This is a genomic window from Aeromonas bestiarum (genome assembly GCF_000819745.1).
Lineage (GTDB): Bacteria > Pseudomonadota > Gammaproteobacteria > Enterobacterales > Aeromonadaceae > Aeromonas > Aeromonas bestiarum.
Genome location: NZ_CDDA01000021.1, coordinates 1 through 57,671 on the forward strand (window position 1 = coordinate 1; position 57,671 = coordinate 57,671).

The following is a 57,671-nucleotide window of genomic DNA, read 5'->3' on the forward strand; positions in this document are numbered from 1 at the left end:
CGTAATTGGGACATAGCCTTCTCAAAGGCCCCTCTTTAATTTACACAAAGGAGTTAACTATTGTTCACATCATCAATATATCGATTGATGTACTCATTTAAATTTTTGACACTATCTAATTCACACTGAACCATTAACAACTCACCACGCTGACCACCAACGTTTGAATAAAGCATACATTTTTCATGGATAGCAAGGCGTTGTTTATCGTAAAAGCTTTTCGAAAAGCCATAGTCACTAGACTTTGAAGAAATGATGTTTTTTAAATTTCTTTCATATTTAGCTGTTTGTTTTTGAACACAGGAAACCATTTCCTGATGCACCCCCGACGAATTTTTACAATTATCACTAGCAACAGCAGACTGGCTGGCAAAAAAACTACTGCAAAAAACGAATGAACAAATAAATAAAACCTTCTTCATTTTATCTCCACCTCAAACATTTTACTTTCCAGCTCTAACAATGCTTTTTTCTCTGAATCAGCTCTGTCTTTCAAATCTTTCCACCAAGTAGGGGAGGATTTGAACAGCGTCTCCGTATTATCTTTTTTATAGTTTTGCACTGTAATAATTAGTTCCTTGTCAGAAATATTTTGTAAATCAGAGTTACTTAAAGCATTAATGATTAAGTTGGTTTTAGCGCCAAATTGGACTGCGGTAGACCATACCAGATCATGAATAGCTGCACGAGTATGTTCTATTAAAAGGCCCTTTGATTTCAGCCGTTCAATTTGAATATCATAATGCGTCTCTTTAATGAAACGATGCTGCTCTTCTCTAAACCCTTCTGGATCATTAGCTGCAACATCCTTCCAAGCCGCGTTAAACTGAGCCGTCGCAGGGAGCAACCCTTCAAAAAAATCCTTGTATTTTGAAGATTGAATATATCGTTGCACAACCCCCAAATTCGACGACAGTTGATAGCAACCATATGAAGCTCCACCATAGTCTCCTTTTCCTGTAGACACTACTCCCGGGCCTCTTCCACCTGACTCATATCTTTCTGAAGTTTTACCCAACACCCATAGAGCTTCTTTTTGATAACTTTTCACCAACCCCATCATCCCAGCCGGATGAATAAACCAGGGCTTGGTATCAACCAATACCGCGAGCGCGTTAGCATCGTCTATCCACGCCATATTGTTGTGTACCTGCTTTGCGTACTCATAGAGCTTCGGTTGATCAGCCAACTCCTGCTTGAGACGCGGCCAATCCCCCGGCTTTACCCATTCGCTTTTGTGCTTGATAAACAACATCCGCAACTTTCCCGCCAACCCCTCATCGGCCAGCGCGGCCTTGATATCATTGCCGCTCAGGGTGCCATCGTTGTCTCTGTCTGTCACCAGCTTGTCATAGAGGGTACTAAAAAATTTGCTCGCCTCTTTCTGCTGCGGATCTTCACTCTCGGTATCAGCCTTGTCCAAAAATCCATCGTCATCACTGCTGCCATCGACCAGCTTGACGCCCAGCTTGTGCCAGTCGTGCTGACTGACCACTTCGACATCACCATCCTGCAATACGAACTCGCCCGCCAGCTCCCCGTCCGCCGCCGTCCGTTCACGCACCTTCACAAAGTTGTTGGCACCGTGAGTGACAATATCAGACTCTTTCACCGCCAACGGTAAGACCTGTGGCCCCAAATTGGCAACCTCGTGAAAACCATGCTGGCTATCGTTGGTAAGGCGATAGGTGGTGACCTCTTTCTTTACTAGCAGGTAGCCCTGGCCACCGGTTACACGCGCCTTGTTATTGATGCAATCTTCAAGCGCCTGTTTGTCGTTCTTTGCAACAAACACCTCAAAGTGCACGGCTTTGCTGTCGGCATCCTTCTCGAAGCCGCTGGCTACGGTCGTGGCCAGCTCATGTTCACCCCAATGACCGATGACTTTTCCGGCCTGCACCGGTATCGGGTTTGCGCTGCGGTCAACGACCGCATCGTCTTTGAATTCGACAGGGATACTAGGTTCAGCGGTCAGTCCGGCACCCATCTTGCTTTTTGCCAGCCAGCCAACGGTACCTTTGCCAGCATTGGTCATCACTTGATTCGCACTGTCTTTGACTGTGCCGCTGCCCGTCTTGAACACCTGTACTTTACGAAACTCTGTCGTGCCGCCATTGAGGTTCACCATCTGTGGTGGCTCACTGGATACCACCACCTCACTGCCAGCAGGTAGCCCCATGCTACCCACAGTGGTGTCAGCAGTTTTACGTAGCCATGTATTACCAGGGACCTTATGGCGGGCCGGTTTGCCTTCCGGTGGCGTCATCCATGTCGGCTTTTGTGGAAATTCCTGCTGTAATTGGCTTGCAGCAATATGGAACAGGCTGTCCGGGTCATCAACGTAGTGCACCAAATAGTAATCGTGGGGCTCATCTTTGTGGTTAAGCAGGTTCTTCACTTCCTGACCGACCAACTTCACTTCAGCCCCCCTTTTCGCATAGACAGGTTTATCGCCAGACAGCCGACGTGTCAGCTTGGGAGGATGTCCCTCTACCACCGGTTCATAGGTGGACACACCTGTCCCCTTGACCATTACTCGCGCAGCCTCGGGACTGTTGTAGCTGTTCTCACAGGCGATGTGCATGTAGAGGCTGTAGAAGGTCAGGCGATTCTTGTTCTGCTCACCGGCTTCGTAGCAATGACGTACCAGACAAAACGAAGGGGAGGTATACAAGTCAATCTTTCCCTCTGGTTTGCCCTCTTCGGTGTTACGAGTCGCCTTGGCTGGTTTGGTCGCCAGTCGGTAGGCCACGATCTCCCCGTCAGCAATCGCGCGCACAGCGCCGCTCGGGTGCCAGCCTCCGCTTTGACTGAAGTGGATGCCACCGTGCCAGATACGGTTGCGGCCTATCGGGAAAGTACCGCTCTTGAGACCATTGATCTTCTTGATAAATTCATCGAGGGATGCAATCTCGCTGGAGCCGTTTTCACCCGCCAGTTGCATGGGATAGACGATTTTCATGTTTGTCATTCAATCCTAAGTTGTTCGTCGAACATCAAGCGGAGGGCTGATAATCGCTATCGGGCTCCAGCGCCTTGAGCAGCGCCTCCATCGCCTTCTCGGTGGCAATCGCCTTGACCAGTTCAACCAGTTCAGGGGCTTTCACCACTTCCACGCCTTTGGGGATGATGGGAGGCTGACCTGCCCAGCCAGAGCCTGAGCCTGCGCTGCCACCGGCATTGAGTTTGATGGCGGGGCCCACCAGCTTGATGCCGCTCGGGTCTACTTTCACAAAGCTGCCGCCCCCCTTGAGGGTTATTTCAGAACCCGCCTCCAGCACCAGCTTGTCGCCCACCTTGATATGCACTTCCTGTCCCGCTTCCACCAGCAGTGACTGCCCCAGCTTCTGGTGCAGTGAGGTATCCACCGTCAGCGAGTAGTCGGCTTTTATCTGGTCGCGCTTCTCCCCTTCCACCGTCAGGTGGTCGTTGGCCTTGATGCGGGTCACCCGCTCGTTGTCGATGTCGCTGTGCTGGTCGTGTTTGATATGCCAGGCCGCATCATTTTCGATGAGTACGTTCAGGTCTTTCTGACCGTGGATATAAATCTCTTCCTGCCCGGCCTGGTCTTCGAAACGCAGCTCGTTGAAGCCCTCCCCCTGGTGGGTCTCGGTGCGCAGCACGGTACGGGTCTTGTTGGCCGGCAGATCGTAGGGGGGCCGGTTGGTGGCGTGGAAGGTGCGGCCGGTGACGATAGGCTGGTCCGGGTCCCCTTCCAGAAATGAGACGATAACTTCATGGCCGATGCGCGGAATGGCCATCATGCCGTACTGGCCGCCGGCCCAGCCTTGGGATACGCGTACCCAGCAGGAGCTCTGGTCGTTGGAGCTGCCATATCTGTCCCACGGGAATTGCAGTTTCACCCGGCCATGCTCGTCGCAGTAAATCTCTTCCCCTTCAGGGCCCACCACTATCGCGATTTGCGGGCCATCCACCATGGGCTTATGGGGCGCTTGCGGGCTGCCAATACGGGCGCGCCAGCTGGTGCTGGCTTTGACCACACCAAATTCGTTGTGGTAGACGGTGGGGCCGCTGCCGCCCTCCTCTTCCAGCGCCTGCGGCTGCAAACCGGTGTGGCTGATGCGCACGATTTGCCAGTCGGTATTCAGACTGCCATTCGGGTGCTCGGTCAGCGAGAAATACTGGCCCGGCAGCAGGGTCGCGCTGTTGGACTTGCCGCTGCCTGCCACTGCGTCGTTGCGCAGCGCATCGAGTCTGTGCTGGGCAAACGCCTTGCCGCTGCCGTCCTGCTTGTAGCGACCCGGATAGTCGAAGTGCTGGTAGGTATCGCGCTGGTGCTCCAGCTCGCTCCCCTGCTTCTTGTGGGATAACCCATAAGCCGGGGTCTTGAAGCTGTAGTCTTTCAGCTCAACATCGCTGGGCCGTACCGCCTCGCGGTAGTGGAACTGGCGCACATAGGGGCCCTGCTCCAGCGAACGGTTGCCGAGGTTGAAGAAGAGCTCAGGGCCGGCGGTCAGGGCCGCCGCATCGTCGGCAAACACGACGCGGTGTTTGCCGGCGTCGAATTCATGGAAGTAGAACAGCCCCTCTTCAGCAGCAAGGCGATTGACGAAATCGAGGTCGGTCTCACGATACTGAACGCAGTATTCCCGCTGGGCATGCTCATGCTTGAGCGCGAAGGCGTAGTCGGTGATGCCGTGCTCTTGCAGCAGGATGGAGAGGATTTCGTCAGGCTTTTGCGCTTGGAAGATTCGGGAATTGTGGCGAAGCGAGAGCCGCCACAGCGCCGGCTGCACCCGCAGCTGATAGCGGGTACGGCGAAAGCCGCTGTCCCCTTGAGCAAAATCACTCACGACCCCGCACACCCGCCGCTGCAGCTCGCCGTTGTACCACACCATCAGCTCGCACGGCTGGTCCAGCACGGCACCGAAGTCGACATCAGGCTCTGGGCTCGCCAATTCCAAACGCAGCTGGAAAGGCCCGTTCAGCGCCTCTTCCAGCGCGAACTCGGCCACTACGAAGGTGCTCTCGGGCAGCGCCCCCACCTTGACGGTAAATTGTAATCCTGTGCTGTCTGCCATAACGCTGTTCCTTATCCTGCCTGTCCACTGCCCGAGCCAATCACAACGCCACCGCAACCTATGGCGGTGCCGGTCACGGCGATGGGTTTGCCGTTGACCAAAACGGAGCCGACGCCCCCCGAGATGCTGCGCGGATGGGGAGGATTGTTGGGTTTGACGTGAGGGGCCAGCGGATCCCCCTGCCGGGCCACCGGTTTGCCATCGAGGAACACATCGGGGCTGGCGGCAATCACGGGGGATGGGTGGAACCCATCGTGGTCGGTGCCAATGTCACCGAGCAATGCAATAGAAGGGCACATATGAATTCTCCGTGTGGGCAAGGGAGCCGCCGTTGGGGCTCCTGCCATGGCGCAGGCTCACCATCATGAGCCGGGACGCAGATACAGCAGGGGTAGCAACCCAGCAGCCTCCATGCCATGACTGAGTGGCCATTAATCACCTTTAAAATCAGTTAATTGAGATGACGACTCACACAGTTTGGCTGCGTTGCTGCAACGAATTGCGCAAGACAGGGCAAGCGACACGGCAAACCTTGCTCTGCCAGTCAAATTTGCTGCCGCTTGCGCAACTCATTGCTCAATGCAGCATGTTCAACTGCCGGCAGCGCCCTGCTGCAACTGATAGAGCCGGATGTTGAGCGCTTTCAGGTCATTTTCCAGACTCTTCAATTCGGCAGCCGTGATGGGCTCCTGAGAGGCTTTTCTCGCCTCCAACTCGCCGAGACGCAGGCTGAACGGGATGTTCTGCATCAGGTTCTTCTGCACCTCGTAGAGCTGGGATTTGAGGTAGGAGATGGTCACCGTCTTGCGTTGGCGCTCCAGCTCCAGCAGCTGATCGAGCAGGGCATCCACCCCGGCGCGGGCATCCAGGTAGGTGGGCACGCTGATGGCGTCCCCCTGCTGACCGACCAGCGCGCTCTGCCACTGCTTGTCGAGCGCCTTGACCGCCAGCGAGTCGGGATAGAGCATCTGCAACGAGTTGCGCAGTCCCTCGCCGTAGCGATACCAGTAGAGCGGTGACGTCTGCTCCAGCCGGGCAAGCTGGCTCTGATAACGGGCCACCAGTTCGCTCTCCATGCTCTGCAGGGTCTGCTCCCCCAGCACGATGCGTGCCTGGCGAATGTCGTCATAACTGAGTGCTCGCGGCAGCTCGGTGGCTGGCTGTACCAGACGCTGGGCCGCCACTGTCTTCTCCTGCTGCTGATGTTGCCAGCCAAGCCAGCCCATCACCGGCAGGGCGCAGCTGAGCAGGCCGCAGCCAAACCAGAACCAGGCTGGCCGCTGCTTGCGGTGCTGCTCAATCTTGAGCACGGTCGGCTTCATCTGCCCCTTCTCGCGCCCCACCAAAATGCTGCCCTGAGGCAGGTGCGGGGTCGCCGCCCCGGCAGAGGCGCCGTGATCGCTCTCCATGTCGGATTTGAAGAACACCATGGGGGGGATCTGCAACTCCTCCTTGAGGCCGGGCTCATCGGAGACGATGACGATCTCGGTCTCATCGAACAGGTGGGTGTAGCCCTCGATGAAGTGCACCAGATTCTCGACCCGGGGAATGCGGCTTAAGCCCGCGTTGTGCAGCTTCTCGCTGATAAGTTGCAGCGCCCGCTCGCAGCGGTAGATCAGCCGCTTGTCTTCGTGGCTGATCTGGTACTGGCGAATGACATCGCTGATGCGGGCGATGAACCAGTCCAGCATCTCGATGCGGGCCCGCTCCTGATGCACCGGTGGCCAGAAACTCTCCCACTGGGTGACGATCAGGTTGGCGAGAAACTCGCAGCCTTCGGTGAAGCCGCTCAACCCCTGCAAGCGAGAGCGTGCCAAGGTGAAGTAGATGGCGGTCTGCAGATCCACCCCGTGCTTTTCGAAGATAAGACTGGCGAGCCGATGGATCTTGAGCCAGTCCACCTCGGGGCGGGAGGCATGGCTGAGCTTGTTGATTTCAGCCCGCAGCGCCTCGTACTCCGGCAGCATCCTGGGGTCACGCCCCACTTTCAGCGCCTGCTGACCTTGTTGATTCTGTGACATATCGGGTTCCAAAATGCGGGGGGCACAATGTCCCCCCGACATGATCAATAGAGGGATTCAGGCAATCTGAACTGGCTGAACAGGCCGCCGGTGAAGGGATTCTGCACGCTGTCGGTATAGACGCGATAGGTCATGGACCCCTGATCCACCGGGAAGCGCACATCGAAGGTGGCCTCATTGACCTGGGTCAGCTCCCCCTTGTCCATCAGGCGGAACATGGCCCAGGGGCCGACAAAGCCTTCACTGCGCGGCGAGCGCTCACGGGCGGCCGGCACCAGGGTGATCTTGCTTTCAGCCCCGTCACGCATGGTGTTGGGCCACACCAGCGGGATCTTGGTGCGACGGCCATGGGCGTACTCCAGCAGCTGGCCATCCAGGTTCAGCACGCTGCGCCGCTTGTTGGCGGTGAGCTCGATGGGCTCGAGGGCGAATTGCACCTCCAGGTTGCCCTGCTGGCTGAAGAAGATCTGACGGATGCGGGCGGCTCTGTCCAGCTGCTTGACCAGCTCGGCCTGCATGGGCGAGCTGAACTCGCCCTCCATCAGGCCGCTCTCCACCATGGGTTTGAGATTGACCTGATAGAAGCTGTCCAGGGTGCCGCCCGGCGCAAAGAAGCGCTCCATCTCGGAGAGCGGTACGTCCTTGGCTGAGCCCGGATCGAACGGATAGCGACCGGCCAGCTGGCTGTTGAATGGCGCCAGCACCTTGTCCTGCCACTCCTGATTGAGGGAGGACATGGCCAAGTCGATCACCAGCCGCGAGCTCTGCTCGGAGAGCTGACCCACCCAGCGATCCAGCGGAGCCGGCAGGCTGCGTGCATATTGCTGCAGGGCGAACACAGGATCGGCGTACTTGTTGGTCAGACGCAGCTGCACCGCCTTGAGGGCCGACTGGCCCGGCTCGGTAGCATTGACGATGAGCTCCAGATAGTGCTGCAGCTCCACCAGCTTCTGATTGACCTCCTGAATGAGCGGTCCCTGCTCACCACGGCCAGCCAATGCTCCATTAGTGGCCATAAAGGGACGCCCGATGCGGGCCGTGATGGCCTGGGCAGGATCCCCTTCCACATCGGAGATCTTGCGAATGCGGGTGTTATCATCCAACGAGGCCAGCACCCGCTGGAACGGCTGATCGTTGCCCGTGATGGCAGAGAGCACGTCGAGCGCCTGCTCGGGGCTCTCCAGGGTCTGCACATCCAGGTTGGTCAGCAGTTTTTGCCACTGGTTGACGTAGTCGGTGACATAGCGATCGTTGACCTGACGGGCGATCTCCTTGCGATCGGCCTCGCTCAGCTGGCTCAGCTTGCGCTGGCCCAGCACCCAGGCATCCATGGCGGTGAGATCGATCAGCGCCTTGTCCTGTTTGAGGAAGAAGTCGTTGAAACCGGGCCAGGTCAGCAGCCGCGGCACCTGACCTGCGTTGTCGCTGCGCAGGGCAAACACTGTGTCGAAGGTGGGACCCACCTCGTCGCGCACGTTGAGATCCGGCGGCAGCACGTCATTCGCCTTCACTACCAGGTTTTGATACACCCGCTGATACATGGGCAGCTTGCCAAGCTCGCGCTGGGCGCCGTAGACAGGCTCCTTGAACGGTATGAAGGCGGTGATGGCGGCCGGATCCCGGGCGGCCCGGGCACCATGCCAGTCGGTGTGGTCGAGGGCGTAATCCAGGTGCCCCATCAGTTGCTCCTGCACAGCCCCCTGCCCCGGGAAGGCCTGCTGCCAGCGACTGGCCATGTACTGCGCCACCAGCTCCTTGTTGCGACCCGACGCATCGTCCAGCATCCGCATCACCCGCAGTATGGAGAGCTTCTCCTCACTGCCGGCCGGTGCCTGCTCGAGATCCGCCAGCAGCCCCTGCATCTGGGCCGGCAGGAAGCGCAGGCTCAGCAGTTGCAGATAGGAGCCTTCCACATAAGGGCCAATCTCGTCTCCCTGATAGAGGCCCAGATCGGCCACCAGCGGGGTGCGTTCACGGTAGTTGCCAAAGGAGAGGGTCGCCTCGCGGATGAGGTTCAGACGCGGCAGCTGGCTCACCCCGAAGGCGTGGGCATCGGCCACCTCGTTGGTCTCCATGAAGGCCTGGGCCTTGGTCAATACGTTGTGGCCAGCCTCCTCGTTGACCCGGTAGAAGTAGTGCCAACCGCCGATAAGGGCTGCCGAGAAGAGCGACAGGCAGCTCAGGCCGATGGCCATGCGGCGACGGCGATAGAGGGTGTGCAGCCGGTTCTCCCCGGCCAGATGGGCCTCGGGGAAGATGATGGTGGAGAAGAGCTTGCGCACGAAATAGGTGTTGGACTCTCCGCGCAGGGCCGAGTAAATGGGCTCGGGCAGGTTGTAGCGACGAGACGCCGCCTGGGCAAACGCATCGAACGGCACCCCCTGCTGATAGACGGAGCTGATGTAGACGCCGCGTACCAAGAGCGGCTTGCTCTCCTCGATGGCCAGGGTCTCGTCGAGCAGGCTGGTCACGTAATCCTTCAACCCCGCCAGTTGACGCACGAACGAGAACAGCGCATTGCGCTGGGCGGCATCGAGCCGGGCCAGCATCAGCTCGGGCAGGTTCTGGTTGAGGTTGTCCACCCACTGATCCCAGAACAGGGCCAGCGCCTGCTGCCAGGATTTGCCCTGGCTGTCGCCCGGGTTGAAGGTCACCCCCAGCACGGCCTCGCGGGCCTCCTTGTCGAGCTGCTCATACACCACATCAAAGCCGCGCAGCAAGTCGAGCTTGGTAAAGGTGACATAGAGCGGCAGCCGGGTATTCATGGTGGCCGACACCTCCTGCAGGCGGGAGCGCATCAGCTGGGCATAGGCCTTGCGCTCGGCCACGCTGGCATGGGAGAGCCAGGCCAGATCCACGGTCAGCACCAGGCCGTTGAGAGGCTGGCGGCGACGGTGTTCGTTGAGCCAGTTCAGCAGGTGCAGCCAGAGCCGCTCATGCTTGCGCGCCTGCGGATCCAGCTCGGGCTCGGATTGGGACAAGAGCTCGCCGGCAGGATCCAGCATCACGGCTTGTTCCCCCAGCCAGCAGTCGATCAGCTGATCCTGCGCCACGTCACGCAGTTCGGTGTCGAGCCTGGGGTTGAGCTTGTTGGCCGGGTTGGCGCGGTGAATAAGGCTGCTCTTGCCGCTGCCGGGCAGCCCCAGCACCAGATACCAGGGCATGGCGTAGAGTGCCCCCTTGCCCAGATGAGTGTTCAACGCTTGCAGCCAGCGATCCAGGAACAGCGCCTGCTTGTCGATGAGCCCCTTGACCGGATCCTGCTCCAGCACCACCTCGTGCTGACGTTCGGCCTTGAGTTGCTGCATCTTGCGCCAGACGCGCCAGGAGAAGACCCCCAGCATCAGCCAGAGCCAGAGCAGGGTGAATACCACCCGCCCCCACAGCGGCTCGAACGGCTTGGCGCCACGGATCTCGATACTGGGCCCCAGCCACCACACCAGGATGAGGGCGACGACCCAGAGCACCACACAGAGCAGGGGCCAGGAGGGTTTCAGTTTCGGCAGCTGTTGCCGCAGAAAGGTAAAGATGGTTTTGAACATAAAATGTGATCCAACTCCGACTCAATGACTCATTTCGGCACTTATTTCGACAACGGGGCCGCCTGGCTTTCCAGGCGACTGACCAGCCCGGGCTCCCAGTGCGACAACCCCAGGCGACTCGCCTCTTGCCACAAGTGTTGATAGTGCTGGCGCGCAAGCGCCTCCATGCCTTCCTGCGCCAACAGCTCCGCCTGCACCAACTGGGCATGGAAGCGGGCTCTTGGCTCTTTCAACTGCGTCATCCTTTCATCCAGCAGGGTGAGGGCCGCGGCCACCCCCTGCTCCCCATGACACAAGGCCACCTCTTCGGCCAGACTGGACTCCCCGTCGCCCCCACCACCCAGCTTGGCTGGCTGCAACCAGCGGCTGCACTCGGGAGGCAGAAACGGGCTGCCATCGCTGAAGGTGAGATCCCGCAAGGCCGGCAGCCGCTGCAAGAAGCCGTCGAGCTCCTGCGCTATGGCCTGAGCCACGGCGCCAAATCCCAGCTTCTGCGCCACCTCGGCCGAGAGCTGATGCCCTTCGAACCAGTAAGGTGCCAGGGTCAGGCTCTGTTCGATGCGCTGCCAGAGCGCCAGATCCGGCGCGGCCCGCTCCAGCGTGGCCAGGGCGGCGCGGTACTCATCCACCATGTCCGTCGACATGGGGGCCAACTGGGTTTTATTGCCCTGGGCGCTCATGGGCGGTGTGGTGATGCCGGCCCAGACGGCGTGACGGCGCAGGCGATAGCCCACCGCCGCCTCCGGCTGGCGCTCGATCAAGAGCTCCGCCACCTTGAGCTGGGTCTGTCGCCAGGCCCTGTCATTGGAGCTGTCGATCTCGATGCCAGATCCCTTGGCGCTGCCACTGAGCAGCATGGATCCCGCCATGCTGGCCGCCGTGGCCACGGGCACGCCGCTCTCAGGTTTGGCATCAGCCTGGGCTTGCGCCACCTGCTGGCGCTGGGCCCGCTTCAGCCCCATCAACAAGGGATCGAGCAGCTCGCCCTTGTCCGGACACTGGGCCCGCCAGCAAGCCTCAAGCTGCTCGGCCTGGGCCAGCAGCTGGACCAGCTCGGCCGCAGAGGCACTTTCACTCACCCGCGGCAAAGCCCTCTCGAAGCGCTTGACGATCTGCACCATCAAGCGCTGCTTCTGGCTGGCATTGCCGGGCCAGGCCAGCAGCCAATAAGCCTTGATCCAGGCTTCCAGCAAACTGAGCGCAGCCCCCAGAGGGGTCGCCTTGGCCGGATGTTGCAGGCAGCGCAGCAGCTGGGCCAGCACCCGCATGTCTTTAGTGCGGCTCTCCAGCAGGCCGAGGCACGCCTCGGCCACCGCATTGAGATCGACCTGGCTGTGGGCGAGCGATCCCAGCTTGACCAGCTCGGTCTCCACATAATCCCAGCGCGGCTCGTCGGCCAGCACGGCGCCTCTGATCTGTTCATCCGGCAAGCTGGTGAGCAGCCGGGCACACCAGGGGTGTTGATAACTCATGGCGCCCCCTACCAGCGACACTGCTGGCGCAGCGGCGCCAGCGCCTCTTTCAGACCGCTCAAGTCGACCCGCAGCACGACGCCGTTAGCGGCCCGAGCCTGAGTGCCGTTGTCGGCCCGAACCTGCAGCTCGTGATGGCCAATCCAGCGCTTGAGCTCCTCGATGGCGGGCAAACCGCGGCCATATTCGAGCAACAGACCCTGATCCCGGATAAACCAGCTCTGGGAGCCGGCACTCGGCTGACCATCCAGCTCGACCAGCACCTTCTCCCCTGCCCAGGGGGTGTCCAGCCGCAGCCGGATATGGGTGATGCTGTCGACGCAGCCGATGGCCAGGGTCGCCCCGCGCAAGGCGGGACGGGTGAGCGTCTCGCTGGCACGGCCCTCATCGCGCTGCAACAGGAAAGGAGGGCTGTCCGGCGTGCGAGCCTGCTCCTGTGCCCAGATGGCCTGCCAGGCGGCAGATTTGGGGGCGCCCCCCTCATTCGTCTGGGTCAGGCCATTGCCGAGGGCGTCGTAACAGGCGAGCCGGATCAGCGGCGATGGCTCGCGGCGGCACGCCTGCCAAGACGCCATGTCCAGCGGGGCCACGGTGCCGCTGGTGGCCAGCAGCAGCGGCAACAAGCCGAGGATGCTCATCAGTTCACCTCCAGTTTCTGGCACTTGTGATCCAGGGTGCGCTTGGGAATATTCAGGCTCTCGGCCACCAGCATGCGGTTGCCCTGAAAGTAGCGCAGACGCGCCTCGATGACCGAGGCCTCGTACTGCTGCATGGCCCGGCGCAGATCCCGGATGTGGTTGTAGTCGTCCATGGAGCCGGGCAACTCGACACAGACCCGCTCTTTCAGCTCGGGGGGCAAGGCCTCCAGCACCACCTCTTCCCCGTGACGGGTGTGGGCGCAGGCGACCTCCAGCAGATTGCGCAGCTCGCGCACGTTGCCGGGGAAGTCATAACTTTGCAGCTGCTTCAAGAACTTGCGCTGCAACCCCGCCAGGGTCTTGCCATCCTGGGCGGCAAACTGGGCCATGAAGTGCTGACACAGCAGAGGAATATCATCCATGTGCTCCCGCAGGGGGGCGATGAGCAGCAGACACTGGCAGAGGCGGTGATAGAGATCGGCCCGGAACTGCCCCTCCTCCACATGGCGAGTGAGCGGCTGATGGGTCGCGGCGATGAGGCGAAAATCTGAGTGATACTCCTGCTCGGCCCCAAGTGGTCGGTAACTGCGGGTCTCAAGCACCCGCAGCAGCTTGGCCTGCATGGCGGCGGGCATGTCCCCCACCTCGTCCAAAAACAGTGTGCCCCCATTGGCCTGGGCCACCAACCCGGTTTTGTTGGCAAGGGCGCCGGAGAAGGCCCCCTTCTGATAACCGAACAGCTCGCTCTCGATGAGGTTTTCCGGAATGGCGGCGCAGTTGATGGCCACAAACGGCTTGGCCGCGCGATCCGAGCACTGGTGCACCAGCCGGGCGACCACCTCCTTGCCGCTGCCGGTTTCCCCCTGAATGAGCACGGTCAGCTTGTGCTGGCCTGCCAGGCTTATCTGCTCGCGCAGCCCGCGGATCACCGCCGACTGGCCGATCAACTGATCGCCCAGCAGCTTCTCATGCTGGCGCAGCCGCTCCCCCTCCCCCTTCATCTGGCGCAGAGAGTCTCGCAGCATCCCCTGATCCCGCCGACTGCGCCCCAGATCGCGGATCAGGGTGAGCTGGTTGCAGAATACCTGTGACAACAGGGCCAGTTCGGGGCGCTGTGTCCACTCCTGCAGCACATCGCCGCTGTCCATCATGGCCAGCACGGCAAACGGCTTGCCGTTGCCATCATTGAGCGGAAAGGCGTGCAGGCCGCACTGCTGACCCAGGTTGGCCAGCAGGGTGCGAAACGCGGCGTGCTCGATGCGGGCACCGCCGTGCAGGGAGTCCCAGGTGCGGGACTGGGCCTTGTGCAGCACATAGGCGAGCGGGTGGGAGAAATCATCCACCGCCAGCGCCAACGCCACCTTCTGCCCCTTGACCCAGCCGGTGCATTCGAGCTGGCGCCCGCTCACGTCCAGCATGCCGAGCAGTATCCCCTTGGGCTGAAAGCTGGCATTGAGGGTCGAGGTCCACCAGTGACACAGGTGCTGCTCATCGCGCTGCTGCGTCAAGGCGAGGGCAAATGCGAGGGCTTGTTCCATGGTCAGCCCTCCACCTCGGCCACGAACTGACGCTCGCTCACAGAGAACCGCACCCGCTTGATGGGCTCACCGGCCGAGAGACGCTGCAGCAGTTGCAGGGAGACTGGCGGCAACAGGGCACCGTCGATGACGGATTCCAGCATGCGGGCCCCGTTCTCGCTGCGATTGGCGCGGCGCAGTATCTCCTCGGCCACCTCATCCTCCAGCACCACCTCGGCGCCGAAGCGATCCTTGAGCAGCTTGACCAGCCGGTTGAGCTTGCCACCGACGATCTGCACTAGCGTGTCGTGGCCAAGCGGCAGGTAGGGGATCACCTCCATCCGCGCCAGCAGGGCCGGCTTGAAGAAGGCGGCGAGCTCGGGGTAGAGCGCATCCAGCAGATCATCGGGCTGCTCGGCATGATCGACTATGGTCTGGAAGCCGAGGTTGGAGGTGAGGAAGAAGACCACGTTCTTGCAGTCGATGATGCGCCCTTCCCCATCCGCCAGCTCGCCCTTGTCGAACGCCTGATAGAAGAGGTTGAGCACGTCTGGATGGGCTTTTTCCACCTCATCCAGCAGCACCACCGAATAGGGCTTCTGACGAATGGCCTCGGTCAGCACGCCCCCCTCGCCAAAGCCGACATAGCCGGGAGGCGATCCGATCAGTCGGGAGACTGTATGTTTTTCCTGATACTCGGACATGTTGATGGTGGTCAGGTACTGGCGGCCACCGAACATCAGCTCGGCAATCTGCAGCACGGTTTCTGTCTTGCCGACCCCGCTTGGCCCCACCAGCAGGAAGGCACCCAGCGGACGGCCCGGACGGCGCAAGTCGGCGCGAGCGGTCAGCAGGTGTTTGTGCAGATGGGCCACCGCCACATCCTGCCCCTTGATAAGCTCGCCAAGGTATTCCGGCAACCGGGTCACCACGTCCAGCTCCCCCTGGGAGATGCGATTGAGCGGCACCCCGGTCCATTCGGCGATCACGGCCGCCACCTGGGTCTTGTCGACGTGGGCGGAAACCAATACCTCGCCCTGTTGCAAGGCGGCCAGCTCGCGCTCGAGCTCGGCCAGCTTCTCGGCGGCCGCTTGTGGATCCAGCGGCGCATCGGCCAGATCCAGCGCCTCTCTGGTCAGCAGCTCATCTTGCTGATCGGCGAGCAGGGCGGCGCGCAGTTCGACAATCTGGTGCACCAGCCCCTGCTGCTGTTGCCACTGGGCCTCCTGCTCACGCAGGGTGTCACGGCAGGCCTGCTGGGCGGCGTGCAATTCGGCAAGGCGCTCGTCATTGTCACCGAGACCTATCAGGCTCTGGCGCTCCAGCTGACGGATCTCCAGCTCGCGCTGGCGCAACGCGTTTTGCAAATGGCTGACGGCGCGCGGCGGCGTGGTCAGGTTGATGGCCACCCGGGCACAGGCGGTGTCGAGCACGTCGATCGCCTTGTCCGGCAGCTGACGGCCGGAGATGTAACGGGCAGAGAGCTGGGCGGCGGCTTGCAGCGCCTCTTCATCGATCAGCACCCCGTGGGCCTTCTCGTAGATGCTGCGCAGGCCGCGCAGTATCACTGTGGCTTCGTCGGCATTGGGCTCACCCACCTTCACCAGCTGGAAGCGGCGCGACAGGGCCGCGTCTTTTTCCACGTATTTCTTGTACTCGCCCCAGGTGGTGGCGGCTATGGTACGCAGCTCGCCCCGGGCCAGCGCCGGCTTGATGAGGTTGGAGACATCCAGTCCACCGGCCTGATTGCCGGCCCCGATCAGAGTGTGGGCCTCATCGATGAAGAGGATGACAGGACGCACCGAATCCTTGACCTCCTGCATCACCCCCTTGAAGCGTTTCTCGAACTCCCCCTTGACCGAGGCGCCCGCCTGCATGGCGCCAAGATCCAGCGTCATCAGCTCCACCTCGCGCAATTTTTCCGGTACCTGACCCGCTACGATGCGCAGGGCCAGCCCCTCGATGAGGGCACTCTTGCCCACCCCGGCCTCCCCCACGACTATGGGGTTGTTCTTGCGACGACGGGAGAGGATGTCGATCATCAGATCGATCTCGTGATCCCGGCAGAGCACGGGATCCAGGCTGCCCTGACGGGCCTGTTCGGTGACGTTGACGGTGAAGCGGGCCAGCAGGCTGGCATCGGCCGGCAGTGCTGCCTGGGTGGGATTGCCGTTGGCAGAAACAGTCACTTGGGTCTCGGCAGATTCTTTGACCCACTCATCGAACTGCTGGCGCAGCAGCTCGCGATTGACGTTGGCCAAGAGCCGGGTCACAGACCCCGGCAGGTAGCGCTGCGGAGTCATCAAGAGCACCAGCAGCATGACGCCGCTGCGAAGCTGGGCGTGTTGCAGCTCGGCCGAGGCCAGCAGCCAGCTGTCTTGCAGCCACTCCACCAGCAGTGGCGAGAAGGAGGGATAAGCCTGGCCATAGCCAGTATCCGCCGCCGAGGGTTGCAGCAGGGTTCTGAGTGCGTCGACCTCCACCTCGGCCACTTTCAGGATCTGGCGCACATCGCTGAGGGGGGTTTCCAGCATCTTGAGCAGCAGGTGCTCGATACGGATCTCGGCCCCCTGATGGTTGACGCAGAGGGCCGCAGCCTCCTCCAGCATGTGACGGCAGATGGGGTTGAGTCTTTCCACCAGTACGGGTAGCTCTATACGGATCAAGGCGTGCTCTCCTCAGAATAATTATTTTAATAATTCGCCCAGTTGACGCAGTACGTCCTGGGTCTGGTTATTGAGTTGGTGGTGATAGAGGCCAAAGATGATGGCCAGGATCAGGGCTCCGCCCATGAACAGGCTGCGCAGGGAAATCTGCTTGCGCAGCTGGTAGCGGGAAGCCTGACGGCCGAGATCGAGGTGAAACACGCTGGGTGCCTCACCGCTCGCCTCGGGGGCAAGCTGCTTGTGCAGCTGTTTGACGATGCGCTCAAACTCCCCTTGTCCCTTGCTCATCACCTTGTAGCGCCCCTCGAAACCGAGGCACAGGCACAGGTAGATGAACTCCAGGATGTCGCGGTAGCGCACCGGATCTTCCTGCAGACGGGTGAGCAGCACGAACACCTTCTCGCCACCCCAGGTCTCGTTGTGAAAGCGCGTCAGCAAGGAGTGTTCAGACCACTCGCTCTGGCTGCCCCAGTCGCGGCCCATCACGGCCTCGTCGATGAAGGTGCAAAGGATGTAGCGAAACGAGAGGACGACGCCGTTCTCGTAACCCTGAGCCATCAGCTCCTGTTCGATGGCCTGGATCTCGGTCACCACCCGCTGATAGAGCTCGGGCACCCTGTCGTAGCGCGACAGCAGGCGCACCCGCTGCACCAGCCCCAGCAAGGGGGTCACCGCATCTATCATGGGGTTGATGCTCTGGCCGCGCAGGCGGAACCAGTAGTCCGAATCCATGTCCAGCTGCTCGGCATGATCGAACAGCAGGTCGCTGAGTTGCTCGTTCTTGATAATGTCCGTGGTCATCTCTGCTTATTCCTTGATGCGATCACTGGCTGCGAATGGCCCAGAGCTGCATGTCGAGCTCCGGGAAATCGCCGGCGATGTGGAAGGCGAGCGTGTTGCTGACCGCCAGCATCTGCCAGGCAGGGCTCTGACGGTCGAGCTGGAAGTAGCTGTAACCGGCGTGATAGGGCAGCTGACGCGGCGCCACCGGCAGCGGCAGCAGCGGAATGCCGGGCAGTTGCAGGCTGATGAGCTCGCGGATCTTGTCGCTGGAAGCCACCTTGGTCTGCTGCAGCAACTGCTTGCGCAACTGCTCCTGCGGCATGCGGGCACGCACCGCCAGCACGAAGTCGGCGCTTTGCATCAGCTCGCTCTCGTTGACCATGGCCACCATGACGCCGTACTGGTGCTTGCGCAGCTGGATGGAGACGGCGCGCGGCGACAACACTGTGCTCAGCGCCTGACGCAGGGCCAACATCACCGGCTCGAAGCTCACCTGCTGATCGTCGTGACGATAGGCGGCAAACTCGGGCGGCAGACGGGATTCATCGGTGAAGGTCATCAACTCGCCACACAGCTGCACCAGCGCCTCGTGCAACCGCTCCGGGTGCAGGGTGCCAAGACGCGAGAGGTGCGACAGCTGGGGCTGGGCCCGGTTGAGCAGTTGCAGCATCATGAACTCGGCCACATCGGCGACCCCCTGCTGACCCGGCGCGGCAATGCGCTGGGAGAGGCTGCGGGCCCGCTCAGCCACCAGCCCCGCCGACTCGCCGAGGAAGCGCTTGAGGGTCGGGATGGCAGAGACGCTGATGCTGCAGGGCATGAAGTTGGGATCCAGCACCAGACCGCCGTCCGGGCGCTTGTCCAGAATGCGGGCGATGGCGAGCGAGGCATAGGCACTGCGATCTTCGCGCTCCAGCATCAGGCGCAGGCTGACCCGCCCCACTTCCAGGGAGACCACATCCCCCCCCTCGCTGTGCAGGTCGCGCACATCATGGCGATGGGCCTGCAGGCGGGTAGCGACCTGGCCGCCCTGATTGACTTCGTTGACCCCGCTCACCGACAGCGGCAGCGCCAGATAGACCTTCTGGTTGGCGACCGAGGCATCGGTGATCTCCAGCGGCGCCGGCAGCATGTCGTCATTGGGAATATTGAAGACGGTGCCATCGGGCAAAATGCCTGTGGCCCCCACCAGGGCGATGCGGCCAAACCCCAGGTAATCCTCGTTGATGGCCAGCGACTGCAAGCCATAGAAATAGTCGGACAGCGCGCTCAGGCGAGCGTGCAGCGCATACTCTGAATGTCTTTGTTGTTGCTGGAAGTGCTGGGGCTTGATGAAGAGCCCCTCACGCCAGATAACCCGATTTCGACTCGACATGGTTATTCTTCTTCTTTTTGCAGTTCCACTTCATCCAGACGCAGATGAACCAGAATTTGATAGGCACGGCCCATGCTCTTGACCTTGATGACCTTGCGCCACTCGGCACTGTCCGGATCGGCGTAACGTGCGATCACCCCGATGTAACGGGTCTTCTCATCGAGCTTGATGGGCGGCAGATACTTGAACTGGCCGGGCAGCAATGTGTAGTCCTGATGATCCAGGTAGTTCTTGCCAAGGGCCTTCTCCACATCCACCGTCACCTGGTCATAGTCGGTGGCAAGCAGCTTGGAGTCTTCGGCCAGCACCACCACCTGAAACTCGATGGGCGCCGCCTCCCCGCTCTCGTTGGGATTGACGTCAGGCTCCGCCAGCAGGCTCAGCCCCAGGGTGGAGGGCTGGTCGCCATTGCTGCCCACCTGGATATCCGGATCCATGGCCACGTCGGCCATCTTGCCCATGGTGGTACACCCGGCCAGGGCCAGCAGACAGGCCCCCAGCATCAGCGCACGTATCATCAAATCAGTCCCTGTTGCTGACGCACGGCCTGGTCATACGCCTGGGCATAGACCTGATGGAACAGCTTGTCGAACCCCTGCTGACGGGCAGAGGTCAACTCGCGGTAGTAGTGCTGGTACATGTTCCAGGCCCACCCTTCGTCGGTCACACCCGGTGCACCGGTACGACGGTAGTGTTCGAACCGCCCGAGCAGCGCCTCTGGCGAAAACGCCTGCAATATGCTGTCAAGGGCCGCGCCTATGGCCTGCTGGTTTGCGACGTGATGAATGCGCACATTGCGTAGACTCTCGGCCACCGCCGCCGGGGCGGTCAGATGCACCGGGCTCTTCTGCTCGGCGAACATCACCGCCAGGGTCTCGTCATAGTCGAGCCCGAGCCGCAGCGGGTTGTCCTCGATGGGGCGCAGGTGCCGATCCGCCAGCGCGGCCTGATCGGTCTGCAACTGCAGCAGCCCTTCCACCATGGCACGCACCGTCTTGCCCATCTCTTCGAGCATGTCGTGGGCCTGCTGGGTATCCTGCAGCTGCAGGGACTGACCCAGGCCGCGCATCAAGGGGGTCAGCGCCACGTGATCCACCCCATCCAGCGGAGGGTGGTAGTCGGGGTGATTCTCTATGGTGGGCATATCCAGAAATTCTTGGTTCATGGTGTTCTCGACGGCAGAAAAAGGGGCGAGGGATACGGCATCCATATCCGGTTGTGAACGCAGAGGTGCCTGCAGGCGGGAGTCCGCCAGCGGGGACGGCGCCGAGCGCTCCTGCTGCAACGCCAGCAAAGGATCGACGGCCAGGGTGTGCGGATCGGCCATGGTCTGAGCACCGTGCTCGTCGCTGGCCAGCCACTCATCGAGCTGCTCTGAGGGGCGGTTGCCCAGCACCTGTTGCAGGCTCTGCTCGGGGGAGATGGCCCCCAGGTAGGCCCGCATCCGGAACGGGCCGACGATCAGTTCGTCACCCTGCTCGAGATGCACCTTGCGGGCCCGCCCTATGGGCGAGGTCGCACCGTTGATGTAGGTCTGGCCACTCAGATCGCACAGGCAAAAGCGACCGTCGTTGAGCTCGACGCGGGCGTGAGCCGGCATGACGGCCCCCAACCTGTCTCTCAGTTGCCAGTCGTCCTGCTCGGAGGCGCCCAGGGTGCCCCCCATCTCGTCGAAGCGGTACTGCACCTGCTGGCTGCCATCGAGCTGCTCGCTGTTGAGCACCACCAGGGAAAGTTGCTGGTTAAAGTCGTCCACATTCACTCCTGCACTGATTCCGACACTGAATTTCCTGCGCTTATTCCTGTACACAGATAGTCACAAACGGGTCACTCGGCGGTTGGCCGAGAAAGGTACTCCAGCCCAGGCGCGCACTCTGCTCCTCTCCCAATCGCAACCCCCGGGCCTGCTCCTGGCCGAAGCCGAGTCGCAGATCCCAAGCCAACTGGTCGCGCAGGATGAAGGAGACAAAGGTCACCAGGGCGTGAAAGTGCTCCCCGTTCGGGAGAAACCCGAGAAACTGGCCAAAACTCAGGTTGTTGATCTTCAATAAAAACTTGCCGGCGCAGTCGTTCACCTTGTCACCGATGACAAAGTCGCTGCCCAAGGTGGCGCAAGCGCCGCCCAGCCGGTTTTGCTGATCCTGCTGGATGGGCACCTTGCGCCACTGCCAGGCACTCACCTCCACATCCGCCAGATCGAAACAGTGCGCCACCAGACCCGCTACCACCTCGGGGGAGCGACTGGGGCTGGCCAGCATGCCCGCATAAGAGAGCATCTTGGCGCGGTTGACCGGCAGGCTCTGGCAGACCGCCTCGTTGCCGAGCCCCACCAGGGCGAACATCAGGCGGGAAAATCCATCCTCGCCGTTGTCCTGAAAACGGACGTGATAGCGATACTTGCGCCAGATCCTGTGCAGCAGCGTCAGCAGACGGTGATGGAAGAAGTCCAGAAACAGACCCAGCTTCGGCTCCCCCTGCGCGTACTCCCACGCCAGCGAGTCCAGGTAATAGCCGGGCATGGGAGACTGGCTGCCATGCAGGCCGAGGAAGGCCACCTCCAGCTCGTGGCGCCCCTTGCCATCTCTACCTATCTGCAACACGTCGCTGGTGGGAAAGCCCAGAGAGGCGGTCGCCTTGAAGCGGATGTTCTCGTCACTCGGCAGATGGTCGAGGCCGCGCTCCTGATCGGCACCGTCCAGCCGGTTGAGCAGCTCAACCAGCTGGAAGAAGTTGAAGCGCGGCGCGTCACTGGCGGACGTCACATCAGGGAGTGCTGACCTATCTGGACTGGCCATTGATAGCGCTCCTTGTTGTCGAGATTGACCACCTCAAGCAGGTGGAAGGCGTTGACGCTGGCGTACAGCGAGAAGAAGTGCGCCAGCACTGTGCTGAACAGGTAGAGCTCCCCTTCGCTGCCAAAGGCGGACTGGCGAATGGAGAGCACCGACTTGAGTCCGCGCACCGGCATACCCCGTACCAGACGGTCGACCGGGGTGGTTTCGATCTCCTCGATCCCCGCCAGCCGCTTGCGTGACGCCTGCTCCGCCTGCTTGTCATGCAGCGCGGGAAAATCGTAGGTGCGCAGCACCTGCACCAGGGCATCCCGCCGCAGCAGGGAGACATAGTTGAGCGACAGGTTGGAAATCAGCGTCCAGTGCAGACTGCCATCCAGTGCCGGACGCAGTGGCCGGGTCGGCCTGATCAGGTTGCGAAAGGTGGCAAACGAGGGAGAGCTGCCGGTCGGCACGCAGATGCTGCCGACCTTGAGACGAGCGGCGCGGGAGCGATTGGTGCAGGTGAGCGTGACCGAGATCGACTCATCCAGATCGACAGTAGTGGTTTCATCACCCCGCACGAACGAAAGGCTGTGCTCGAAACCATCGCCGCTGACCGACTCTCTGACCCGCACCCGGTAATAGAGCGCCAGCCTGTGCTTGGCACGCTCAATCTGGTGCTGAAAACTCTCGAACGGCTGATAGATGCGCGGCGTGCCGCGTGAGCGACCCAGATTGCCCTCGACCCAGCCCTCAACCTGATCCACCGAGAAGATCTCGAAACTGTCGGCATGGCGATAACTCGCCTTGAGGGGATACTCCGCCTGACGGCCATTGAGATTGACCGGCTCGCTGTCGTGCTGGAACAGGTTAATGGCCGGCACGCAGTTGAGCATGAAGGAGTCGGGACGGATCTTGAGCTCCGCCGGCAGGGGCCGGTCGAAGCAGAAATGGATCTTGAACTCGCTCACCGACAACGGCTGTTTGGGCCACTCGCCACCCGAGAGTTCAAAGAAGAGGAAGCTTTCCGGAAAGCAGAAGTACTCCTGCAGGATCCGGTAGCCGGAATAGACGTTGTTCGGGTAAGGCAGGAGCGCATCATCACGCTCGAAGCCAACCGATTTCAGCGCCTTGGCCTCTTGGCGAAAGCGCTTGCCATCGATCTCCAGCTCTATGTGGGAGAGCTGGTTGGAGAGCCAGAAGTAGAGTTCATAGGCGGTATAGCTGTCGCCACCGAGGAAGAAACGCAGCTTGTCCAGCTGCAGTTCGCTCAATGGCAGGGGGGCATGCAGGGCGATATCCAGCGAGATGGTGGAGAGATCGTTACCACTTTGCGCCGAAATATGATGGATATCTGCCGGATAGACCCAAGTATCGTGACAGGTCTGAAAATGACAGGTCACCTCGTCGATGGGCAGGCTGTCGAGCTGGCAACCCTGCCTGACCAGCGCCGGTTGGGCTATGGCCCCCGGAATGACCGAAAACTGCATTATGGTCATGCTGGGTACGGGACGCAGATAGTTGGGCCAGAGCATATTGAGCAGACCATGGGTCAGCTCGGGGAACTCATCCTCGATCTTGGCGCGCAGATTGCCCGTGAGAAACGCAAAGCCTTCCAGCAGACGTTCCACATCCGGGTCGGTATTCTGCTCCGACAAAAAACGGGTGAGTTCGGGATAGGCATCGGCAAATTCGCGCCCTTGCAGGCGCAAAAATGCCAACTCATCCCTGAAGTAATGTTCCAGCGACATTGATCAGACCATGCGGTAGTGACGGTGACTGTCCATATGGACATTGAACGAGGTAACCTGCTCGATATGCTCCAGCCTCACGTGGGCCGTCACCTGAAACGACATCTCAAGCGGACTCGCCTGATGGTCGGGTGAACGCACATCCACATGAATGATCCGAGGTTCATAACGACGGATGCATTGCCGGATCGCCTCACGGATCCGCCCCTTGATGTCCGCACTGCCCTGCGTGGCGTCATTGAGATCGATGACACCCAGCTCGGGAGCACTGCGGCAATTGCCGGGACGGGTATTGAGAACCTGCTCGAGCTGCCGTTTGACAGATGCGATCAATTCCTCAGATTCCGTGCGGGGTGAGGAGCCAAGCCCCTCACCCCGGATACGATCAAACAGACTGGCCGCATTTCCTCTATCCCAGGAAGAGAGATACGGCATCGGGCATTATTCCTTGTCCAGTCGACCTACCAGAGACAGCTCGAAGCTGGCCCCCATGTACTTGAAGTGCGGACGCACGGCCATGGCAACCTGGTACCAACCCGGCTCACCTTCCACGTCCAGCACCTTGATCTGGGCGGCACGCAGCGGGCGACGGCTACGCACCTCTGCCGGCGGGTTCTCCTGATCGGCAACGAACTGCTTGATCCAGCTGTTCAGTTCACGCTCCAGATCCTGCCGCTCCTTCCAGGAGCCGATCTGCTCGCGCTGCAGCACCTTGATGTAGTGTGCCAGGCGATTGATGATGAACATGTAGGGCAGCTGGGTGCCCAGCTTGTAGTTGGTTTCCGCTTCCCGGCCTTCCTTGGTGTTCGGGAACACCTTGGGTTTTTGCACCGAGTTGGCAGAGAAGAAGGCGGCGTTGTCGCTGTCTTTGCGCATGGTCAGGGTGATAAAACCCTCTTCTGACAGCTCATATTCACGACGGTCGGTGATGAGCACCTCGGTCGGGATCTTCGCCTGCAGTTGCCCCATGGCTTCATACACATGCACCGGCAGATCGTGGATGGCACCACCGCTCTGCGGACCTATGATGTTCGGGCACCAGCGATACTTGGCGAAGCTGTCGGTCAGGGAGGTACCCATCAGATAGGCGGTGTTGCCCCACAGGTAGTGGTCGTGATCCGAGCTGATGTCTTCCTGATAGTTGAAACCCTTGATGGGATTTTCGGTCGGGTCGTACGGCAGACGGGCCAGGAAACGCGGCGCGGTCAGCCCCAGATAGCGGGCATCCTCCGACTCGCGCAGTGCGCGCCACTTGGTATAGGACGGACCTTCGAAAACCGATTTGAGATCCTTGATGGAGGAGAGATCGGTGAAGTTGTCGACGCCGAAGAAGGCGGGTGCAACCGAGGAGATGAAGGGGGCATGAGCCATGGCGCCAACGGCACTGACGTACTGCATCAGCTTGATGTCGGGTGAGCTGTGGGTGAAGGCGTAATCACCTATCACGGCACCGACGGGCTGACCGCCAAACTGGCCATAACCGCTGGAATAAACATGCTTGTAGAGACCAGACTGGGTGATTTCAGGAGAAAACTCGAAATCCTCCAGCAACTCTTCCTTGGTCGCATGCAGTACCTGGATCTTGATGTTTTCACGAAAATCTGTGCGATCCACCAGCAACTTGAGTGAACGCCAGGAAGACTCCATCTCCTGCAGTGCATTGGCATGCAGGATCACGTCCATCTGCTTGCTCAGCTTCTTGTCGAGCTCGACAATCATGCTGTCTACCAGCGCCTTGTTGACCGGATCGCTTGTGGTACCGTTATCAAGGATATTGGCGATCAAGGCGGCAACGCCTTGCTTGGCGACACTGTAGCCTTCATCGACCGGGGTGATGCGAGCCTGCGCCATGATTTCGTCCAGCAAGGACGAGGGGGCGGTACTCGCCCCCGCTTGAACCTGTTCTTCGACCAAAGACATGTTTTATTCCTTTCTCGTCAATCAATCCAACCAGCCGATCACTCGGCAGGTTTAATCAAATCCAGCTCCTTGAGCAGTTGCTCACGAGCCTCATCACTGGACAGCAGATCCTGCAAACGATTGCGGAAGGAGGGAATATTTCCCAGTGGTCCCTTCAGGGCAACCAGCGCCTCGCGCAGCTCCAGCAGCTTGCGCAGCTCGGGTACCTGCTGGGCCACTCGATCAGGAGTGAAGTCTTCCAGAGACTGGATCTTGATCGAAACCGGCATCTCCTCCTGGCTGTTCTCTTCCAGGCGATTGGGAACGGAAAAATTCAGTTCCAGTGCGGATTCTTTCATGACGGAAGAAAAATTATTCTTGTCGATGGAGACGGTCTGACGCTCCTCGATAGGCGTTTCTTCGGCACGTCCCTTCATATTGCCTACCACCATCATGGTCAGCGGAAGTTCAACTTCTCCCTGCTGCCCACCGGTTGCAGGCACATATTTGATATTGATACGTTCTTTGGGCGCAACAGTGGCGCCATCGATACTTTTTCCCATGCTCTAAATACCAAGTTATGGATCAGCTCAGACCCAAAAGCTTATAGCCGATGGCTTAACCAACAACTGTCAAAAATGACAGTTGACGATATCGCTGGATAGCGAAAGGAAAAACCATTGGCCGATTGATATGTTTTTGATACATAAAGAGCAGATACTCTAATAATCAAAAACACAATATGCATCTTGTTATTCATACAACCCACTCATGCCTCTTCTCTTTGTTAGAGGTCATATTGGCTTAAGAGCCACTTGCGACAAATGGTATATTTATATATTTGCCCACGTCAACAACACATTAAATGAACTCGACTAAAAATCAATAAAAAACCAACAAAAACAATGGGTTATAAAAACAACAAAGAATAAAGCAAAAACAACCAATATATATGCATCATATGTGGAAGGAAAAATGACATAAGATTCAATGAGTGAGCTAAAAAACTAAATCAGTTTACTCGCACCAGCCTACGACAAGTGTTGGCGCAACAAGACAGGTGCGCTGCCGGCGTCAATAACTGGCGCACAGAGTAAAACTCTCTGACATTGATAATAAATAACCATGATGGATATACTTCATATCCACGAAAAAAAACAAAAAAGTTAATAATCAAAAAACTCTTTTGATAAATTCAAGTTCATGAATCATGGGGCAATCATTTAATGATATAAATCAACATGATGGTCTACCCTATTGGCGCCAGCTTCCGCTGCTGAGAAAACCAGTGCTGCGCCAGCTTCTGACCGGCACTCTTTTCCTTCTCCGTCATGCCTTTTTCCAGCTCATCACGTGCCTTGGTTGCATCATGATTGCCATCCGTAGCCGCGAGCAGATACCACGCATAAGCATGCAGTCGATTGCGAGGTGCCCCCAATCCCTGCTCACGCATCATCCCCATGCGATACTGGGCAGATCTATGATGCGCGTTGGCAGCCAATCGATACTGTTTGAGGGCTTGCGCATAATCCTCTTTGCCGCCCAGCCCCAACCGCAGCATCTCACCATAGGCATAGTAGGCATCGACATTGCCCTGCGCTGCCGCCTGCGAAAAACGCTGGCGAGCGGCGGCGAGATCCCCGCGCTCTTGCAGCCATTGCGCCAATGCAAGCTGAGCCTGGCTAAAACCACCCTCTGCGGCACGCGTCAACCAATGCTCTCGCGCCGCAGCATCGCTCTGTTGCAGGCTCAACTGATATTCGGCTTCATGAGAACCATTGCCAGCAGCCAGCTCCAGCCAATAGCGACCCAAGGCAAGATCCTGAACAACCTTTTCTCCTGCCAGATAAGCCTGCCCCAGCCACAGTTGAGCTGGCGCAGACCCTGCATTGGCAGCCCGCTGATAGAAACTGAACGCCTCCTCAGGTGCGGCCTTGCGTGCCAGGATCAGCAAGGCATCCGGTTGCTGCTGGGCAGCTGCCTTCTCAAACCAGCGCAGCGCCACATCGCTGCGTTTGCTTACCCCCTGTCCCTGCTCGTAGCGCAATCCCAACTGATATTGCGCGTCGCGATTGCCTTGCTCGGCGGCTTTCTCCAACCATTTGACGGCATCCACATCGGCTCCAGGCTGCTTGGCATACCATTGCCCCAGGATCAGTTGCGCTTCGGCATGATCCCGTTTGGCTGCCTGCTCGAACCAGTCGAGGCACTCGCTTACCAGCTTGCCTTTGTGCTGCTGCTGACAATTCCTCCCCAGCTGATAACTGGCTTCACGGTTGCCCAGCTTGGCCGAGCGCTGCCACCAGTTCTCGGCCAATTGAGGATTCTTTGGCTCGCCCAGGCCCACCCGATACCAGCTTCCTACCTGCAGAGCCGCTTTTCCCCGAATGTCGGCATCCGCTGCCAAGGGCCCTGTTTGATCCGCAGCCTGCTTCATCCAGTGCATCGCCTCGGGATAATCGGGCTTGGCGGCCAGGCGATTGGCCAGTTCATATTGCGCCTTACCCTGTCCCTGGTGGGCGGCTTGAGTCAGTTCGGATTCGGTCTGTGACGTCGTTGTGGTACAAGCGGCAAGCCAATGGCCCGCCAATACCAACCATAATGTGCGGTATGTCATTGTTTGTATCTGCGAATAATGAAGATGGTAGGGTGGCTGTGTACATAATTCTTTCTTACAACCAGATAGACTTTCTATTGCTCATCAACTTTCTTTAAACATGTCTTATTATGGTAATTTCCATGCTGCCTAAGAATATTATTGCTCGCTCACATGGTCCAGCTTGATCAGGTTCAGATCCAGCTTGCGTCCCTCATTTAACAGTTTATCGAGAATATCGGTTCGACAAATAAATCCTGTATATTGATCTGCATCTATATCCCAAAGCACAACTTCATATCCTCGCGCTTGCAGCCACAAGTCATAAAGCACCAACATGCTCCAAACCGATGCATCCTCACCCGGCTCGGAGCAAATGAACTGCTCCTTCAAGCCGTGAATATCCGCCAATGCGTTGCCCTGTAACTCAACTTCCTCGACGTCTCGCCAGTCAATATTGAGACACACCCAATGTTCATTAGAGTTGAATTCAACAAGTGCTGACACAATGCCGCCCTGTAGCTCATCGGCATGGGTATTCATCAGCGCGTTCAATCTGCCGGCTCTGATCTCTTCAGGCAGAGGGGATAGTAAAATTGATAGAAGCCATTTCTTTCTTCGTCTTTCGACATAAACCATGGGCATCAACAGGGGCGACAAGATGATGACAGAGAGGATCATAAATATTTGTTTAATCACCTTCACTTATCTTCCTCGGTTTTTTATACAAAGTTAATGGTGCCAGGCAATTCGTGTCTGGCATGAATGAGCCTGCGCAATAGCATCACAGCATCACTCCGCATCGCGATATATCGATCATGCAGGCTATGCATGATCGATACACTGCGGACTACTCCTGTATCCAGAACAACATGTCATCCTTGTTGACATGGGTTTGGGAAGGCAATCGCTGCCCTTTGCGCAGTTGCCACTGCTCATCGGTCAGGTTGCAGCGCCAGTTACCATCCTGCTCCACCACTGAGCCCGGCATGGCAATGGGATGTTGAGCCACTCGCAGTGCCTGCCATTTCTCTGCAACACCATTGGCTCTGGCATAATCGACCAGGTCCTTGGGGTAATAACGCATGTCTCGATAGCTGCTGTCGTCCAGCTCATAAAGCAGGGTAACGAGCGCCGCTTCAAAAGCCCAATAGCCAAAGTAGATGGCATGCTTTGCCTTGTGCCTGTCGTGCCAATAGCACTCTTTACACCCCTTGTACCACCCCTTGAGATATTGCTTGATGCTCGCCTGACGCTCAACCTTGGTGGGATTCACACCATCTCCCTTTATGGCATCAAATAGCGGGCGATACACCTCTGGAATATAGGATTCTGGACCTCGAGGGAAGCCAGGATAGCCCAAGCGGGCCAACAGTACGCTCCACAGCCGGTCGTCGTCCCCTTCCGGATTCTTACTGATATAACGCACCAACTCGGGCAACATCTCATCCTGGCCATAGAGGATGCTTAATGAGAACATCCAGAGCAGATATTGATAGGCATCTTGCTCCCAGTAATAAAACTGTTCATCTGGAAACTCTTTTTTATGGCGTAAAAACTCTTTAGTGACGACGCCTAGCTGAGCAATAACCTCTTCATGAGAGACCCCGCCAGAATAAAGCAAGATCAGATGTTCAAGATTATCCATAAACATGCCAGCACTGGCACCAGAGCGAGTAGGCAATCCTGCTGGGTCACTCCAGCGTTCATGGTGAGGATCATTTATCCAGCTCCACCACTCCTGGTCAAAATAGAGCGATTCTTTGTAGTCTTCTAGCTGAACCAAGAAGAAATTCTCAGATAATAGTGGATCTCGACGCTGCTCAATAAACGAACTCATTCTCTACTCCTACTTGACCGGGATAGTACCGATAGCATCGGCATTCTTATTCAACTTGGTGATCTGAATCACCTCACCAGACTCATCGACGATCATCAACCAAGATTCATATTTTTGTTTTCTGATATCCGCCAATAGCTTTTTATCTGCTATTTCATCCGGTAATCGCCTTTCTATCCACAAATTGCTCATCTGCTTGCCCGACCCCTTGGTCATCGACAACAACTGGGTGCTCTTGGTGCCATCCTCGTCGATATACTCCCCCCCTGCCGTCCGAAACTTGGTCTCGGTCACCACGTAGGGAGGCGGAGGATTGGTGTTCTTGTAGATACCATCGATGCCCCGCCCTCTGGGCTTGTCATTCAGGCTACGTACCCGGCGATGTTCTGGCAACAGGTTCTCGAACTTGTGATTTGCCATCCAGTTGTCGCTGATGATCTCGCCATAAATCCCTTTCTTGGAGCGGCTCAGGATCTTGAGATCCACTTTGACGACATCATCCGGCAGCGGGTGGATAACGGTGCCACCGGGCACGGCCTTGTAACCAGGAGAATGCTTGACCGCCTCTTTCTCCAATCCCGCGGCAATCTCATCGAGGGATTTGAGCACGGGCCCCATGGCAGCAGGCAACATCTGACCTGCCTGTGACTGCATCTGCAGCACCAGGCGCTGGGATTGTTCCAGCCAGATCCTGACCGATGCTGGTGCCAATCCTTTTACCTTGCCGATCAAACTGGTCAGCGATCTGACGGCATCGTTCAGATAGCCCAGCAGCACGCTGACGGCGATCTGCCCTCTCAACCCCCTGATCTGACCGGCAAATCCTTTCAGCACCTTGTCGAGGCGCGAGATACCCAGCACTTTCTTGACCTTGGGGTCACTGAGAAACGTCAACACGGGGGCCATGGCAGGTCTGATCGCCTTGGTGGCATCACCGCCCGCCTTACGGACAAACAGGAAGATGATTTTCAACACCCCCTTGAGCGCAGAACCCAGCGACGGGATCAGACCTATCAGGGTAAAGCTGAGGAAAACCCATTTCTCCGGCTGCTTGGGATCACGGGAAATATCCCGGGCATTGGCAATAAGGTCGCGACAATCCAACACCTGATCGACCACGGGAATAAGACCCAACACCGCATTGGCGGCGATTTGTCCCGCACTTTGGTTGGAATTGAAATCCCCCTGGAGGGCCTCCCAAATCCACTGCAGGCTGGAAGCAACCCCCTTCTTTACCGCCTCTGCACTTTGTTTGACATAGGCAGCGCCGCCGGACACAGCCTTATCCAGGTGGTTATAGAGCTGCTCAAACAGATCGTTACCGAACATATCAGCCCTCGTCACTCAGATTGTCGAGATGGCCGGTGAGGGCCGAGATGGGCTCACGGGGCAAATCGACAAAGTTGTCCTGCACGTCATAGCTCACAGAAGCAGTACCAGCGGGCACCTCCTCAAGCAGCGCCATACCTTCACCATCCAGAGTGCCCTCCCTCACAGAGCCATCGCTCAACACCGCTTTATAGGGGGTACCTGCCAAGGGCATCAGTTCGGAGTCGAGGTGATAGAACTTCATCCAGTGTTTATTTGGGGCATCCAACATTTCCTCTAAACTCTTGGGGATCTGGCCCGCCCAGCCGGAGCCGGAGCCTGGACTGCCGCCCGAGTTCATCTTGATGGTGGGACCGACCAGAGTGACGCCACCGCCATCGACCTTGATGAAACAGCCACCGACCTTGACGGTAATTTCAGAACCCGCCTCCAGCACCACCTTGGCGCCGGCCTTGACGTGCACCTCCTGCCCCGCCTGAGTGAGCCAGCTCTGACCGAGTTTTTGATGCATGGACGCATCCACAGTCAGCGAGTAGTCAGCCTTGATATGATCCCGCTTCTCCCCTTCAACGGTCAGATGGTCGTTGCCTAGACTGGGCTGTGCCCCCTCCTCACCCGGCACCTTTCTGACGCGAGTGACCCGCTCATTGTCGATGTCGGTGTGCTGGTCATGCTTGATATGCCAGGCCGCGTCGTGTTCGATGAGTACGTTCAGGTCTTTCTGGCCGTGGATGTAAATCTCTTCCTTGCCCGCCTGGTCTTCAAAGCGCAGCTCGTTGAACCCTTCCCCCTGATGGGTCTCGGTGCGCAGCACGGTGCGGGTCTTGTTGGCTGGCAACTCGTAAGGCGGTCGGTTGGTGGCGTGGAAGGTGCGACCGGTCACGATGGGCTGGTCGGGGTCCCCTTCGAGGAAAGAGACGATAACTTCATGGCCGATGCGCGGAATGGCCATCATGCCGTATTGGCCGCCTGCCCAGCCCTGACTGACTCGTACCCAGCAGGAGCTCTGGTCGTTACTCGAGCCGTATCTATCCCACGGGAACTGCAGCTTCACCCGGCCGTGCTCGTCGCAGTAAATCTCCTCCCCCTCGGGGCCGACCACCACGGCGATTTGCGGACCGTCCACCATCGGCTTGTAAGGCGCCTGTGGGCTGCCGATGCGCGCCCGCCAGCTGGTGCTGGCTTTGACCACCGCAAATTCGTTGTGGTAGACGGTCGGGCCGCTGCCGCCTTCTTCCTCCAGCGCCTGCGGCTGCAAGCCGGTGTGGCTGATGCGCACGATTTGCCAGTCGGTGTTCAGGCTGCCATTCGGGTGCTCGGTCAGCGAGAAAAACTGGCCCGGCAGCAGGGCCGCGCAGTTGGATTTGCCACTGCCGGCCACGGCATCATTGCGCAGCGCATCGAGTCTGTGCTGGGCAAACGCCTTGCCACTGCCGTCCTGCTTGTAGCGGCCCGGGTAGTCGAAGTGCTGATAAGTATCGCGTTGATGCTCCAGCTCGCTTCCCTGCTTCTTGTGGGAGAGACCGTAGGCCGGGGTCTTGAAGCTGTAGTCTTTGAGCTCCACATCGCTGGGGCGCACCGCCTCGCGGTAGTGGAACTGGCGCACATAGGCTCCCTGCTCCAGCGAACGGTTGCCGAGGTTGAAGAATAGCGCGGGGCCGGCAGTCAAGGCCGCCGCATCGTCGGCAAACACGACGCGGTGTTTGCCGGCGTCGAATTCATGGAAGTAGAAGAGCCCCTCTTCGGCGGCGAGCCGGTTGACGAAATCAAGGTCGGTTTCGCGATACTGAACGCAGTATTCCCGCTGGGCATGCTCGTTCTTCAGGGCGAAGGCGTAATCTGTGATGCCGTGCTCTTGCAACAGAACGGAGAGGATTTCGTCAGGCTTTTGCGCCTGAAAGATGCGCGAATTCTGGCGAAGCGAGAGCCGCCACAGCGCCGGCTGCACCCGCAGCTGGTAGCGGGTACGGCGAAAGCCGCTGTCACCCTGCGCGAAATCGCTCACGACCCCGCACACCCGTCGCTGCAGCTCGCCGTTGTACCACACCAAGAGCTCGCACGGCTGGTCCAGCACGGCGCCGAAGTCGACGTCGGGCTCTGGGCTCGCCAATTCCAAGCGCAGCTGGAACGGCCCGTTCAGCGCCTCTTCCAGCGCAAACTCGGCCACCACGAAGGTGCTCTCGGGCAGCGCCCCCACCTTGACGGTAAATTGTAATCCTGTGCTGTCTGCCATCGGTGAGCGCCCCTGAGATATCATGCGGCCCCGCACATTTGGGAGCCATTCAAACCGAGTGAGAGATCCGCCATCGCCCCGGCGTTACTGACACCATGGCTACCGCACGCCCTTGACGGCGTGCGGCAAGACGTGAACTCGTCTTTTTTCTTGTGTCCGCTTTGCAGAGCAAACAGACACAAGAAAAAATCACTGGGATGGAAAAGTGGATAGCAGGCGGGAGATGCCCGTCAAACACGCAGATGGCAAAAGGGCACCGCAAGCAGTGCCCTTGTGTATACGGTTACGCTTCGATCGGAGCGCGCCAGTCGTCCGCACCCGAGGTGCCGGCCACTGTGTGCTCCCAGTCAATCTTGCGGTAGGCCAGGGAGACCTGGATCAGCTGGGTGAAGTCAGACTTAGCCGGATCCTGGCAGTGGGGCATCTGGCAGTCGATGTCGACTATGGTGGCATCGGTCAGCACAGTGCTGAAGAAGTGCTCCTGCTTGCCTTCGACCGAGGTGCGATACCACTTCAGGGTCACTTTCGGCAGCATCTCGCCGGAGGCCAGGGAGTTGTACATCAGCGGCACGGACTTGTTCAGGGCGACGGTGAACTTGAATGGCTTGTGGACGCGCTGGCCGGCAGGCTGACCGGATTGCGGATCGGTCGGCACTGTGACGACGTGTTGGAACTCTTGCACCAGCATCTCGTCTTCGTGGCCTTGCACGAAGATGTTGCCGACGGAGTCGGAGGTGAAGGCACCGGCGGTGATGTTGCCCTGGGTCTTACCTTCGATGCTGATATAACATGGAGTTGGCATGGGTATGCTCCTGATAGATTGGTGAAATGAGATAGCACTCGACCAAACCCTTAGCAGTGACCATGCCAAACATTTTTTAACTTATAAAACATATAGTTAAAGACAATCCACACGCCATTCTCACCGACGAAGCGCAATTAGTTGCGCGATTGGAATATATCCCTGCCAAATATTGCACCCTTGGCACTTATAGCTAAATAGGGCGCAACTTGTTGCTCATGACAGAACTTACACCTGCCATAGAGCACACTCATCCATCACAGTGTCGCAAATGAATTGAAGGATGAAGCAAGATGGGCGCCCCCGAAGACCGCCGTCTAGGTTCAGGTGGGAGGAGAGATGAGTGGGGAGAAAAGCAATGGATGCCATGTCAAAGCAAACACCCCGAGCACTCGGATTGCTCGGGGTGTTGCCATGCATGAGATGACAAGGCGCTTTGCCACTGGGTGGTGCCCTGCCAGATGAAGGACATTGCGCCTGACGAAAGATTCTGGGTGCAATGCAGCCCGCGAGGAAACGCTGGCCTGACAACAAAAAAACCGGCCATAGGGTCGGTTTTGGTGGCATTCGGCCGGGATGCGCTCACCGTCAGCAGGCTCTCGCCCAAGGGGCTCTCTTGGCGGCCCGGCATGGCTGGGCCTATCTGCTGGTGCGACCCCGGATACGGGTCGCACCAGCAAGTACCGAACAAACAAAAGGGCCTGTCTTTCGACAGGCCCTTTTGTTTTATTTGGCGGTGAGGGAGGGATTCGAACCCTCGATACGTTGCCGTATACACACTTTCCAGGCGTGCTCCTTCAGCCACTCGGACACCTCACCAAATTTTTTCTCGCATTTTCAGGTGCCTGAGTTGCACCATCGCTTGCGGGCCATGCCGCGGCGACGGGGCGTAATGTAAGGGATGCGGTGTCCTGGGGTCAACGCAATTTTGCGGTTTTCAGTCTGTTTGTTCAAGAACCGAGCCAACTGCGCAAAATCTTGTCACCCCAGCCCTCCTTTGATCAGGTTGCCGGCTGTTCGTGGCTGTGTTCGCCTTTCAATGCCTCTTCCAGCGAGCCATAAAACTCCAGCTGACCGGGTACGGGACGCACCTTGGCCCGCGCCAGGGTCTTCAGCGGCTGAAACTGCAATTCGGCGACCCGCAGTTGCACCCCGGCCTTGGCCATCTGCTTCTCAAACTGCAGGAAGGCGGAGAGGCCCCCCGCATCCAGAATGGAAACGGCCTCCATCTGCAATACCAGCAGCTTGTGTCCCTTGACCTGGGCGACCAGCTCGCCAAAGACCCGCTCGGCGGCAGCGAAGAACAAGGGACCGTTGATCTTGTAGAGCAAGGCGTCTGCCGGCACTTCGTGGGCATAGCGCTTGTGATCCGCCAGATCGTGCAGCTTGGTCATCTTGGCGATTTCACGCATGAACAGGAGTGACGCCAGGATCACCCCGAAGGTGATGGCAATCACCATGTCGAAGATGACGGTGAGCGAGAGGCAGACCACCAACACCAGCACATCGGACTTGGGCGCACGACGCACCAGCTCCACCACCTTGTGCGCCTCGCTCATGTTCCAGGCGACGATCAGCAGCAGCGCGGCCATGGCCGAGAGCGGCAACCAGGAGAGCCAGGGCGCCAGCACCAGAATGGCCGCCAGCACCACCAGGGCATGGATGATGCCGGAGACAGGCGACGTCGCCCCAGCCCGCACGTTGGCAGCGGAACGGGCAATCGCGGCAGTTGCCGTGATGCCGCCGAAGAAGGGCGCCAGTATGTTGCCCAGCCCCTGCCCCACCAGCTCAGCGTTGGAGCTGTGCTTGCGCCCCGTCATGCCATCGAGCACCACGGCGCAGAGCAAGGATTCGATGGCTCCCAGCATGGCCATGGAGAAGGCTGCCGGCAGCAACCGCTGAATGGCCGCCAGGTTCCACTCAACCGGAGCCCCATCCGGTCCGGGCAGGGCCCATGGCATCACCAGAGTCGGGGCTATGGGCGGGATCCCCATGCCCTGAGTACCATCGGCAAGGGTATAACTGAACTTGCTGCCAATGGTGGCCACATCGACCCCGAAATAGTGCAGACCGAACCCCAGCCCCACCCCCACCAGCACGGCGGGCAGGTGACCTGGAACCGGCAACCGCAGTCGTGGCCAGAGCAGCAGCACGACCAGGGTCGCAACCCCGACCAGCGTATCACCCCATTGCCAGCTTGGCAGGGCTGACGCCAGCGCCTCGACCTTGCCTATGTAGGTTTCCGGCATCTCGGGCACGTGCAGACCGAAGAAGTCCTTGATCTGCAAAGTGGCGATCACGATGGCGATACCACCGGTAAAGCCCAGGGTCACAGAGGGCGGAATGTACTCGATAAGGCGTCCAAGCCGGGCCATGCCCATGGCCACCAGAAAGAAGCCCGAGATCAGGGTCGCCATCAAGAGGCCGCCCACGCCAAATTGCTGGGCCACCGGATATAGGATCACCACGAAGGCCGCGGTCGGCCCCGAGATGGAGAAGCGGGAGCCACCGGTCACGGCGATGACGATGCCGGCTATGATGGCGGTGTAGAGACCGTGTTGTGGCGGCACGCCACTGGCAATGGCCAGCGCCATGGCCAGCGGAATGGCGATGATGCCGACCGTGATGCCGGCGATCAGATCGCGGCCAAAGCGGGGAAGGCTGTAGGGTTCATCAATACAGGATTGGCGTAAAGCAATGGCCAGCTTCACGCTTTGCAAAGGAGCTTGGTTGTGCATGTATATCGTAATACCAGAAGAGGGAGACAAAGGCCGGATTGAACCGGCGCCCGATCATCATCAAGGGCCGGCAGAGCTGTCGACACGGCGATGGTATCCTGAGCAACCATACCCCAGCCGATGAAATATTTCGATGGGCGGGATCAATGAATGGCCGTTACCACGCAAAATTGCCGTTTATTGTCCACATATCGCCGCCTTTTCTCACCATTACGCCGAACTTTCACTTCGCCTGCTAACTAAATTCTGACGCATCCACATCGCTCACCTTATCCGCCGCGCCTCTCCCTGAGTCAGGGCTCCAGTTCTCCGGCGCGCCACGCCACTGTCACCCGCCGTTCAGCACGCCAGCCGTGTGACTCGCCATCGAAGGCGGCCAGCTCCCAGCCAGCCGTTAATGTGCCAAAACGAAAAAGTGGCAGGCAAAGGGCCGTCTCAAGCTGCTGATTGTGCTGAAAATAGTCCACAACGACCAAGTTTTGGGCAAACGGGCCGAAATTCCATTTTTTGCATCGGGTCGCGGGTTGACACCCGGCCGACAGGCTATTAATATCCGCACCGTCTCAACGAGACAGGCAATTCCTCCTTAGTTCAGTCGGTAGAACGGCGGACTGTTAATCCGTATGTCACTGGTTCAAGTCCAGTAGGAGGAGCCAATTCCCTCGTAGTTCAGTCGGTAGAACGGCGGACTGTTAATCCGTATGTCACAGGTTCAAGTCCTGTCGAGGGAGCCATCTTCTAAAGCCCAGCCTTTTGGCTGGGCTTTTTGCATTCTGCCGTTCGGCTCGCGCTGCCCGCCATCACGGGTTGTGAGCGACGGGGATCCCCCTGACCACCATTTCGCGCCATAATCAGCGCAACCTCACCTTCTTCAGGAGTTTTCATGCGCCGTTTCAACTTCATGCTCAATGGCAGCCGGTTGATGATGTTCCCCTTTTATGTGTCCATTCTGGTCTGCGTGGCCCTGTTGATGGTGAAGTTCGCCATGCAGCTTTATGCCCTGTGTATCGATATCGTGGACATTCACTACATGGACCTCATCACTGGGGTGCTGACCCTGGTGGACTTCATACTGGTAGCCCAGATGCTGATCCTGGTGGCCATCTGCGGTTATGTGCAGTTCATCCAGACCCAGGAGCAGCGCGAGGCGCTCGGCAACAACTGGCTCAGCAAGATCAACTTCGCCTCCTTGAAGCTCATCGTCATCAACTCCCTGGTCACCATCGCCGGGATCGAGGTGCTCAAGGCCTTTCTCGATGACGGAGTCGGCAACGAGGTGGAGATGAAGTGGTCTGTGATAGTGTTTCTCGCCTTCTCCACCGCGGCGCTCATCTACGCCATCACGGAACGGCTGGCGGATCACAAATGACCCTACCCTGTTTTCATTCAGGATTTATTCATCAAGAGCGGAATTGATAACTCTTTTCATTACCTTTACTGCATTGTAAACTTGCTCCCCCGGGCTGGACTGCCCGGGCGCTGGAGCACCTATGACAAGCCTTTCCCTCTCACCACGACACTGCTGGCAGTGGCTGGCCTATCACCATCAGGCCGCCGAGGGCTCCCTCTATCTGATGTTCTTCTCCGGCCTGCTGCTGTGGGAGCCGCTGACTCCGCTCTGGTCGCTGGCACGCTGGAATCTGTTTCTGCATGTGATGCTCTCGCTCACCCTGTTCCCCCTGCTGTTTGGCGCCTTCTGGCTCTCCCATCGCAGCCTGCTGAACAAGAGCCGCAAACCCTTCTTGCGCACCACGGGGCGCATCATCGAAGGTCTGCTGCTGGTTTGTCTTGGCAGCGGTTTGCTGCTGATCCTGCACGGCACCCCGGGCGACACCCTGGGCTCGCTGACCAGCTGGGCCCACTGGCTGAGCGCTCTAGCGTTGACTCCTCTGGTGCTGCGCCACGCCTGGCGCTGGACCATTCTGAAATGGCGTACCTGATCCCATGCTGAAGTTGCTGTTTTCCTACCTGCTCACCACAGCACTGCTGCTGGGTACCCATACTGCCGCCGCCCAGCAGATGAGCGCCGCCATGATCGCCTATGACGAGGGCGAGACCCATCGCCTCGTCACCGCCAACCTGAGCGCAGGATCTGTCACTCTGCTGGAACGAGACAACGGCAAGCGGCTCAAAGAGGCCCGCTTTGGCGGTGATCTGCGCCAGTTGGCCCGCGCAGACGACGGCGCCCTGCTGGTCACCGACTACAGCGGCGATCGGTTGCTACTGCTGGATGAGGATCTCGACCTTGCGAAGGTGATCCCCACCGGCCATCGTCCTTACGGAGTCATCTTCGATCCCAAGCGCCGCTGGTTCTGGGTCAGCCTGTTCGAGGCGGGTCGCCTGCAGGCCTATGACACAGCGGGCAAGCTGCAGCTGGATAGCGAAACGACCGAGACCCCGCGTGGGCTGGCGCTGACCGACGACGACCGCCTGCTGCTCACCCACGCCATGACCGGCCAGCTCGCCATCTATGATCTCGCCAAGCTTGGCCACAGCACCAAGGGTGCTACCCTGCCCAAGCCCAAACTCATCACCCTGACCGAGACCCACAGCGATACGCCGAGCGACTCTCAGGGCTTGCCGCGCCTGCTGGACGGCATCACTATCTCCCCCGATGGCAGCGAAGCCTGGCTGCCACATATGCTGTGGAGTTTCGACCACCCCTTCCAGTTTCAGAGCACCGTATTTCCGGCCGTCTCCATCATCGATTTGGATGAAGAGAAAGAGCGGGTAGATGAAAGAAAGCAGCTCTTTTTGCAGATCAACCTGCCGAGCGTCGGCAACCGCAGCCAGATCGTCTCCAACCCGTTCGCGGCGCGCTTCGCCGCCGACGGCAAGCGGGTCTACCTGACCCTGGCGGGCTCCGAGGATCTGCTGGTGTTCGATCTCTCCCGCAGTGGCAAGCAGAACAGCAATCGCCACCGCCGCAAAAAGTTTCAGGGGGGGGCCAAGGCGACCCAGTTGCTGCGCCATCTGCCGGGCCAGAATCCGCGGGATCTGCTGATCGATGGCGACCACCTACTGGTGCACAACGCCATGGGGCAGGATCTCACCCGTCTCAACACCGGCGGCAGCGGCCCCTTCGCCCGGGTCACCGTCGATCAGCCGCACTTCGCCAAACTGGTGGAGACGGATCCCCGCCCCGAGGCGCTCAAGCGCGGCGAGCGGCTATTTAACTTGGGCAACACAGCTTCCAACTCACGCTTCCCCATGGCGGGAGACAACTGGATGAGCTGCAACTCCTGCCATCTGGACGGCTTCAACTTCACCAACCGCTATCTGATGGCCGCCCATCGCCAGCAGAGCGGCAATAACGCCATCAATGGTCACGCCAACCTCGCCAACATGGTGGCGGGGGACTTTATCGGCGAATACCTGCGCATGACCCAGCAGACCCAGGGCGGCATGGGCCATGACACCCGTGATGGTGCCGAGGCGGTTGACCCCGCCAGGCCCCAGCCCGAGGTGAAGGCCATGATGGAAGACTTGCACGCCTTCATCACCGCCGATGGCAACCTCCCCTATCTCGCCAACTGGCTGCGGCTCGATGCCCCGCGCACGGATCCCGCCAAGGCGCCGACCACCCATCCCAAGGAGTGGCTCAACTCCGCCTCCTGCCAGAACTGCCACCAAGAGGCGTTTGCGGACTGGAGCGAGAGCAACCACAGGCTGATGGGCAACTCCCACCCCTACTACAAGGTGGTGCAGGCGCTGGCCCGCCAGACCGAAGGCGAGGCGTTCGGCCAGTGGTGCCAGGGCTGCCACATGCCCCAGCAGGTGATGAACGGCCAGCAGGATATGCCCAAGGGCTCCCACATGTTCGAGCAGGGCGGTGCCTCGCTCATTGCCGCTCATCAGAAAGGCGAGCCCGTGGTAGAGGAAGGCACAAGCTGCGTGCTCTGTCATCGCATCACCCGGCTCGAAGACGCCGGCGGCAACAGCGCCTTTACGGTGAACCTGAAAGACCGCGAGAGCTATGTGTTCGAGGATGCCCAGGGCGGCAGCCTCAAGCACTGGCTGGCCGAGCGGCAGATCAACGCCCGCCCCGCCATGCACAAGGCCTCCTACCAGAAGGATTTCTACCGCGATGCGGCCCTGTGCAAGTCCTGCCACAACGAGTTTGCCCCGGGCACAGGCGCCAATATCGTCAACACCTGGGATGAGTGGGAGAACTCCAGCTTCGCCAAGGCGGAGGATCCCGCCAAGCGGCGCAGCTGCATCGACTGCCACATGAACCCGGAGCCGGGCAATGGCGGCGCACCTGTGGCCGGCCAGTCCACCGAAAACGGCACAGTGAAAGAACGCCTCTATCGCCACAACTTCACCGGCGCCCAGCACCAGCTGGTGGGGCTGCGCAACCCTGAACTCGAGCAGGAGAGCCTGGCGCTGTTGCGATCAAGCGCCACCCTCTCAGCCCGCATCGAAGGGGCTGCCGATCGCCGCCAACTGGTGGTGCGGGTTGCCAATACCGGCGCGGGCCACGCCCTGCCCACCGGGGTCGCCGATTTTCGCGAGCTCTGGCTGGAGCTGACCGTCACCGACGCCAGCGGCAAGCGGGTGCTCCAAAGCGGCCAGCCGGTGGCTGGCGCCGTGCCCGAGGACGCGCGGCTGTTCAGAAAGGTGTTCGGCGATGCCGACGGCAAGCCGGTGGGGCTCAAGTTCTGGCGTTACGCCAAGCTGCTGGCAGATACCCGCATCCCGGCCGATGGCTGGCGCGATGAAGCCTGGCCTCTGCCGGCGGATGCCCGTGGGCCCTTCCAGGCCGATATCAAACTCAATTTCCGCACCTACCCCAAGTGGGTCAATGATGCGGTGCGCGCCGCCGAGCCGAGCCTCCCGGAGCCACCCATAGTGCTGCTCACTCGGCTACAACTCAACCGGTTGCAACTCACCTTGCAACCCACCTCCCCTACGCCTGACACGGAGCCTGAATCCTGATGTTTGCAAGTTTTCTCATTACTCTGCGCGAGGGGCTGGAAGCCTTTCTGCTGGTGGGCATCTGCCTCTCCTACCTCGCCAAGCTGGGGGCGAGCCGTTACAACAAGTTCATCTATCTGGGGGTGGGGCTTGGCCTTATCGCTTCTCTTGTCGTCGCCTTCCTGTTCCAGGTGGTGGTGAGCCAGTTCGAGAGCGAGCGTTACAACCACCTGCTGATGGCGGGGATCCTGATCTTCGCCACTCTGGTGCTCACCTACATGGCGGTCTGGATGCAGAAGCAGGCCAAGTCCCAGGTCGGCGCCATGACGGCGCGCATCGATGCGGCCATCGATGGCGGCAACCTGTTTGGTCTGGTGCTGCTCGCCTTCCTCGCCGTGATGCGCGAGGGCTTTGAAACCGTGCTCTTCTTCTCGGCCCTGGTCTACTCAGGGCAAGGGGTGGATCTGCACGAGGGGCTGATGGGGGCGCTGGGCGGACTGCTGATCTCTGTGGTGCTGGTGTGGGGGCTGCTGCGCTCCACCCGCAAGGTGGCGCTGGCACCTTTCTTCCGCTGGACCGGCCTGCTCATCATCATCATCGCCGCAGGCCTGCTGTCGTCCGCCGTCAACATGTTGCAGGCGGCGGGGGTCATCACCCTCTGGACGACGCCGGTATTCAACATCAGTCACATTCTCGACGATCAGGGGGTATTCGGTACCTTCCTGCGCGCCCTGTTTGGCTACAATGCCTCACCGGCCGGCTTGCAATTGTTGACCTGGGTCAGCTACCTGGTGATCTTCGTCACCATCTGGCATCGCAACTATCGCCCCAAAGTCCAGGGGTAAGCCCGCCTCTTTGCGAGATATGAATACGGCAAGGCGGCTCACGGGGTGGGCCGCTTTTTTCACCCTCTTCCCCTTTTCTCTTCAGCCAGATTTTTCGGATACACAGTCATGAGCGACAGCAAGAAGATTGCAGTACTAGGCGCAGGCCCTGCCGGTTTGATGGCCGCCTGGCGTCTTTGCCAGGCCGGTTTTGCGGTCACCCTGTTCGAGCAGGAGCCAGTGGTGGGCGGCATGTGCGCCACCCAGACCTTTGCCGGCAAGGATGGCGACTATCGCTTCGATTACGGCGGTCACCGCTTCATCACCAAAAACCCCGAGCTGCTCGGCTTTATCGACGAGCTGATGGGAGACGATCTGCTCCACGCCGATCGCAAGAGCGTGATCCGCTTTGGCGGGCGCACCTATGACTACCCCTTGAACCTCACCAATCTGATCAAGACAGCCCCCCTGCCGCTGATGGCTGGCGCGGTGAAAGACTTGCTGCTGTTGCCCTTTGCCAAGAAGCCGGACGACTTTGACAAGGCGAGCTTTGCCGAGTGGATCCAGAGCCACTTCGGCCGCACCCTCTATCGCCAGTTCTTCGAGGGCTACACCGGCAAGCTGTGGGGCATCAACCCTGACCGGCTCTCCGCCGACTGGGCCGGTCAGCGCATCAGCCTCATCGATCTCAAAGACGTGGCGCGCCGCCTGCTGCCAAGGCGCAAGGGCAACCTCTCGGTGCGTACCTATGCCCGCAAGTATCGCTATCCAAAGTATGGTTTCGGCCAGATCTTCGCCACCCTGGGTGAGCGGCTGGTGGCCGATGGCGTCGAGCTCAAAACCGGCGCCACCATCACTCGCCTTGAGGAGATCGATGGCCGGATCGAACGGGTTTATTGGCAACAGGAGGGTGTTGAGCAAAGCGAATCCTTTGATCAGGTGATCTCCACCCTGCCGCTGCCGCTCACCTGTCAGCATCTGGGCTTGCCATGCGATCTCCACTACCGATCCTTGCGCTTCGTCAACATGCCGCTCAATCAGGAGAACCTGTCGGACAACACCTGGCAGTACCTCTCGGACCCCCATATCCTGGCCACCCGCTTGCAGGAGCCGCGCCGGCGCAGCCCCTTTATGGCGCCGGTGGGCAAAACATCCGTGATGCTGGAGATCCCCTGCAATCCGGGAGACGCCACCTGGCAGGCACCGCTGGCCGAGCTGCGCAGTCGGGTCACCGCCGATCTCGCCAGCCTCGACGTGGATACCGCCAAGCTGGGGGACGAGACCTTCGAGGCGCGCAGCGAGTACGCCTATCCGCTGATGGATCTCGGCTATCAGGCCCGTCGCAACGCCGCCATCCAGGCGCTGATGCCGATTAGCAATCTCATCATGACCGGCCGCCAGGGGACGTTTCGCTACATCTTCACCGACACCGCCATGGAGATGGGCATGATGGCCGCCGACATGGTGATCGACGGGGTGGACAGACGCCACGCCATCTTCAATCATCGCAACGAAAATACGGTGATCGAGACCCAGAGCGTGGCGTGAGGATGGTGACAGGTGTTCAACAGGCAAACCGACGCCGCAACACCTTCAATCATCGCAACGAAAACACCGTGATTGAGACCCAGAGCGTGGCCTGAGGGCCGTGCCGTAAGCACAACAAGGAGAACAGGATGATCATACGCCCGGGTTTACTCGCCCTCGCCCTGCTGACGGGCCCGCTGCTGACCGGCATGGGACAAGCCCAGGCTTACTCCTACGCCGCCGCTGGCAAGGAGCCGCTGATCGATGCGCGCGAGGCGCTGCTCGGCGCCGCCACTGACGGCAAGGATGCCAGCGCCACCTTGAGCGACATCGCCGAGGAGCTGACCTATCTGGAACAGCACCACAAGGTGGACCTGCAAGCGCCGCTGGCCGCCGCCATCAAGACCAAGGATGCGGCCGCCACTGCCGCCCTGCTCAACCGCGCCTACAAGGCCGAGATCGAGCGCCGCCTAGAGGGGGCCAGTCAGAACCTTGGCGACTACCAGACCGCCAAGGTGCTGGTGGTCAAGAGCAAGCGCTTCCTGGACTTGATCCTCCCCTCCCTCAGCGAAGGAGATCGCAAGGCCGCCGAGCAGGCGCTGGCCAGGGTGCTCGATGCCATCGGCAACCCTGGCGTCTTCGGGGTGGGTGCCAAGCCTGCCGATGCCACCGCCTTTGCCGAGGCCGAAAAAGCGCTGATGACCGTGTTGGCGCCGCTCTGATGACCCTCTGCCAATCATTGCGCCACCTCGCTGTGACAAACGGTGGGTTTCGCTGTGCTCTACCCACCCTACGCACAGCCTGCCGATAAATGCACCCGGACGTCGGTTTTCCCCCTTCTCCCCCATCGGGAGAAGGGTTGGGGATGAGGGGGAAGGCAAGGTCTCGGCGCTGGACTTCCCCTGACTCATCCCCCCTCTGGCTGCTTGCTCTGCTGCAATTGGCCTGGCTTGGCTGGCTGCTGGCCTTCCCGGTGGCGCTCGATTCCGACGATGCCCTGAACTTTGCCCACGGGGTGACGCGCTTCAGCGTGCTGGAGTTCTCCCCCCACTTTCCTGGCTACCCCGCCTTTATCTGGCTGGCGCGGCTTGTCAATCTTTTGGTAGACGAGCCGGCCCGCGCGGTGCAGTGGGCAAGCTTGATGGGTACAGGGCTGCTGGCACCACTGGCTGCGCTGCTTGCGGTCAGGTTGTGGCAGCGGCCAAGCCTGCTGACGCCAGTCTGGCTGCTGATATTGGCCCTGCCGCTCACCCCGACCCTGGCGCTCTCCGGCCTCTCGGACGGGCCTGCGCTGGCGGCATGGCTCGGGGCTCTCTTGGCCTTGCAGCATCGCAAGATAACGCTGGCCGGCCTGCTGGTAGGGCTGCTGCTGGCGCTGCGCCCCTCCTATTTCGTGCTGGCATTGCTGCCGCTTTGGCTCGGGATGCAACACAAGGGGGAACGACTCAGATTTATACTCCCCATTGCGCTGGTAGGATTTTCCAGCCTGCTGTTTGTCTGGCAGGCCGATGGCCTGGCCTATTTCAGCGAAGGGCGGCGCTTTACCGACGGCCACTTTACCCTCTGGGGCAACACGGCGGCGGCCCACGGCGACCAGCTTTTGAGCTGGGCCCGCACCTTCAATGATCAACTGACCCCGCTTTGGCCCTTGGCAATCGGACTGTTGCTGATACCGCTCTGGCCTGCGGTTCGGTGCAAGGCCGCACCTGCCAAGCAGGTCTGGTATCTCGGCTGGCTGGTCCTGCTGCTCTGGACCCTGTTTGGCCAGAACCCGGACAATCCTCGCCATCTGGCGCCCCTCATCCTGCTAGGCCTTGTGCTGCTGGCGGGCATGCTGCCGCACCGGGGCGAGCTGCCGGCCGTGCTGGGGGCCCTGGCGCTGCTGATGACCACACTCACCCCGCCCCAGCCGCCCGCCATGGTCAAGGCGGCCAGACTGGCCGAGCGAGCGTGCCCGGCGCTGGTGACCCAGTGGGGGGTGAGGCTGCTGCGAGAGACCACGGCCCTGCCCGTCACCGACGGCTGGTACCAGGGGGATGCCCGCCTCGCACTGGCGCAAGGGGCTTGCCGCCTCAGCCGACGGCCCATCCTGGCTGGCGATCTGCCCGCACCAAACCGGCAGATCTGGTTTGCCCCCCGCTTTCACGCCGAACCGGGCCTCTGGCTCGGGATACAAGAGCCTGTCGCCCCCTAGCCGCCCTCTGGCTCGAGCTACAGGTACCCGTCGCCCTCTAGTCAGCCACTCGACTCACCTGCCAGGCGGCCAGCGTCGACTACACTCACTTCGCATCCGTGACAAGTGAGTCTGTCTATGAAGAAGCCAGGCGAATGGTATCTCATCCCTCTGACGCTGGTGCTGGCCTGCGGGGTCTTGCTGCTGCCGCTCTGGCTGCGGGGGGGCAGCCAGGGGCATGATCTGTTTCATCATCTGCTTTCCGGCCACTATTTTGCGCTGCAACTATGGCAGGGGGAGCTCTACCCGCGCTGGCTGATGGCCATGAACGGCGGCTTTGGCAGCCCCACCTTCTTCTTTTATCCCCCCTTGCCCTACTACGTCAGTGCTCTGTTCGCCGGCCCCCAGCCGCTCGCCCATCAGGCCATCTATCCCCTGCTCTGGAGCGCCAGCCTGGCGCTGCTGCTGTCCGGTCTCTTCGCCTACCTCTGGCTGCGCCGCTTTAGCGCCCCCGGTCGCGCCCTGGCCGCCAGCCTGCTCTACCTCGCCTTGCCTTATCATCTGGCCCTGGATCTCTATGCCCGCTTCGCCCTGGCGGAATTCTGGGCCTTCGTCTGGGCTCCTTTGGTACTGCTGGGGCAGGATCTCGCCGGCCAGCGCCGGCGAGGCGGCTTCCTCCTGCTGGCACTGGCGCTGGCCTTGCTGGCATTCACCCATCTGCCCAGCCTGCTATTGATGCTGGCGCTGATCACGCTGCGGGCGCTGCTGCAAACCTGGCGCTCACGCACGTCGTTTCCGCTTCGGATCACCCTGGCCGCACAAGTGCTGGGGCTGGCCATGGCCGCGGCCCTGCTGCTACCCGCCCTGCTGGATCAGGGGGCCATCTCCATGGAGCTGATGCGTGGCGGCATGTTCGACTTCAGGCGCAACTTTCTCGACCGCTTGCCCTCGGGCTGGGGCGACTGGCGCTTTCGCGGCCATCTGGCCTGGCAAAGCCTGCTGACCATGGGGTTGCTGCTGCTCGCCTGGGCAGCGGCCCGTGAGCCACGCCACCCCGAGCTCCTGTGCTGGGGGGTGTTGGGGGTGGGTGCCTTCCTGATGATGCTGCCCCTCAGCCAGCCAATCTGGCACCTGCTGCCACCGCTGCAGCGGCTGCAATTTCCCTGGCGGTGCAATCTGATCCTCACCCTGGCCACGGTGGCGGTGGTCGCCCTGGGAACCCCGGTCAAGCGGCCATGGCAAGGGATCTGGTGGAGCCTGCTGCTGATCACCCTGCTCTCCAGCCTCGCCTATGTCTATTACGCCCCCCTCACCCAGGCACCGCTCAAGACGGTGATCGATGCCGAGTTCGACAGCAAGCGCAGTGCCCGGGAATACCGCCCCATTCAGGTGCCCAGTGGCCGGTTCACCCCGACTCTGCTCGCCTGGAAGGAGGAGTTTCAACCCCCGGTCACCACTGAGCAGCAAGGCGCCGAGTGGACGCTGGTACGCTGGCAACCCAGATGGCTGGAACTGACGGTGAGGACACAGAGGCCCACCAGACTCACCTTGCACCAATATGACTACCCGGGCTGGCAGGCCAGGCTGGATGACTCGCTGACGCTGGCGGTCAGCGCAAACCGGCAGGGGCTGCTGCAAGTCTGGGTGCCTGCCGGCCAGCACAGGCTCAGCCTGAGGCTGACTGCCCGCTGGCCAGAACTGTGGGGAGGCGGGATTTCCCTGCTGGGCTGGCTCTGCTGGCTACTGCTCGCCTATCGAGGCTGTCAGGCCCCGAAACGGCAGTGATCCGGCAGCCCGGACCGCAATTCGCCGCCTGGCAACACAGCCAGAGCGTGACGGGGACGGCATAGCCCTGCCCAAACCAGCCAAAACTGATAGACTGACTACTTGTTACTTTTTTTCACGCGAACTTGCTCACGATCGGACATCCTATGCCCCAACCCGCAGCCCTCTCTCCCCGTTTTCTGTTTATCCTGCTCGGCGCCCTGGCGGGCCTGACACCGCTGGCGGTGGACATGTACCTGCCCGCCATTCCGGCCATCGCCCGGGATCTCGCCACCAGCATAGACGGTGCCCAGCTCACCATCAGCGCCTTCCTCGGCGGCTTCGCCATCGGCCAGCTGTTCTACGGGCCGCTCGCCGACAGCTATGGCCGCAAGCCGGTGATCCTGGCGGGGCTGGTGATGTTTGCCATCGCCTCGGTGGGCTGCGCCATGGCGGACTCCCTGCCCGAATTGCTGGCCTGGCGCATGCTGCAGGCGGCGGGCGGTGCGGCCGGCTCAGTGGTGGTCAATGCCCTGCTGCGCGACCTGTTCGAGAAGGATGCGTTTTCGCGGGCCATGTCGTTCGTCATCCTGGTGATGACGCTGGCCCCCCTGGTTGCCCCCGTAATAGGCGGTTATATCAGCGCCCACAGCGACTGGCGGGTGATCTTCTGGCTGCTGGTGGGCATCAGCCTGCTCATCTGCGTGGTGATGCAGTGGAAAATTCAGGAGACCCTGAAGCCTGAACACAGGCAGCCACTCAGGCTGGGGCAGGTGCTGCGCAACTACTGGGGCGTGCTCTCCCATCGCGGCGCCATGGGTTATGTGCTGTGCGGCGCCCTGTCGAGCTCGGGCATGTTCGCCTTTATCAGCGCCTCGCCCTACGTCTACATCGAGTATTTCAAGGTGCCGACCGAGCACTACGGCTGGCTGTTCGGCCTCAATATCCTGCTGATGATGGTGGTCACCTTCGTCAACAGCCGGCTGGTGAAAGGAGTGGGCGCCGAGCGCATGTTGCAATACGGTCTGCTGATGCTGCCCTGTGCCGGTGCCCTGCTCATCTACAACGCCTGGAGCCAAACCGGGGGCCTGTGGGGCATCGTCATCCCTGTGGTGCTGTTCGTCGGTCACATCAGCCTGGTGGGGGCCAACGCCATGACGGGCCTGATGGGTCACTTCCCCCAGTCGGCAGGCACCGCCTCGGCCCTGGCCGGCACATTGCGCTTTGGCATAGGTGCCCTGGTGGGCATTCTGGTCAACCTCAATCCGCCCGAATCGCCGCTGCCCATGGCCATCGCCATCGCCGGCTGCGGCTTTGGTTCGGCCATCAGCTACTGGCTGCTGACCGGCAAGAAATAAGCGCCTGACGAAAAACGCCGCCCTCCTTGATCACCAAAGAGGGCGGCGTTTTCATGTCCGTTGTGCAGTCCCCGCAAGCGACAGGGAGGCGCAGCTGGCGTGCCGGGGAATTACTTCTTGCCGAAACCCGACTGCTTGAGGGTGTAGCCGGCGCTGTTTTGCCAGGCATCCAGGCCGCTGCGGTTGTTGCCCGCCACCAGACTGGCGGCCAGGCTCGGGCTGTTGAACAGCTGATCGGCGGTGAACACAACCCCTCCTTCACTGCGAGGGGCCAGGATCCCCTTGCCCAGCAGCTCCTGACGCAGTTCGATCACGGCTTCACGCAGGGAGGCGGCATCCTCGCCATTGGCGGTGGAGCCCGCCAACACCATGAAGCCCGGATTTTGCCGCTTGCCCACCGGATAACCGTGGGCCTCGGCGCCCTTGCCGTTGAAGTGGTACAGCTCGCGCTCCCCCGGCTTGTTGTCGGAGAGCGCCTTTTGCAGGGTCATCAGCTCGTTATAAATCTCGATGGGGACGACGGCAGCCTGCTTGTTGCCCTTGCTATCGATGATAAAACTGACTTGCTTGTGTAACATCCTTGCTCATCCTGTGACCCATGGAAGCCCCTATTCTAACCACCTCTGGCAAGCGGGATCCAGCGAGGATCCTCACCTCTTTTGCAGGCTTGATCACTAACTGGCCCTCTTGATCCGTCGCGAGGCGTGTTGATCATTCCCGCCCGTGGTAGCCTAGATGGCATGATGAAAGCCATTGACCATCAAGCGGTTATCCCATGCTGACCCTGCGCAACCTCTGCAAGAGCTTCGATAACGGCAGCGAACGCCTGCCGCTGTTCCATCACCTAGATCTCACCCTGGCCGCTGGCGAGATCACCCTGCTGCTGGGGCAGAGCGGCTGTGGCAAGTCGACCCTGCTCAACCTGATCGCTGGCCTCATACCCCCGGATGAGGGGGAGATCTGGCTGGGACAGACCCGGCTCGACAACCAGTCCCCGGACGATCGGGCCCGCCTGCGCGGCCGGCATTTTGGCATCGTCTATCAGGATTTCAATCTGTTGCCGACCCTGAACGTGGAGGAGAACCTCTGCCTGCCGCTTGCCATCAACGGCCTGCCCCGCCATGAGACAACCCTTGACGCCCTGCTCACCCGGCTCGATCTCGTCCACAAGCGCCACGCCTGGCCGGAGCAGCTCTCCGGCGGCCAGCGCCAGCGGGTGGCCCTGGCCCGCGCCCTCATTCACCAGCCCAAGTGGCTGCTGGCCGATGAGCCCACCGGCAGTCTCGATGAGCACAACGCCGAGCAGGTGATGGCGCTGATGATGGAGGCGGTGCGCGAAACCGGCGCCGGGCTCTTGCTGGTGAGCCACAACCCCGCCTATGGCGCCCTGGCCGATAGAGTGCTGCGCCTCGAAGGAGGCCAGCTTGTCGAGCTCAAGGGCGCGCGCCATGAGTGACGCCAGCCGCGATCGCGAGGCCGCCTCATGCTGCCGTTAAAGGCGCTGCTGCGCCTCTATCGCACCCATCCATGGCTGCTGCTGATGAGCCTGACCGGGCTCATGCTGGGGGTCTCGCTGGTGGTGGCCATAGAGCTTCTCAACCACAGTGCCAGCACCAACTTCGTCGCCGCCCGCAGCCAGCTGGCGGGGGATGCCAACTACCGGCTGGCCCCGAGCGGCGGTCTGGATGAGCAGCTTTACGTCAAACTGGTGCGCAGCCAGCCGAGCCTCAATGCCATGCCGCAGCTGCACGCCTGGCTCAAAGACGAGCAGGGGCGCAGTTTTCAGCTGCTGGGGATGGATCTCTTCAACCCCGGCCCCCTTCGCCGGCTGTTTGGTGAAGGCCCATCCAGCGAGCCCGCCTTTTCGCTCAACCGCGCCGACAGCGTCTGGCTGGCGGCGCCGGAGGCTAGGCGGCTTGACTGGCAGCCGGGCCAGTCTCGCACCTTTGTGCCGGGTGGCGAGGGTGATCGCCCGCTTATCCTGACCCTGGCGGGCACCTTCGAGCCAGGTGCCGTGCCCATGGAGCGGCTGCTGGTGACCGACATAGGCCTAGCCCAGCCCCTGCTTGGCAAGGAGGGTCGACTCGATCGCATCGTCTTCCAGCTGAGTGACGCCGAGGCACGCGCCCTGCAAGCCCTGCTGCAATCCTATCGCCCCCATCAGCCGCTCTGGCTCGAGCCCATCAGCCCGGCGCTCGATGCCAGCCAGCTCGGTGATGCCCTGGCGCTCAACCTCACCGCCCTCTCCCTGCTCGCCATGGCGGTGGGACTGTTTCTGGTGTTCAACGCCCAGCGCTTCGTGCAGAGCGTGCGTCGCCCCCAGCTGGCCCAACTGATCATTCTGGGACTGCCGCCGAGCCGGCTGCTGCGCTGGCTGGCGCTGGAACTGCTGATCCTCGCCACCCTGGGCACCTTGCTCGGGCTGCTGCTCGGCAGCCTGCTGGCCCTGACGCTCATGGGGCAGCTGACCCAGGCGCTGGCCGATCTCTATGGCCCCAATCCCATCGATCTGCTGCGCCTCTCCCCTCTGAGCCTGCTCAAGGCGCTGGTGATCGGCCTTGTCGGGACGCTTGCCGCCAACCTGCCCGGCTGGTGGCAACTGCTGCGCCAATCCCCCCTTGCACTTCGTGAGGGCAACAGCCACCCGCCACGACATACCTGGCGCCGCCGGGGGCTGGCCATCGCCATACTGCTGCTGTGCGCGCTTTGCCTCTGGCTGCCACAAACCGGCCTGGGTGGCGCCCTGTTTGTGGCCGGTGGCTGGCTGCTGGCCATGGCGCTCTGGCTGCCGGACGCCCTGCGCTGGCTGCTGGGGCGGCTGCGCCGCGCCATGGGGGCGCCGGATCGCCACCACCTCCTAACCGCCCGGCTCGGGGTGGCAGAGACCCAATATCATCTGGATCGCACCGCCATCGCCGTGATGGCGCTGCAGCTGGCCATAGCCGCAGCCATCGGCATAGGGGTCATGGTGTCGAGCTTTCGCTCGAGCGTGGAGATCTGGCTGGGCCAGCGTCTGGCCGCCGATCTCTATGTCACGGCCCCCAAGGGGGTGGCAGGCAACAAGGGTGTCCTGAGCGAGGCGACCCTGGCCGCCATTCTGGCCGAACCTGAGGTGGCGCAAGCATCGCGCCGCGCCGTGCACCCCGCCCGCTGGCAGGGGCAGCCCATCGAGTGGGCGCAGATGGACTTTATCCCTGAGCTTAAAGCCGCCTATCCCCTGCTGGCCGGGCGCTGGCCCGAGGGCCCCGACGAGGTACTGGCAAGCGAGCCGCTGACGGTACGGCTCGGGGTCAAGGTGGGCCAGATGCTCAGCATCACAAGCGAACAGGGACCAAGGCGGCTCACCGTCACCGGCGTCTATCAGGATTACGGCAGCGACAAGGGGCAACTCCTGCACGCCTTCGAAGAGGGGGCAGTGCAATCCCTCGCCCTGTTCAGTGCCCATCCTGAGCAGCTGGCCGACCGGCTGCGCGCCCATTTTGGCGAGGGGGTCAACCTCTTGCCCGCCCCCGCCATCCATGCCGCCGCCCTCAAGGTGTTCGATCAGACCTTTGTGGTAACCGAGTTGCTTAAATTGCTGATTTTGGGCATCGCCTTCGTCGGCATAGGCTCGGCCTTCATGGTGCTGGGGCTGGCCCGGCGCAGTGAGTTGCAGACCTTGCAGAGTCTGGGATTGAGCCCGCACCACTGCCGCCGCCTGCTGGTGTGGCAGGGAGCTGGCCTCGGGCTGCTCACCGCGCTGCTGGCACTGCCGGTGGGCTATGGGCTGGCCTGGGTGCTGATCGAGGTGGTCAACCCCCGCGCCTTTGGCTGGCGCCTCGCCTTTGAGGCCGCCCCCTTGCATGCCATAACGGCCCTGCTACTGGCGCCTGTGTGTGGCGCATTGGCATCCTGGTTTGCCGCGAGGAAACTGGTATGAAAAAACGCAATGTCTGGCTACTGCTGCTCACCTGCACCCTTTATGGCGGGGCGGCCTGGGCCAACGATCTGGGCGCCATCCTCGGCGGCGGCAACGATCAGTTCAAAAAGGCCCTGCCGGGCCAGCCCATCCGCTTGCCCGCCGATCACGGCGCCCACCCCGACTACAGATCCGAGTGGTGGTATCTCACCGGCAACCTCAAGGATGAGCAGGGGCGCGAATATGGCCTGCAGTGGACCCTGTTTCGCCAGGGCATAGAGCAAGCGATAACGTCGGACAACTCCTGGCTCACCCCTCAGCTCTGGCTGGCCCAGTTTGCCATCACTGACCTCGGCAAAGGCAGCCACCAACAGGATGAGCGCACCAGCCGCCAGGGGCCAGGGCTGGCGGGTGCCAGCGGCGGCGAATATTGGCTGCGGGAATGGGGGCTGACCTCACAGGGGAAGGCACTCTTCCCCGCCACCCTCAAGGTGCAGAGCAAGGCGGGGGATCTTGATCTCAAGGTGAGCGCCGCCAAGCCGGTGGTGCTGCAGGGCAAGCAGGGTTACAGCGAGAAGAGCCCGGGCAACGCTTCGTTTTACTACTCCTACCCGCGCCTGACGCTCACCGGCACTTTGACCCTCGATGGCGAGGCCCGCACCGTCACAGGCCAAGGCTGGTTTGATCACGAGTGGAGCAGCTCAGTGTTGGCCGACTGGCAGTCAGGTTGGGACTGGTTCTCGCTGCAACTTGCCGATGGCCGCGAGCTGATGCTGTTTCGCCTGCGCACCAAATCGGGCCGCGCCAATCCCGAAAACCAGCCCGAAAACCGCTACGGCATCCTGATTGAACAGGACGGCAGCAGCCGGGTGCTCTCCCCCGACAGCATACGCCTCACCCCAGGCAAGACCTGGCGCGGCCCCAAGGGCCAGCCCTACCCTATCGAGTGGCAGCTAAGTGCCGGGGATCTCAACCTAACCATCCAGGCGCGCCAACCCAATCAGGCCATGACAGGCCGCTTTGACTACTGGGAGGGAGCAGTGACGGTATCAGGGGATGCCAAGGGGCTGGGGTATCTGGAGATGACGGGGTATTGAATCGAGCAGATATTTAGCATTGCGATTGTGTATCAGGTTTTGGGATGACTTTAGCTTCACCATAGCCAATAGGCTGATAACAAAGATATTTTCAGTCATGGGATAAAGTAGCAGAGATTTCCAATATGCAAAGTGTCAAACTTTGCAGTTGATACTTATATATAAACCGTGGAACATCTATCGGCCACTAGATAAATAGCTAGGATTTTACATTTTTAATTTCACCAGTTTTTTTGATAGTGATTTAAGGTTTCCATCAGGTCACTGCGAAATAAAATACATAGCATCATAACTAAATTTGAGAGGGTAATAATATGGGAAGTTTAACCATAGTGAATGCCTTGGGTGTTGATGTAGAAATTATCGAAGCAAGTCCGTACCAATTCATGACCCTGACGATCAAAAACGGTCAATCTGCGGTTGCAAACGTAGCAACCAATTTTGAACGATTCATATTGAAAATTAGAGTGCTGGGGAATATCTATTATTACGATCTTAATAAAGGACACTGGTATGGTGGCGATGGTGATAACCACTACCCTAACCCAGGCAGCAAGGTAAATATCATTTTGACTGGCGATCGTGGCAGTTATATTGAAACCAGCTACAACTATGCCGTTGATAACACAACCGTCATGTGCAAATACGCATCAGACACCAAGGCATTGGATAAAGTCTAAATCCTTCCCTCAAATCTTTTAAGATTGTGCCAAATAGACCCTAGGCATATCCTAGGGTCTTGATTAAAAACGTAATGCTGTCAGAACTTTTCGCCCATCACCATCAGGCCGTTTTGCTCGGGAAAGCCCACCACCAGAGCCGTCTTGCGGGTACCCGGCATATCGAACGCGGCAACGTAGGCCTGCACCCCATCCCTGGCCTTGGCCAGACCCAGCACCCACTTGTTCTCGAGCGGGCTGAGATCGCTTGACGCCTTGAAGCTGCACTTGCCAAACCCGCTCAGGCTGAGCTTGCTCAGACCTTTGCCAGGCTCGGCATTGCCTTTGCCGGTCAGGGTGCAGCCGGCCCTGGGGAATTCGATATCCAGGGTCAGGGAGCCGCCGTTGTTGGTACTGCGGATCAGGCCCACCATGGCATCGGCAAGACCGGCGTCCTCTTCCACCAGCCAGCTGTCACTGGTGATCGCCCGGGTGGTCAGCTTGCTCACGGCAAGCTGACCGCTCCAGTCGCGATAGAGGGCTGTGCTCTGATCCGGATCCCGGAACTGGGTGCCGACGCGGGTGAAGTCAAAGGTCCAGCGCTTGACCTCCTTGCCAGCCAGATCGGTTACCGATTTGTCTTGAAAGCTGATGAGATTGTGATCGTTGCTCTGGGCATCGAGCCGCTTGCCCCGCACCGAGGTGCGCTCCAGCAGCACCGGATAGATGCCATCCTTGTTCTCCTTCCGGGCCGCCTGACCGGTCCATTGTGAGGTGGTGACCGGCTTGCCGTCGTTCTCGACCCAGACGCCCCAGCGCTGCTCACTGTCGCCCTTGGGGTAGACCAGCGCCAACCCGCTCGGCCCCTTGATCATCTTGAACGGCCCCTGATCGCCGTCGCGACTGAGCAGGTTCGCCTCATAGACGCCGGCATCGGGCAGTGGCAGCGGCGCGCGCTTGGCGATGCTGTTGGCCGCCTTCTCGCTGTCGCAGGCGGACAGGGCGGCGGTGCAGGCGATGGCCAGCATGGCTTTATGGTGCATTCTCATTGACGCTTGTTCCTTGCAATTGCTTTGTTATGTGAGGTGCATTCAATCGCCGCTGAATTTACTGGAGGGAGGGTTCGCCGGTCGACTCAAGATCTGTAACCAGCTGTTACAAGGCATTGATGGGTACAGTTATGATAAGTGCCCAACAGTAAGCGCCATTGAACCGAGTGACCGTGGGCCATGAGTGGCCGCTCTGACTAGCGGAAAGGGGCCATTTCCGTCCTGAGAAACGCCAACAGCGTTGGCTATCTGGAGATGACCGGCTACTAAGCTAGTAGGTTTTATTAACAACCCAACGCCGACAGATATGGCATAGGGCTAGTTACTATTGGCATAGCGGCCTTTGCTTTTTTATTTCACAGTAGCCACCTGACCTATCGCACTTACCTTTTCTTCAGGCACTACGACTCTGATCCATGTCAAGAAACATTCAACAAAAATATTCATTAGTGTTTGTCTTACCAAATAGATTAGGATCCTATATGATGCCCACATGAGGCTATGCAGTATAACCAAAATAAGTCCACGTGAGCATATGATTGGATAATGACGGTCACTACTTAACACCAATAGGTAGGATCACAACAACGCATGCAAAGCATTAATTTATATAAAATTTCAATGCATTTACTGTAGGCAAAACAGTCATTATAAACTCCTGCTCCATTTAAGTTAAAGCTAAGTATGGTTGTAAATCATTACAAAGAAAATTTTCACTTTTTCACTAAAAATCCACTCTATGTGGAGTAATTAATCACAACGGAGGAAGTATGAGGAAATCAGTATTCTTTATTATGATGGCATGTTCTCTTTCTACACAAGCTGACTGGCATAAAGCATATGAGACGGACAATTCAGGCAATGTTACTTATGGTGAACTATGTATATTAAAAACATACATAGAAAATGGTTATGATGTAAAAATAATTATTTCTGGAAATGGACCATACAATAACTACTGGAGCTCTTCCATATATCCCTCCGGCATTGCCTTTAAAGATAACTATGTTTATGCCAGAGCTGCCCCTGGTCTTTCTGAAAAATTCAATGAACAAGGATTAATTGACTTTCAAAATACAAGTAATGCAGCAGATATGTATAAAGCAGAAAGCATAATAGATAGCTCTGGTCGCGTGGTGACACAGCGTTATAGCCTTAATGGAGATAAATTAAGAGAAAAAACTATTTTTGTAGCTGCAACAAAATGGTTTGTTGATACAGCCTCTCCTTTGCTTTCCAAGAGTGCATGTCAGTAAATGGATATAATAGAAGCAATTAGGATGTAAGATTTAATTCCAACCGCTTCTATATTAGTCGTAACTTTCATTAATATGTTGACTTGGATTAACATCTCTGAGGACTATAATTTTTTATTACCCGACACCGG

Annotated in this window: 42 protein-coding genes and 3 tRNA genes; 16 read left to right on the forward strand and 29 right to left on the reverse strand. The window is 59.6% G+C overall.

The window, feature by feature from the left end; all coding sequences use genetic code 11:
- Window positions 1-53: 53 nt before the first annotated feature.
- The 27 genes from BN1118_RS21725 to dauA form a co-directional block, all read right to left on the reverse strand.
- Entirely contained in the window at window positions 54-422 is a 369-nt protein-coding gene (locus BN1118_RS21725; protein ID WP_156994902.1) for a hypothetical protein, read from the reverse strand.
- The gene (locus BN1118_RS11095; RefSeq protein WP_244463600.1) at window positions 419-2,962 is read right to left on the reverse strand and encodes a VgrG-related protein; all 2,544 of its coding nucleotides are present in this window, start codon (window positions 2,960-2,962) and stop codon (window positions 419-421) included. The genes BN1118_RS21725 and BN1118_RS11095 overlap by 4 nt, the downstream gene beginning before the upstream one ends.
- A gap of 34 nt (window positions 2,963-2,996) precedes the next feature.
- A complete protein-coding gene (locus BN1118_RS11100; protein ID WP_043556099.1) occupies window positions 2,997-5,042 on the reverse strand; it encodes a type VI secretion system Vgr family protein in 2,046 nt (681 codons plus the stop codon).
- Window positions 5,043-5,053: 11 nt separating this feature from the next.
- Window positions 5,054-5,341: a type VI secretion system PAAR protein gene (locus tag BN1118_RS11105; RefSeq protein ID WP_042869831.1), complete on the reverse strand. Its 288-nt coding sequence runs from the start codon at window positions 5,339-5,341 to the stop codon at window positions 5,054-5,056.
- 291 nt (window positions 5,342-5,632) lie between these two features.
- Window positions 5,633-7,063 carry a VasL domain-containing protein gene (locus BN1118_RS11110; RefSeq protein ID WP_043556100.1) on the reverse strand — a complete coding sequence of 477 codons (1,431 nt, stop codon included), beginning with the start codon at window positions 7,061-7,063 and terminating at the stop codon, window positions 5,633-5,635.
- A gap of 44 nt (window positions 7,064-7,107) precedes the next feature.
- A complete protein-coding gene (gene tssM, locus BN1118_RS11115) occupies window positions 7,108-10,605 on the reverse strand; it encodes a type VI secretion system membrane subunit TssM (RefSeq protein ID WP_043556101.1) in 3,498 nt (1,165 codons plus the stop codon).
- 41 nt (window positions 10,606-10,646) lie between these two features.
- A complete protein-coding gene (gene tssA / locus BN1118_RS11120; protein WP_043556189.1) occupies window positions 10,647-12,077 on the reverse strand; it encodes a type VI secretion system protein TssA in 1,431 nt (476 codons plus the stop codon).
- 8 nt (window positions 12,078-12,085) lie between these two features.
- Window positions 12,086-12,715 (reverse strand): type VI secretion system-associated protein VasI, encoded by a 630-nt coding sequence (gene vasI / locus BN1118_RS11125; RefSeq protein ID WP_043556102.1) that lies wholly within the window; start codon window positions 12,713-12,715, stop codon window positions 12,086-12,088.
- Window positions 12,715-14,253: a sigma-54 interaction domain-containing protein gene (locus BN1118_RS11130; protein ID WP_043556103.1), complete on the reverse strand. Its 1,539-nt coding sequence runs from the start codon at window positions 14,251-14,253 to the stop codon at window positions 12,715-12,717. Before BN1118_RS11130 ends, vasI begins: the two co-directional genes overlap by 1 nt.
- Before the next feature lie 2 nt (window positions 14,254-14,255).
- The gene (tssH, locus tag BN1118_RS11135; RefSeq protein WP_043556104.1) at window positions 14,256-16,898 is read right to left on the reverse strand and encodes a type VI secretion system ATPase TssH; all 2,643 of its coding nucleotides are present in this window, start codon (window positions 16,896-16,898) and stop codon (window positions 14,256-14,258) included.
- Between the two features lie 21 nt (window positions 16,899-16,919).
- Complete coding sequence (gene icmH, locus BN1118_RS11140; RefSeq protein WP_043135905.1) at window positions 16,920-17,699, reverse strand: type IVB secretion system protein IcmH/DotU; 780 nt, start codon at window positions 17,697-17,699, stop codon at window positions 16,920-16,922.
- Between the two features lie 22 nt (window positions 17,700-17,721).
- On the reverse strand, window positions 17,722-19,056 hold the full coding sequence (gene tssK, locus BN1118_RS11145) for a type VI secretion system baseplate subunit TssK (protein ID WP_043556105.1): 1,335 nt from the start codon (window positions 19,054-19,056) through the stop codon (window positions 17,722-17,724).
- A gap of 2 nt (window positions 19,057-19,058) precedes the next feature.
- Window positions 19,059-19,574: a type VI secretion system lipoprotein TssJ gene (tssJ, locus tag BN1118_RS11150; RefSeq protein WP_043556107.1), complete on the reverse strand. Its 516-nt coding sequence runs from the start codon at window positions 19,572-19,574 to the stop codon at window positions 19,059-19,061.
- The gene (tagH, locus tag BN1118_RS11155; protein WP_043556108.1) at window positions 19,574-20,812 is read right to left on the reverse strand and encodes a type VI secretion system-associated FHA domain protein TagH; all 1,239 of its coding nucleotides are present in this window, start codon (window positions 20,810-20,812) and stop codon (window positions 19,574-19,576) included. Before tagH ends, tssJ begins: the two co-directional genes overlap by 1 nt.
- 40 nt (window positions 20,813-20,852) lie before the next feature.
- Window positions 20,853-21,851, reverse strand: a complete 999-nt coding sequence (gene tssG, locus BN1118_RS11160; protein ID WP_043556109.1) for a type VI secretion system baseplate subunit TssG — start codon at window positions 21,849-21,851, stop codon at window positions 20,853-20,855.
- Window positions 21,815-23,581: a type VI secretion system baseplate subunit TssF gene (gene tssF / locus BN1118_RS11165; protein ID WP_043556110.1), complete on the reverse strand. Its 1,767-nt coding sequence runs from the start codon at window positions 23,579-23,581 to the stop codon at window positions 21,815-21,817. The genes tssG and tssF overlap by 37 nt, the downstream gene beginning before the upstream one ends.
- Before the next feature lie 3 nt (window positions 23,582-23,584).
- A complete protein-coding gene (gene tssE / locus BN1118_RS11170; RefSeq protein ID WP_043141079.1) occupies window positions 23,585-24,016 on the reverse strand; it encodes a type VI secretion system baseplate subunit TssE in 432 nt (143 codons plus the stop codon).
- A 6-nt stretch (window positions 24,017-24,022) separates the two neighbouring features.
- Window positions 24,023-25,501 carry a type VI secretion system contractile sheath large subunit gene (gene tssC / locus BN1118_RS11175; protein WP_043141082.1) on the reverse strand — a complete coding sequence of 493 codons (1,479 nt, stop codon included), beginning with the start codon at window positions 25,499-25,501 and terminating at the stop codon, window positions 24,023-24,025.
- Between the two features lie 38 nt (window positions 25,502-25,539).
- Window positions 25,540-26,043 (reverse strand): type VI secretion system contractile sheath small subunit, encoded by a 504-nt coding sequence (tssB, locus tag BN1118_RS11180; protein ID WP_043141085.1) that lies wholly within the window; start codon window positions 26,041-26,043, stop codon window positions 25,540-25,542.
- A 686-nt stretch (window positions 26,044-26,729) separates the two neighbouring features.
- Window positions 26,730-28,097 (reverse strand): SEL1-like repeat protein, encoded by a 1,368-nt coding sequence (locus BN1118_RS11185; RefSeq protein WP_043556114.1) that lies wholly within the window; start codon window positions 28,095-28,097, stop codon window positions 26,730-26,732.
- Between the two features lie 138 nt (window positions 28,098-28,235).
- Window positions 28,236-28,781, reverse strand: coding sequence for a DUF6630 family protein (locus tag BN1118_RS11190; protein WP_043556116.1), 546 nt, complete (start codon window positions 28,779-28,781; stop codon window positions 28,236-28,238).
- A gap of 145 nt (window positions 28,782-28,926) precedes the next feature.
- A complete protein-coding gene (locus BN1118_RS11195; RefSeq protein WP_043556117.1) occupies window positions 28,927-29,916 on the reverse strand; it encodes a PoNi-like cognate immunity protein in 990 nt (329 codons plus the stop codon).
- A 9-nt stretch (window positions 29,917-29,925) separates the two neighbouring features.
- Window positions 29,926-31,245 (reverse strand): hypothetical protein, encoded by a 1,320-nt coding sequence (locus BN1118_RS11200; RefSeq protein ID WP_043556119.1) that lies wholly within the window; start codon window positions 31,243-31,245, stop codon window positions 29,926-29,928.
- A 1-nt stretch (window position 31,246) separates the two neighbouring features.
- Window positions 31,247-33,478, reverse strand: coding sequence for a type VI secretion system Vgr family protein (locus BN1118_RS11205; protein ID WP_043556120.1), 2,232 nt, complete (start codon window positions 33,476-33,478; stop codon window positions 31,247-31,249).
- 283 nt (window positions 33,479-33,761) lie between these two features.
- Window positions 33,762-34,280, reverse strand: coding sequence for a type VI secretion system effector Hcp1 (gene hcp1 / locus BN1118_RS11210; protein ID WP_043141097.1), 519 nt, complete (start codon window positions 34,278-34,280; stop codon window positions 33,762-33,764).
- A 731-nt stretch (window positions 34,281-35,011) separates the two neighbouring features.
- A tRNA-Ser gene (locus BN1118_RS11215) sits at window positions 35,012-35,099 on the reverse strand.
- 182 nt (window positions 35,100-35,281) lie between these two features.
- Window positions 35,282-37,018: a C4-dicarboxylic acid transporter DauA gene (gene dauA / locus BN1118_RS11220; RefSeq protein WP_043556121.1), complete on the reverse strand. Its 1,737-nt coding sequence runs from the start codon at window positions 37,016-37,018 to the stop codon at window positions 35,282-35,284.
- 580 nt (window positions 37,019-37,598) lie between these two features.
- Here dauA and BN1118_RS11225 point away from each other — a divergent pair.
- The 11 genes from BN1118_RS11225 (at window position 37,599) to BN1118_RS11275 (ending at window position 49,581) form a co-directional block, all read left to right on the forward strand.
- Window positions 37,599-37,674 (forward strand) — tRNA-Asn (locus tag BN1118_RS11225).
- A 2-nt stretch (window positions 37,675-37,676) separates the two neighbouring features.
- Window positions 37,677-37,752: transfer RNA gene (locus tag BN1118_RS11230), tRNA-Asn, on the forward strand.
- Window positions 37,753-37,901: 149 nt separating this feature from the next.
- On the forward strand, window positions 37,902-38,387 hold the full coding sequence (locus BN1118_RS11235) for a YqhA family protein (protein ID WP_043141101.1): 486 nt from the start codon (window positions 37,902-37,904) through the stop codon (window positions 38,385-38,387).
- 121 nt (window positions 38,388-38,508) lie between these two features.
- A complete protein-coding gene (locus tag BN1118_RS11240; protein WP_043556124.1) occupies window positions 38,509-38,958 on the forward strand; it encodes a hypothetical protein in 450 nt (149 codons plus the stop codon).
- Between the two features lie 4 nt (window positions 38,959-38,962).
- Window positions 38,963-41,956, forward strand: coding sequence for an NHL repeat-containing protein (locus BN1118_RS11245; protein ID WP_043556126.1), 2,994 nt, complete (start codon window positions 38,963-38,965; stop codon window positions 41,954-41,956).
- Window positions 41,956-42,780 carry an FTR1 family iron permease gene (locus BN1118_RS11250; RefSeq protein ID WP_043556127.1) on the forward strand — a complete coding sequence of 275 codons (825 nt, stop codon included), beginning with the start codon at window positions 41,956-41,958 and terminating at the stop codon, window positions 42,778-42,780. Before BN1118_RS11245 ends, BN1118_RS11250 begins: the two co-directional genes overlap by 1 nt.
- A 108-nt stretch (window positions 42,781-42,888) precedes the next feature.
- Entirely contained in the window at window positions 42,889-44,307 is a 1,419-nt protein-coding gene (locus BN1118_RS11255) for an FAD-dependent oxidoreductase (protein WP_043556128.1), read from the forward strand.
- A 128-nt stretch (window positions 44,308-44,435) separates the two neighbouring features.
- Window positions 44,436-45,008, forward strand: a complete 573-nt coding sequence (locus BN1118_RS11260; protein WP_043556129.1) for a hypothetical protein — start codon at window positions 44,436-44,438, stop codon at window positions 45,006-45,008.
- 200 nt (window positions 45,009-45,208) lie between these two features.
- Entirely contained in the window at window positions 45,209-46,480 is a 1,272-nt protein-coding gene (locus tag BN1118_RS11265) for a hypothetical protein (RefSeq protein WP_043556190.1), read from the forward strand.
- 117 nt (window positions 46,481-46,597) lie between these two features.
- Window positions 46,598-48,244 carry a 6-pyruvoyl-tetrahydropterin synthase-related protein gene (locus tag BN1118_RS11270; RefSeq protein ID WP_043556130.1) on the forward strand — a complete coding sequence of 549 codons (1,647 nt, stop codon included), beginning with the start codon at window positions 46,598-46,600 and terminating at the stop codon, window positions 48,242-48,244.
- 146 nt (window positions 48,245-48,390) lie between these two features.
- Entirely contained in the window at window positions 48,391-49,581 is a 1,191-nt protein-coding gene (locus BN1118_RS11275; protein WP_043556132.1) for a Bcr/CflA family multidrug efflux MFS transporter, read from the forward strand.
- Between the two features lie 110 nt (window positions 49,582-49,691).
- Here the strand turns inward: BN1118_RS11275 and BN1118_RS11280 are convergent, their stop codons facing one another.
- The gene (locus BN1118_RS11280) at window positions 49,692-50,159 is read right to left on the reverse strand and encodes a DUF4357 domain-containing protein (RefSeq protein ID WP_043556133.1); all 468 of its coding nucleotides are present in this window, start codon (window positions 50,157-50,159) and stop codon (window positions 49,692-49,694) included.
- A 197-nt stretch (window positions 50,160-50,356) separates the two neighbouring features.
- Between BN1118_RS11280 and BN1118_RS11285 the strand changes: the two genes are divergently transcribed.
- The 4 genes from BN1118_RS11285 to BN1118_RS11300 all read left to right on the forward strand — a co-directional run bounded on the left by BN1118_RS11285 (window position 50,357) and on the right by BN1118_RS11300 (window position 55,256).
- The gene (locus BN1118_RS11285) at window positions 50,357-51,037 is read left to right on the forward strand and encodes an ABC transporter ATP-binding protein (RefSeq protein WP_043556134.1); all 681 of its coding nucleotides are present in this window, start codon (window positions 50,357-50,359) and stop codon (window positions 51,035-51,037) included.
- Between the two features lie 27 nt (window positions 51,038-51,064).
- On the forward strand, window positions 51,065-53,500 hold the full coding sequence (locus tag BN1118_RS11290) for an ABC transporter permease (RefSeq protein ID WP_043556135.1): 2,436 nt from the start codon (window positions 51,065-51,067) through the stop codon (window positions 53,498-53,500).
- Window positions 53,497-54,576: a lipocalin-like domain-containing protein gene (locus BN1118_RS11295; protein ID WP_043556136.1), complete on the forward strand. Its 1,080-nt coding sequence runs from the start codon at window positions 53,497-53,499 to the stop codon at window positions 54,574-54,576. Before BN1118_RS11290 ends, BN1118_RS11295 begins: the two co-directional genes overlap by 4 nt.
- Before the next feature lie 314 nt (window positions 54,577-54,890).
- On the forward strand, window positions 54,891-55,256 hold the full coding sequence (locus tag BN1118_RS11300; RefSeq protein WP_043556137.1) for a hypothetical protein: 366 nt from the start codon (window positions 54,891-54,893) through the stop codon (window positions 55,254-55,256).
- A gap of 80 nt (window positions 55,257-55,336) precedes the next feature.
- Here the strand turns inward: BN1118_RS11300 and BN1118_RS11305 are convergent, their stop codons facing one another.
- Complete coding sequence (locus BN1118_RS11305; RefSeq protein WP_084214085.1) at window positions 55,337-56,278, reverse strand: hypothetical protein; 942 nt, start codon at window positions 56,276-56,278, stop codon at window positions 55,337-55,339.
- Window positions 56,279-57,054: 776 nt separating this feature from the next.
- On the opposite strand from BN1118_RS11305, the gene BN1118_RS21730 reads away from it, so the two are divergent.
- Entirely contained in the window at window positions 57,055-57,540 is a 486-nt protein-coding gene (locus tag BN1118_RS21730) for a hypothetical protein (protein ID WP_131245258.1), read from the forward strand.
- Window positions 57,541-57,671: the final 131 nt, after the last annotated feature.

Excerpts from the sequence above, each read along its gene's own strand:
- BN1118_RS11100 (WP_043556099.1), bottom strand. The coding sequence starts at position 5,042 with ATGGCAGACAGCACAGGATTACAATTTACCGTCAAGGTGGGGGCGCTG.
- tssB (WP_043141085.1), bottom strand. The coding sequence starts at position 26,043 with ATGGGAAAAAGTATCGATGGCGCCACTGTTGCGCCCAAAGAACGTATC.
- BN1118_RS11255 (WP_043556128.1), top strand. The coding sequence starts at position 42,889 with ATGAGCGACAGCAAGAAGATTGCAGTACTAGGCGCAGGCCCTGCCGGT.
- tssC (WP_043141082.1), bottom strand. The coding sequence starts at position 25,501 with ATGTCTTTGGTCGAAGAACAGGTTCAAGCGGGGGCGAGTACCGCCCCC.
- BN1118_RS11205 (WP_043556120.1), bottom strand. The coding sequence starts at position 33,478 with ATGGCAGACAGCACAGGATTACAATTTACCGTCAAGGTGGGGGCGCTG.
- BN1118_RS11260 (WP_043556129.1), top strand. The coding sequence starts at position 44,436 with ATGATCATACGCCCGGGTTTACTCGCCCTCGCCCTGCTGACGGGCCCG.
- BN1118_RS21725 (WP_156994902.1), bottom strand. The coding sequence starts at position 422 with ATGAAGAAGGTTTTATTTATTTGTTCATTCGTTTTTTGCAGTAGTTTT.
- BN1118_RS11240 (WP_043556124.1), top strand. The coding sequence starts at position 38,509 with ATGACAAGCCTTTCCCTCTCACCACGACACTGCTGGCAGTGGCTGGCC.
- BN1118_RS11110 (WP_043556100.1), bottom strand. The coding sequence starts at position 7,063 with ATGTCACAGAATCAACAAGGTCAGCAGGCGCTGAAAGTGGGGCGTGAC.
- BN1118_RS11235 (WP_043141101.1), top strand. The coding sequence starts at position 37,902 with ATGCGCCGTTTCAACTTCATGCTCAATGGCAGCCGGTTGATGATGTTC.
- dauA (WP_043556121.1), bottom strand. The coding sequence starts at position 37,018 with ATGCACAACCAAGCTCCTTTGCAAAGCGTGAAGCTGGCCATTGCTTTA.
- tssF (WP_043556110.1), bottom strand. The coding sequence starts at position 23,581 with ATGTCGCTGGAACATTACTTCAGGGATGAGTTGGCATTTTTGCGCCTG.
- BN1118_RS11300 (WP_043556137.1), top strand. The coding sequence starts at position 54,891 with ATGGGAAGTTTAACCATAGTGAATGCCTTGGGTGTTGATGTAGAAATT.
- BN1118_RS11130 (WP_043556103.1), bottom strand. The coding sequence starts at position 14,253 with ATGGAACAAGCCCTCGCATTTGCCCTCGCCTTGACGCAGCAGCGCGAT.
- BN1118_RS21730 (WP_131245258.1), top strand. The coding sequence starts at position 57,055 with ATGAGGAAATCAGTATTCTTTATTATGATGGCATGTTCTCTTTCTACA.
- tssG (WP_043556109.1), bottom strand. The coding sequence starts at position 21,851 with ATGGCCAGTCCAGATAGGTCAGCACTCCCTGATGTGACGTCCGCCAGT.
- BN1118_RS11245 (WP_043556126.1), top strand. The coding sequence starts at position 38,963 with ATGCTGAAGTTGCTGTTTTCCTACCTGCTCACCACAGCACTGCTGCTG.
- BN1118_RS11105 (WP_042869831.1), bottom strand. The coding sequence starts at position 5,341 with ATGTGCCCTTCTATTGCATTGCTCGGTGACATTGGCACCGACCACGAT.
- icmH (WP_043135905.1), bottom strand. The coding sequence starts at position 17,699 with ATGACCACGGACATTATCAAGAACGAGCAACTCAGCGACCTGCTGTTC.
- BN1118_RS11275 (WP_043556132.1), top strand. The coding sequence starts at position 48,391 with ATGCCCCAACCCGCAGCCCTCTCTCCCCGTTTTCTGTTTATCCTGCTC.
- tssK (WP_043556105.1), bottom strand. The coding sequence starts at position 19,056 with ATGTCGAGTCGAAATCGGGTTATCTGGCGTGAGGGGCTCTTCATCAAG.
- BN1118_RS11280 (WP_043556133.1), bottom strand. The coding sequence starts at position 50,159 with ATGTTACACAAGCAAGTCAGTTTTATCATCGATAGCAAGGGCAACAAG.
- BN1118_RS11295 (WP_043556136.1), top strand. The coding sequence starts at position 53,497 with ATGAAAAAACGCAATGTCTGGCTACTGCTGCTCACCTGCACCCTTTAT.
- vasI (WP_043556102.1), bottom strand. The coding sequence starts at position 12,715 with ATGAGCATCCTCGGCTTGTTGCCGCTGCTGCTGGCCACCAGCGGCACC.
- BN1118_RS11200 (WP_043556119.1), bottom strand. The coding sequence starts at position 31,245 with ATGTTCGGTAACGATCTGTTTGAGCAGCTCTATAACCACCTGGATAAG.
- tssE (WP_043141079.1), bottom strand. The coding sequence starts at position 24,016 with ATGCCGTATCTCTCTTCCTGGGATAGAGGAAATGCGGCCAGTCTGTTT.
- BN1118_RS11195 (WP_043556117.1), bottom strand. The coding sequence starts at position 29,916 with ATGAGTTCGTTTATTGAGCAGCGTCGAGATCCACTATTATCTGAGAAT.
- BN1118_RS11270 (WP_043556130.1), top strand. The coding sequence starts at position 46,598 with ATGAAGAAGCCAGGCGAATGGTATCTCATCCCTCTGACGCTGGTGCTG.
- BN1118_RS11285 (WP_043556134.1), top strand. The coding sequence starts at position 50,357 with ATGCTGACCCTGCGCAACCTCTGCAAGAGCTTCGATAACGGCAGCGAA.
- BN1118_RS11095 (WP_244463600.1), bottom strand. The coding sequence starts at position 2,962 with ATGAAAATCGTCTATCCCATGCAACTGGCGGGTGAAAACGGCTCCAGC.
- BN1118_RS11250 (WP_043556127.1), top strand. The coding sequence starts at position 41,956 with ATGTTTGCAAGTTTTCTCATTACTCTGCGCGAGGGGCTGGAAGCCTTT.
- BN1118_RS11290 (WP_043556135.1), top strand. The coding sequence starts at position 51,065 with ATGCTGCCGTTAAAGGCGCTGCTGCGCCTCTATCGCACCCATCCATGG.
- BN1118_RS11305 (WP_084214085.1), bottom strand. The coding sequence starts at position 56,278 with ATGCACCATAAAGCCATGCTGGCCATCGCCTGCACCGCCGCCCTGTCC.
- tssA (WP_043556189.1), bottom strand. The coding sequence starts at position 12,077 with ATGAGTTATCAACACCCCTGGTGTGCCCGGCTGCTCACCAGCTTGCCG.
- tssM (WP_043556101.1), bottom strand. The coding sequence starts at position 10,605 with ATGTTCAAAACCATCTTTACCTTTCTGCGGCAACAGCTGCCGAAACTG.
- BN1118_RS11185 (WP_043556114.1), bottom strand. The coding sequence starts at position 28,097 with ATGACATACCGCACATTATGGTTGGTATTGGCGGGCCATTGGCTTGCC.
- tssJ (WP_043556107.1), bottom strand. The coding sequence starts at position 19,574 with ATGATACGTGCGCTGATGCTGGGGGCCTGTCTGCTGGCCCTGGCCGGG.
- hcp1 (WP_043141097.1), bottom strand. The coding sequence starts at position 34,280 with ATGCCAACTCCATGTTATATCAGCATCGAAGGTAAGACCCAGGGCAAC.